Source organism: Actinoplanes sp. NPDC049118, assembly GCF_040648555.1.
Taxonomy (GTDB): domain Bacteria; phylum Actinomycetota; class Actinomycetes; order Mycobacteriales; family Micromonosporaceae; genus Actinoplanes.
The window spans coordinates 219,810-261,432 of record NZ_JBEZDY010000015.1 but is presented as its reverse complement, the minus strand read 5'-3'; the positions used below and the strand labels follow the sequence as shown (position 1 = coordinate 261,432).

At 72.5% G+C, this 41,623-nt stretch carries 39 protein-coding genes, 1 pseudogene and 1 riboswitch (1 of these 41 running past the window's edge); of the genes and pseudogenes, 10 read left to right on the top strand and 30 right to left on the bottom strand.

Annotated elements, in window-relative coordinates; translation table 11 throughout:
• The first annotated feature begins 118 nt into the window (after positions 1 to 118).
• The gene (locus AB0B58_RS25140) at positions 119 to 1,309 is read left to right on the top strand and encodes an ROK family protein (protein ID WP_360228058.1); all 1,191 of its coding nucleotides are present in this window, start codon (positions 119 to 121) and stop codon (positions 1,307 to 1,309) included.
• A gap of 50 nt (positions 1,310 to 1,359) precedes the next feature.
• Complete coding sequence (locus AB0B58_RS25135) at positions 1,360 to 1,620, top strand: DUF1707 domain-containing protein (RefSeq protein WP_360228107.1); 261 nt, start codon at positions 1,360 to 1,362, stop codon at positions 1,618 to 1,620.
• Here the strand turns inward: AB0B58_RS25135 and AB0B58_RS25130 are convergent.
• The 13 genes and pseudogenes from AB0B58_RS25130 to glmS form a co-directional block, all read right to left on the bottom strand.
• Positions 1,580 to 3,361 (bottom strand): ABC transporter ATP-binding protein, encoded by a 1,782-nt coding sequence (locus tag AB0B58_RS25130; protein WP_360228055.1) that lies wholly within the window; start codon positions 3,359 to 3,361, stop codon positions 1,580 to 1,582. The genes AB0B58_RS25135 and AB0B58_RS25130 overlap by 41 nt on opposite strands.
• On the bottom strand, positions 3,358 to 5,043 hold the full coding sequence (locus AB0B58_RS25125) for an ABC transporter ATP-binding protein (RefSeq protein ID WP_360228052.1): 1,686 nt from the start codon (positions 5,041 to 5,043) through the stop codon (positions 3,358 to 3,360). Before AB0B58_RS25125 ends, AB0B58_RS25130 begins: the two co-directional genes overlap by 4 nt.
• A gap of 43 nt (positions 5,044 to 5,086) precedes the next feature.
• Positions 5,087 to 5,341, bottom strand: a complete 255-nt coding sequence (locus tag AB0B58_RS25120; RefSeq protein WP_360228049.1) for a hypothetical protein — start codon at positions 5,339 to 5,341, stop codon at positions 5,087 to 5,089.
• Between the two features lie 9 nt (positions 5,342 to 5,350).
• Entirely contained in the window at positions 5,351 to 6,403 is a 1,053-nt protein-coding gene (gene tsaD, locus AB0B58_RS25115) for a tRNA (adenosine(37)-N6)-threonylcarbamoyltransferase complex transferase subunit TsaD (RefSeq protein ID WP_360228046.1), read from the bottom strand.
• Positions 6,396 to 6,824: a ribosomal protein S18-alanine N-acetyltransferase gene (gene rimI, locus AB0B58_RS25110; protein ID WP_360228043.1), complete on the bottom strand. Its 429-nt coding sequence runs from the start codon at positions 6,822 to 6,824 to the stop codon at positions 6,396 to 6,398. The genes tsaD and rimI overlap by 8 nt, the downstream gene beginning before the upstream one ends.
• Positions 6,824 to 7,480, bottom strand: a complete 657-nt coding sequence (gene tsaB, locus AB0B58_RS25105) for a tRNA (adenosine(37)-N6)-threonylcarbamoyltransferase complex dimerization subunit type 1 TsaB (protein WP_360228040.1) — start codon at positions 7,478 to 7,480, stop codon at positions 6,824 to 6,826. Before tsaB ends, rimI begins: the two co-directional genes overlap by 1 nt.
• Positions 7,481 to 7,589: 109 nt before the next feature.
• Positions 7,590 to 8,273: a uracil-DNA glycosylase gene (locus AB0B58_RS25100; protein ID WP_360228037.1), complete on the bottom strand. Its 684-nt coding sequence runs from the start codon at positions 8,271 to 8,273 to the stop codon at positions 7,590 to 7,592.
• Positions 8,270 to 8,752, bottom strand: coding sequence for a tRNA (adenosine(37)-N6)-threonylcarbamoyltransferase complex ATPase subunit type 1 TsaE (gene tsaE / locus AB0B58_RS25095; RefSeq protein ID WP_360228034.1), 483 nt, complete (start codon positions 8,750 to 8,752; stop codon positions 8,270 to 8,272). The genes AB0B58_RS25100 and tsaE overlap by 4 nt, the downstream gene beginning before the upstream one ends.
• A complete protein-coding gene (locus AB0B58_RS25090) occupies positions 8,749 to 9,843 on the bottom strand; it encodes an alpha/beta hydrolase (protein WP_360228031.1) in 1,095 nt (364 codons plus the stop codon). The genes tsaE and AB0B58_RS25090 overlap by 4 nt, the downstream gene beginning before the upstream one ends.
• Before the next feature lie 416 nt (positions 9,844 to 10,259).
• Positions 10,260 to 11,369, bottom strand: a pseudogene (gene alr / locus AB0B58_RS25085) (alanine racemase); the annotation flags it as partial.
• Positions 11,370 to 11,405: 36 nt separating this feature from the next.
• Positions 11,406 to 12,854 (bottom strand): NAD(P)H-hydrate dehydratase, encoded by a 1,449-nt coding sequence (locus AB0B58_RS25080; RefSeq protein WP_360228028.1) that lies wholly within the window; start codon positions 12,852 to 12,854, stop codon positions 11,406 to 11,408.
• A gap of 20 nt (positions 12,855 to 12,874) precedes the next feature.
• Entirely contained in the window at positions 12,875 to 13,243 is a 369-nt protein-coding gene (locus AB0B58_RS25075; RefSeq protein WP_360228025.1) for a holo-ACP synthase, read from the bottom strand.
• Between the two features lie 587 nt (positions 13,244 to 13,830).
• On the bottom strand, positions 13,831 to 15,714 hold the full coding sequence (glmS, locus tag AB0B58_RS25070; protein WP_360228022.1) for a glutamine--fructose-6-phosphate transaminase (isomerizing): 1,884 nt from the start codon (positions 15,712 to 15,714) through the stop codon (positions 13,831 to 13,833).
• Positions 15,715 to 15,967: 253 nt separating this feature from the next.
• On the opposite strand from glmS, the gene AB0B58_RS25065 reads away from it, so the two are divergent.
• Together AB0B58_RS25065 and AB0B58_RS25060 are read left to right on the top strand one after the other, a co-directional pair.
• On the top strand, positions 15,968 to 16,810 hold the full coding sequence (locus tag AB0B58_RS25065) for an MmpS family transport accessory protein (protein ID WP_360228019.1): 843 nt from the start codon (positions 15,968 to 15,970) through the stop codon (positions 16,808 to 16,810).
• Positions 16,811 to 16,859: 49 nt separating this feature from the next.
• Entirely contained in the window at positions 16,860 to 18,047 is a 1,188-nt protein-coding gene (locus AB0B58_RS25060) for a pyridoxal phosphate-dependent aminotransferase (protein ID WP_360228016.1), read from the top strand.
• Positions 18,048 to 18,607: 560 nt separating this feature from the next.
• On the opposite strand, the gene glmM is transcribed toward AB0B58_RS25060, so the two are convergent.
• The 3 genes from glmM to rplM form a co-directional block, all read right to left on the bottom strand.
• Positions 18,608 to 19,960 (bottom strand): phosphoglucosamine mutase, encoded by a 1,353-nt coding sequence (gene glmM / locus AB0B58_RS25055; RefSeq protein WP_360228013.1) that lies wholly within the window; start codon positions 19,958 to 19,960, stop codon positions 18,608 to 18,610.
• A 157-nt stretch (positions 19,961 to 20,117) separates the two neighbouring features.
• Positions 20,118 to 20,627 (bottom strand): 30S ribosomal protein S9, encoded by a 510-nt coding sequence (rpsI, locus tag AB0B58_RS25050; protein WP_221478910.1) that lies wholly within the window; start codon positions 20,625 to 20,627, stop codon positions 20,118 to 20,120.
• A 20-nt stretch (positions 20,628 to 20,647) separates the two neighbouring features.
• Entirely contained in the window at positions 20,648 to 21,091 is a 444-nt protein-coding gene (gene rplM / locus AB0B58_RS25045; protein WP_360228008.1) for a 50S ribosomal protein L13, read from the bottom strand.
• A 743-nt stretch (positions 21,092 to 21,834) separates the two neighbouring features.
• Between rplM and AB0B58_RS25040 the strand changes: the two genes are divergently transcribed.
• Entirely contained in the window at positions 21,835 to 22,980 is a 1,146-nt protein-coding gene (locus tag AB0B58_RS25040; protein ID WP_360228005.1) for a uroporphyrinogen-III synthase, read from the top strand.
• Positions 22,981 to 23,048: 68 nt separating this feature from the next.
• Here the strand turns inward: AB0B58_RS25040 and AB0B58_RS25035 are convergent, their stop codons facing one another.
• Genes AB0B58_RS25035 through AB0B58_RS25020 form a run of 4 tightly spaced genes read right to left on the bottom strand, consistent with a single transcriptional unit; the run spans position 23,049 to position 27,601 of the window.
• Entirely contained in the window at positions 23,049 to 23,669 is a 621-nt protein-coding gene (locus tag AB0B58_RS25035; RefSeq protein ID WP_360228002.1) for an ATP/GTP-binding protein, read from the bottom strand.
• Positions 23,650 to 24,012, bottom strand: coding sequence for a DUF742 domain-containing protein (locus AB0B58_RS25030; protein WP_360227999.1), 363 nt, complete (start codon positions 24,010 to 24,012; stop codon positions 23,650 to 23,652). Before AB0B58_RS25030 ends, AB0B58_RS25035 begins: the two co-directional genes overlap by 20 nt.
• A 56-nt stretch (positions 24,013 to 24,068) precedes the next feature.
• On the bottom strand, positions 24,069 to 24,482 hold the full coding sequence (locus AB0B58_RS25025) for a roadblock/LC7 domain-containing protein (protein ID WP_184997610.1): 414 nt from the start codon (positions 24,480 to 24,482) through the stop codon (positions 24,069 to 24,071).
• Positions 24,479 to 27,601 (bottom strand): nitrate- and nitrite sensing domain-containing protein, encoded by a 3,123-nt coding sequence (locus tag AB0B58_RS25020; RefSeq protein ID WP_360228104.1) that lies wholly within the window; start codon positions 27,599 to 27,601, stop codon positions 24,479 to 24,481. The genes AB0B58_RS25025 and AB0B58_RS25020 overlap by 4 nt, the downstream gene beginning before the upstream one ends.
• 544 nt (positions 27,602 to 28,145) lie before the next feature.
• Here AB0B58_RS25020 and AB0B58_RS25015 point away from each other — a divergent pair.
• Positions 28,146 to 29,306 carry an ABC transporter substrate-binding protein gene (locus AB0B58_RS25015; RefSeq protein WP_360227996.1) on the top strand — a complete coding sequence of 387 codons (1,161 nt, stop codon included), beginning with the start codon at positions 28,146 to 28,148 and terminating at the stop codon, positions 29,304 to 29,306.
• Positions 29,307 to 29,368: 62 nt separating this feature from the next.
• Here AB0B58_RS25015 and AB0B58_RS25010 read toward each other — a convergent pair whose 3' ends face one another.
• A complete protein-coding gene (locus tag AB0B58_RS25010) occupies positions 29,369 to 30,184 on the bottom strand; it encodes an ABC transporter permease (protein WP_360227993.1) in 816 nt (271 codons plus the stop codon).
• Between the two features lie 70 nt (positions 30,185 to 30,254).
• A complete protein-coding gene (locus tag AB0B58_RS25005; RefSeq protein ID WP_360227990.1) occupies positions 30,255 to 31,292 on the bottom strand; it encodes an ABC transporter substrate-binding protein in 1,038 nt (345 codons plus the stop codon).
• Positions 31,293 to 31,516: 224 nt separating this feature from the next.
• Here AB0B58_RS25005 and AB0B58_RS25000 point away from each other — a divergent pair, with 224 nt between their 5' ends.
• From AB0B58_RS25000 to AB0B58_RS24985, 4 genes are all read left to right on the top strand, one after another.
• Entirely contained in the window at positions 31,517 to 32,266 is a 750-nt protein-coding gene (locus tag AB0B58_RS25000; protein WP_360227987.1) for an ABC transporter ATP-binding protein, read from the top strand.
• An 8-nt stretch (positions 32,267 to 32,274) separates the two neighbouring features.
• The gene (locus AB0B58_RS24995; protein WP_360227984.1) at positions 32,275 to 33,204 is read left to right on the top strand and encodes an LLM class F420-dependent oxidoreductase; all 930 of its coding nucleotides are present in this window, start codon (positions 32,275 to 32,277) and stop codon (positions 33,202 to 33,204) included.
• 35 nt (positions 33,205 to 33,239) lie between these two features.
• Positions 33,240 to 33,515 (top strand): cupin, encoded by a 276-nt coding sequence (locus AB0B58_RS24990; RefSeq protein ID WP_360228101.1) that lies wholly within the window; start codon positions 33,240 to 33,242, stop codon positions 33,513 to 33,515.
• Between the two features lie 74 nt (positions 33,516 to 33,589).
• Positions 33,590 to 35,359, top strand: a complete 1,770-nt coding sequence (locus AB0B58_RS24985; protein WP_360227981.1) for a hypothetical protein — start codon at positions 33,590 to 33,592, stop codon at positions 35,357 to 35,359.
• An 18-nt stretch (positions 35,360 to 35,377) separates the two neighbouring features.
• Here the strand turns inward: AB0B58_RS24985 and thiC are convergent, their stop codons facing one another.
• From thiC to AB0B58_RS24945, 8 genes are all read right to left on the bottom strand, one after another.
• Entirely contained in the window at positions 35,378 to 36,958 is a 1,581-nt protein-coding gene (thiC, locus tag AB0B58_RS24980; protein ID WP_360227978.1) for a phosphomethylpyrimidine synthase ThiC, read from the bottom strand.
• 72 nt (positions 36,959 to 37,030) lie between these two features.
• Complete coding sequence (gene thiD / locus AB0B58_RS24975) at positions 37,031 to 37,789, bottom strand: bifunctional hydroxymethylpyrimidine kinase/phosphomethylpyrimidine kinase (RefSeq protein ID WP_360227975.1); 759 nt, start codon at positions 37,787 to 37,789, stop codon at positions 37,031 to 37,033.
• Entirely contained in the window at positions 37,786 to 38,355 is a 570-nt protein-coding gene (locus AB0B58_RS24970; protein ID WP_360227972.1) for a thiamine phosphate synthase, read from the bottom strand. The genes thiD and AB0B58_RS24970 overlap by 4 nt, the downstream gene beginning before the upstream one ends.
• Entirely contained in the window at positions 38,349 to 39,089 is a 741-nt protein-coding gene (locus tag AB0B58_RS24965; protein ID WP_360227969.1) for a thiazole synthase, read from the bottom strand. Before AB0B58_RS24965 ends, AB0B58_RS24970 begins: the two co-directional genes overlap by 7 nt.
• A gap of 1 nt (position 39,090) precedes the next feature.
• Complete coding sequence (gene thiS / locus AB0B58_RS24960) at positions 39,091 to 39,288, bottom strand: sulfur carrier protein ThiS (RefSeq protein ID WP_360227966.1); 198 nt, start codon at positions 39,286 to 39,288, stop codon at positions 39,091 to 39,093.
• Positions 39,285 to 40,322, bottom strand: a complete 1,038-nt coding sequence (locus tag AB0B58_RS24955; protein WP_360227962.1) for an FAD-dependent oxidoreductase — start codon at positions 40,320 to 40,322, stop codon at positions 39,285 to 39,287. Before AB0B58_RS24955 ends, thiS begins: the two co-directional genes overlap by 4 nt.
• A complete protein-coding gene (thiE, locus tag AB0B58_RS24950; protein WP_360228094.1) occupies positions 40,319 to 40,903 on the bottom strand; it encodes a thiamine phosphate synthase in 585 nt (194 codons plus the stop codon). Before thiE ends, AB0B58_RS24955 begins: the two co-directional genes overlap by 4 nt.
• Positions 40,904 to 40,956: 53 nt before the next feature.
• Positions 40,957 to 41,068, bottom strand: a riboswitch (TPP riboswitch).
• Between the two features lie 183 nt (positions 41,069 to 41,251).
• Positions 41,252 to 41,623: the 3' portion of an ATP-binding cassette domain-containing protein gene (locus AB0B58_RS24945; protein ID WP_360227959.1), read on the bottom strand. Its footprint extends 1,284 nt past the window's final position; the window shows 372 of its 1,656 coding nt (coding positions 1,285-1,656); its start codon lies off the right edge, out of view; it ends in the stop codon at positions 41,252 to 41,254.

Sequence of the window (41,623 nt, the reverse complement as noted above, 5' to 3'; positions counted from 1 at the left end):
TTCGTCGTCACCGGCCTCATCCTGCTACTCGCCGCAAGCGTCGACGCCCTGTCACGCCGCAGAGCGGCAGCCACCGGTAACCGATGAACCGGCCCGCGGGTGTGGGGGCGGCGCGCTGATGCGAGCCGGCCCCAGCCACGAGGAGGTTCGCAGGCACAACCTGGGCACGTTGCTGAGATACGTACACGTGCACGGTGCTACCTCCCGGGCCGAGCTCACCACGAAGCTCGGGCTGAACCGCAGCACGATCGGGACGCTGACCACCGAACTGGCCGCCGCGGGCCTGGTCACCGAGCGGCCGCCCGAGGAGACACTGCGGGCCGGACGACCGTCACTCGTCGTCCGGCCCGAGTCGTCCCAGGTGTACGCGTACGCGCTGGCGATCGAGGTGGACCGGCTGCGCGCCGCCCGGGTCGGCCTGGGCGGCAAGATCCTGGACCGCCGCGAGACGGACCGGCCGCGCGGCATGCAGGTCGTCGACGCGGTCCAGCCGCTCGCCGGGTTCATCCACGAGATGCGCCGGGCCGTCCCCGAAGGCGCCCGCTACGTGGGCGGCGGGCTGGCGGTGGCGGGCATGGTCCGCCGCGACGACGGCATGGTCCGCCTGGCGCCGACGATCGGCTGGGTCGAGGAGCCGGTCGGCGAGGCCCTCAGCTCGGAGCTGAGCGTCCTCGAGGGTGCCGAGGTAGGCCCGCTGATCGTCGGCAACATAGCGGACGTCTCGGCCATGGTGGAACACAGCCGGGGCGCGGCGGCCGGCCACGACAACGTGATCTACCTGTACGGCGACGTGGGCGTCGGCGGCGGCATCATCGCGGGCGGCCGCCGCGTGACCGGCCACGGCGGCTACGGCGGCGAGGTCGGCCACATGGTGATCAACCCGAAGGGCAAGCCGTGCAGCTGCGGCTCCCGCGGCTGCTGGGAGACGGAGATCGGCGAGTACGCCCTGCTGGAGCTCGCGGGCCGCGGCCACGAGAGCGGCCGGGAAGCGGTACTCGGGGTGGTCGACTCGGCGATGCGCGGCGACCGGGCGGCACAGCAGGCGGTCCGCCAGGTGGGCGATTGGATCGGCCTGGGCGTCGGCAACCTGATCAACATCTTCAACCCGGAGGCGGTCATCTTCGGTGGCACGCTGCGGGACGTGTACCTGGTGGCGGCGGCCCAGATCCGTAGCCGCCTCAACGAGGTGGCGCTGCCGGCCTGCCGCGAACACGTCCGGCTCCGTACCCCGGAACTCGGCACGGACGCGGCCCTGATCGGCGCCGCGGAGCTGGCCTTCGAACGGCTGCTGGCGGATCCGCTCCTGTGATCGGCCCCCTCCCCCGGCGGGCGGGCGCGGTATACATTGCCCGCGTGAGCATGCGGGCCTCCGATGACGATCGGCAGCGGATCGTGGCCGCCCTCGAGCGCCACACCGGCGCCGGCCGGCTGACCCTCGACGAGTTCGCACAGCGGGTCGGCGTGGTCAGCGACGCCCGCACCCTCGACGAGCTGGCCGCCGTCGTCAGCGACCTTCCCGAGGAGACGCCGCAGGAGAAGCAGCGGCGCGACCTGCTGTTCGTCTTCGTGATCGCGCTGATCACCCTGGTGCTGCTCGGCGTGGGGCTGGCACTGCGCTGACCGGCGCGCCGTGCCACGACGCCCACAGCGCCGCGTAGGAGCCGCCCGCCGCCACGAGTTCGTCATGCGAGCCCAGCTCCGTGATCCGCCCATGCTCCACCACCGCAACCCGGTCCGCGTCGTGCGCGGAGAACAGCCGGTGCGCGATCGCCACGACCGTACGGCCCCTGAGCACCGCCGCCAGCGAAAGCTCCAGGTCCCGGGCCGCCCGCGGATCCAGCAGCGACGTGGCCTCGTCCAGCACCAGCGTGTGCGGGTCGGCCAGCACCAGCCGGGCCAGCGCCACCTGCTGCTCCTGCGCCGCCGACAGCCCGGCCCCGCCGGCGCCCACCTCGGTGCACAGGCCGTGCGGCAGCGCGTCCGCCCAGCCCAGGGCGTTCACCGCGGCCAGCGCCTTGCGTACGTCGTGCTCTGACGATCCGGGCCGGACCATGGCGACGTTGTCGCGCAGGGTACCCATGAAGACGTGGTGTTCCTGGCTGACCAGCGCGACCTCCGTACGCAGCCGGGCCGGCGGCAGGCCGGCGAGCGGCGCACCGCCGACCGTGAGGGTGCCCCGCCCCGGTGCGTGCACGCCGGCGAGCAGCCGGCCGAGGGTGGACTTGCCCGCGCCGGACGGGCCGACGATCGCGAGCCGCTCCCCCGGCTCGATCGTGAGCGAGATCCCGTGCAGCACCGGGCGCCCGGCCACGTACGAGAAGTGCACGTCTTCGGCGACGATCCGCGCGCCGCGCGGCGCCTGACCCGGCGGCGGCGCCGCCTCGGCGGTGTCGTGCACGCCCAGCAGCCGGGCCAGCGACGCCGCGCCCACCTGCAGCTCGTCCAGCCAGGCGAGGAAGCGGTCGATCGGGTCGACCAGCAGCTGCGCGTAGATCACGCCGGCGGTGACCTGGCCGAGGCTCACCCAGCCCTCCAGGTAGAACCAGCCGCCGATGAGCAGGGTGCCGACGACCGGCAGGAGGTAGCCGATCACCGCGGACGGCGACCAGACCGTACGCAGGTAGAGCGTGTACCGCTCGGCACGCCAGGATCCGCGCAGGTCGGCGTCGGTGCGCCGGATCCGGTCCTGCTGGCGGCGCAACGCGTCGACCGTACGGGCTCCCTCGACGGTTTCCGCAAGGCCGTCGGTGACCTGCGAATACGCGGCGTTCTGGCGCAGATAACCGGCGTTGGCCCGGCTCAGGTACCACCGCGCGGAGATGCCGAGCACCGGCACCGCGACCAGCAGCGGCAGCGCGAGCAGCGGGCTCACCAGCAGCAGCGCGCCGACCGCCAGCACCGCGGTGATCACCGCGATCACCGTCTCGGGCACCGCGAACCGCACGCACCGCGACAGCGCGTCCACGTCGCGGGAGGTCCGGGTGAGCAGGTCGCCGGTGCCGGCGCGTTCCACGACCGACAGCGGGATGGCCAGCACCCGCTCCACGAACTCCTCGCGCAGCTCGGCCAGGACCCGCTCGCCGAGCCGCGCCGACGCCACGTACGCGAACCGGACCAGCACGGCCTGCACCACGATGAACGCCGCGATGGTGACGGCGATCCGGTCCACTGTGCCGCTGCCGCCACCCCGCTGCAGCGACTCCACCAGGGCGCCGAGCAGCCGGGGGCCGACCAGGCCCGCGACCGCCGCGAGCACGTGCAGGAGCAGCGCGATCGTCAGAGCACGCGGATGGCGGCGGAACAGGGCGCGGGCGTAGCGCCGGACCTCACGGGTGCCGGCCACCGGAAGCGCTTCGCTCACTCGCGCAGCACCGCCCTCGCGTAGGCGGGGCAGCCGGCCAGCAGCTCCCGGTGGGTGCCCTCGGCGACCACCTCGCCCGACTCGACGTAGAGGACCACGTCGGCGCGGTCCAGCACCAGCGGGCTGGTCGAGCAGGCGACCGTGGTGCGCCCGCGCCGGGCCGGCCCGAGCCGGTCCGCGATGCGCGCCTCGGTGTGCGCGTCGACCGCGCTGGTCGGCTCGACCAGGACCAGGATCTCCGGGTCCGCGACCAGGGCACGGGCCAGCCGCAGCCGCTGCTGCTGGCCACCGGAGAAGGAGCGGCCCCGCTCGGCGACCTTGCTGTCGAGGCCGTGCGGCAGCGCCTCGACGATCTCGTCCGCCCCGGCGGCCGCGAGCGCGTCCGCGACCGCCGCGTCGCCGGTCGGATCGAGATCCGACCGCAGCGACCCCGAGAACAGGCGGGCGTCGTTGTCGGCCACCAGGATCCGGTCCCGCACCGTCGCCAGGTCGAGGTCCTCCAGCGGTACGCCGGCGAGCGTCGCCGCCGGGTCGACGTATCTGCCCAGGCGGTCCGCGATGGCCACCGCATCCGCGGGTGCAGTCGCGGCGATCGCGGTGAACAGGCCCGGCCGCACCACCACACCGGACACCCGGTCGACCAGCTCGCCGCGCCCGGGCGCCTGAACCGGCAGCGCCGGATCGGGCAGATCCGTCCGGGCCCGCAGCATCGTGACCACCCGGCGGCCGGAGACATGCCCGCGGGTCAGCTTGTCCACGGTCTCGGTGAGCTGGCGCAGCGGCGTGACCAGGAACGCCGCGTACCCGTAGAAAGAGATCAACTGTCCGGTGGTGATCTGCCCGGCGAGCGCGAACCGGGCTCCGAGCCAGGTCACCAGGACCAGGAACATGCCCGGCAGCAGCACCTGCGCGGCCTCGAGCAGCGATTCGACGTGCGCGACGTGCACGCCGGCCTCGCGCAGCGTCTGCGACTCGCCGCGGTACCGCCCGGACATCACCGGCTCGCCACCGACCCCGCGCAGCACCCGGAGCCCGCCGACCAGATCCGTTGCCCGGCCGGTCAGCCGCGCCTGCTGCTCGCGGTACGCCTGCTGGCGGCGGTGCAGCGGCCGGATGAGCAGCCCGACGACGATCATCAGCAGCGGTACGCCGAGCACCACCACCAGGCCGAGCGGCACGGAGGCGTGCAGCAGGATCGCCGTGACCGCGACGACCGCGACCAGCGAACCGGTGCCACGGGCGGTGATCTCCATGGCGCTGCCGATGTGGCTGATGTCCGCCGTACCGATGGCGACGATCTCACCCGCGCCGAGCCGGCGCGGAAGCGCCGAGCCCAACCGATTGGAATGCCGGACCGTGACCTGGATCGTGCGGTAGGCCGCGGCCAGCCAGCTGAAGACGGCGAACCGGTGCCGGGTCACCCCGGCGCCGGCCTGCACGAGGCCGACGCCGAACAGCACGAGGCACCAGGTCACCAGCGCACGGCCGTCACGGCCGGTCAGGCCGGCGTCGACGGCGTGGCCGATGATCGCCGGAACCAGGGCCTGGCAGAGCATCCAGACGATCGCCAGGACGATGCCACCGCTGACGGAAACCCACGTACGCCGGGCGAGCCAGCCCAGGTATCGGGTGGCGGACCGGTCGTCAGGAATGCCGGGATCGGCGGGGGGCAGCTCGCGCATCCTGCCCTGACGGTACGTAAGTGAGCCGTCACGAACCAGCGCGTTATCTATCGACGGGTGTGAAATCCCAGACATGTGGCGCGCGGGCCGTCAGACGCTCCGGCGGCGCCGGCAGGTCGGCCGGGGTGTTACGCCACTTCGAGATGACGACGATGCGGTGGTCGGTCGACGAGTAGACCTCGCTCGACACGTGCGACGGCAGCACCTCCACCTGCGGCAACGCCTCGTCGCAGACCCAGGTCAGCAGCTCGTCGAAGCCGCTGCCCAGCGCCCGTACCTCCCACATGCGTGCGATCATGCTGGCTTCCTACCCCGCCACAGTGACCGAGGTCAATGGCATGGCGGAATCGGCGGGCAGGTCGAGCCGGCTGGGCGCGATCCCGGCGGCCACCAGATGGGAACCGAGCGCGGCGACCATCGCACCGTTGTCGGTGCACAGCCCCGGCCGGGGCACCCGCACCCGGATGCCCAGCTTCGCCGCCCGCTGTTCGGCGAGCAGCCGCAGCCGCGAGTTGGCGGCGACGCCGCCACCGATGACCAAGGTCTCGACGCCGTTCTCCCGGCACGCGTCCAGGGCCTTGGCGGTGAGCACGTCACAGACCGCGGCCTGGAAACTGGCGGCGACGTCGGCGACCGGCACGGGCTCGCCGGCACGCTCGCGGGCCTCCACCCACCGGGCGACCGCGGTCTTCAGCCCGGAGAACGAGAAGTCGAACCGGTGCTTGAGCTGGTCCTTCGGCGCGGTCAGGCCGCGCGGGAAGGCGATCGCGGCCAGATCACCTTCGCGCGCGATCCGGTCGATCGCCGGGCCACCCGGGAACCCGAGACCGAGCAGCCGGGCCACCTTGTCGAACGCCTCGCCGGCCGCGTCGTCGATCGTCGCGCCAAGCGGCGTCACACCCGCGGTGAGATCGTCCACCAGCAGCAACGACGAGTGGCCACCCGACACGAGCATGGCGACGGCGGGCTCGGGCAGCGGGCCGTGCTCCAGCGTGTCGACGGCGACATGCGCGGCGAGGTGGTTGACGCCGTAGATCGGCTTGTCCGCGGCGAGCGCGTACCCCTTGGCGGCGGCGACCCCGACGAGCAGCGCCCCCGCGAGCCCCGGCCCGGCCGTCACGGCGATCGCGTCGATGTCGGCGAGGGTGACCCCCGCGTCGTCGAGGGCCCGCTGCATGGTCGGCACGATCGCCTCGAGGTGAGCGCGGCTGGCGACCTCGGGCACGACCCCGCCGAACCGCGCATGCTGCTCGACGCTGGATGCGAGCGCGTCGGCGAGCAGCGTGTGGCCGCGGACGATGCCGACACCGGTCTCGTCGCAGGAGGTCTCGATCCCGAGGACCAGGGGTTCGTCAGGCACTTCTCATCATCACCAGGGCGTCGGTGTTGCTGGGCTGGTAGTAGCCACGCCGGATCCCGACGGGCTCGAAGTCGTAGCCGGCGTAGAGCCGCTGGGCGGGAGCGTTGTCGACGGCGACCTCGAGCAGCACCTTGCGCCCGCCGGCCTCGGCGAGCAGCGCCTCGAGCAGCTGCCGCCCGACACCCCGCCGCTGGGCGTCGCGGGACACCGCGATGTTCTGAACCCAGGACTCGTCCTGATCGACCACGGCGAGACCGGCGTAGCCGGCCACCTTCCCGTCCTCCTCGGCCACGAGGTAGAAGTTCCGCTGGGCGAGCTCGTTCCAGAACATCGAGGCCGACCACTTCTCGGTGCCGAAGAGGTCCTCCTCGATCGGCAGCACCTCGGCGATGTGCCACCAGCGGAACCGGGTGATACGCATCAGTGCAGCACCGGCTTGCGGGACCCCGGCTCGACGGCGTCCGGCCGGCGCAGGTAGAGCGGCGTGAGCGACTCGGTCGGCGCCTGCCCCCGGATCCGCTCGGCGGCGAGCGCGATCAGCGCCTCCCCCGGCGGGAAGAGCACGTCCTCGTCGACCGGCACCCCGAAGATCTCGCCGTACTTCAGCGCGCCCTCGCCGACGGCCCGATCGACCTCGACCCGCACGTCGGCAGGCTTCGCGACGTCCGGATCGCCGGCACGCACGCCGTCGACGTAGCGGGCGTAGTAGACCTCACGCCGCCGGGCATCGGTGGCGACCAACACTCGGCCCGGCCCGGCGGCCCGGCCGAGCGCGTCGAGCGAACACACCCCGTACGTGGGTACGGAAAGCGCCTGCCCCATGGCGGCGGCGGTGGCGAGGCCGACCCGCAGGCCGGTGAACGGCCCCGGGCCGACGCCGGCGACGATCGCGGCCAGATCCCGGGTGCGCACCCCGGCGTCGTCGAGGATCAGCCGCACCTGGGGGGCGAGCCGCTCGCCGTGGGCGCGAGGATCGACGGTACGGCGCTCGGCCAGACCCTTCATGCCGGTGCTGGTGACCTCCGCGAGGGCGGCGGTCACCGCGGGCGTGGAGGTGTCGAGGGCGAGTACGAGCACGTGAAGAACCCTAGCCGCCGAAAAGCCGCCCGTCCGAGCCGGGCACGGACCCGCACGGGGCGAACCCGGACCCGCGCAGCCCGGCCCGGCCCGGTCATCGTCGGTGAAACTACGCGCCGGTGCGCGGATCCCAGACCACGAGAGGGCGGCCCGCGTCTGCCAGCGCCTTGTTGGCCGAGCTGAACGGGCGGGAGCCGAGGAAGCCCTTCGGGTTCAGCGGGCTCGGGTGGCCGGCCTCCAGGACGACGTGCGCCGGGTTGGTGACCAGGGCCGCCTTCTTGCGGGCGTAGCCGCCCCAGAGCAGGAACACCACGCGCTCGTCGCGGGCGTTCAGCGCCCGGATCGTCGCGTCCGTGAACGCCTCCCAGCCCTTGTTGGCGTGCGACGCCGCGGCGGCGGCCCGTACCGTGAGGACCGCGTTGAGCAGCAGCACGCCCTGCCGGGCCCAGCCGGTCAGGTCGCCGCTGGTCGCCGGCGGCACGCCGACGTCCTCGGCCAGTTCTTTGAAGACGTTGCGCAGCGACGGCGGGATCCGCACCCCGTCACGGACGCTGAAGCTGAGCCCGTGCGCCTGCCCCGGCCCGTGATACGGGTCCTGCCCGAGGATCAGCACCCGGGTCTGCTCGGGCGAGCACAGCCGGTAGGCCGCGAACAGGTCCTTGATCGGCGGGTACACGGTGTGCGTCCGGTACTGCTCGTCCACGAACGCGCTCAGCGACGCCGTGGAGTCCGCGTCGAGCAGCGGCGTCAGCTCCGTGCGCCAGGCGTCCGGGAGCAGGTCAGGCAGGTTCACATCTTCTCCAGTCGGGCGGCCCAGTCGCCGCCGTGGGGAACGAGGTCGATGATCCGGGTGTCGTCGTCGAGCCGGTCGATCCGGACGGCCAGGTATTCGTCGTTGAGCTGCTCCACCAGGCCCGCGCCCCACTCGACCACCGTCACCGCGTTCTCCGCGGACGCGTCCAGGTCAAGATCGTCGATCTCGGCGCGCGGATCGGCGGCATCGCCCAGCCGGTACGCGTCGGCGTGCACCAGTGGCAGCGCACCGCCCCGCGCCGGATCGGGCCGGTGCACCCGGGCGATGACGAACGTCGGCGAGGTGATGGCACCGAGCACGCCCAGCCCCGCGCCGATTCCCTGCACCAGCGCCGTCTTCCCGGCGCCAAGCGGCCCGGTCAGCAGCACCAGATCGCCGGGCCGCAGCACGGCGGCGAGCCGCCTGCCGAACGCCTGCGTGTCGTCCACAGTGGCCAACCGGAATCCGGTGGTGGTCAAGAGATCTTCTTCAGGAACGGGATCAGCGCGGCGTTGACCTCGTCGGCATTCTCGAGCATGACGACGTGTCCGCTGTTGTCGAACTTCACCAGCTCGGCCTTCGGCAGGTGTCGCAGGATCTCCTCCGAGTGGGTCACCGGGGTCAGGTAGTCCTTCGTGCCGACCAGCACCAGCACGGGCACACCGCTGAGGGTGGACAGCGCCGGGAAGCGGTTGTGCGTGTAGAGCGTCTGCAGATACTTGGCGAGGGTCTCGACGGGTGTCTTCGAGTTCATCTGCTCCACGAACGTGACAAGCGACGGGCTGGGCCGGGCGTCGCCGAAACCGTACCGGCGGGTCAACAGCCAGGCCAGGTCGGAGGAGGCGACGCGGGCCCGGTCGATCGTGCCGCCGCCGAGCCGGGCCGCACCGCCCCAGAGTGGGAAGAACGGGGCGCTGACCCGGGCGACGAGCGTGGACAGCCCGAGCTTGGACTTGTCGATCAGCCCGGCGGAGGTGGAGATCAGCACGACGCCCGTCACCCGCTCACCGAACCACTCGGGGTACTGCTCGGCGAACGCCATGATCGTCATGCCGCCCATCGAGTGCCCGACGAGGATGATGTGTCCATCCGGGACGGTCGCGTCGAGAACGGCCGCCAGCGACCTGCCCAGCGCGGCGATGTCGTAGTCGCCGGACTTGAGCCGGCTGGACCGCCCGTGCCCCGGCTGGTCGTAGAAGACGAGGCGATGATCGCCCTGCTCGGCGAGCACCTGCCGCTGGAAGAAGAACGTGCCCATGTCCAGGGCGAAGCCGTGCACGAAGACGATGGTGGGCTTGCCGGTCGGCCCGGCCGGCTCGACGATCTCGACGCGCAGATCGGTGCCGTCGGCGGCGGTGACGGTCAGCTCGGAGTCGAACGGTTGATCGCCGAACTCCACGTCGGCATGGGGATCACCGGGAGCGTTGAGCGACTTGCGAACCAGGGTGCGCTCGACCGCGAACGCCGTCGCCAGCCCCGCCGCGGCGACACCGATGGCGGCACCGACGATCCCGACCTGCTTCGCCCGCCGCCGCGGACCGGACCGGGCGGGCAACTTCGCCGGACTCATGCAACCTCCTCAGCCGAGGCCACGGCACCCGGGGCCCCGGATTCTCGAACCACGGCACCCGAAGCCACGGCATCCAGAGCCATGGCATCCGCCGCTACGGCACTCGTGGCCACAGCGCCCGAGGTCGCGGGCTCTTGCACCGCGGCGCCCGTGACCACGGGACCTGAAACCACGGCACCCGAGGCCGAAGCCACAGCACCCAAGACCCCCGAATCCAAGGCCACCGAACCCTGACCCGCAACGCCCCGAGCCACCGAACCTGAAACCACGCCACCCGAAGCCCCAGCACCCAAGACCCCCGCATCCGAGGCCACCGGACCCTGACCCGCTACATCCGGGGCCACCGAACCGGCGACCGCAGCCCCACGGGCCACCGAACCTGGGACCACAGCGTCCGGGGCAGGGACGCCGGCGGTGCCGTCGTAGACGCGGGCGACGCGGGAGCCGCCGAAGCGGGTCACGATCTCGTAGTTGATCGTGCCGATCGCGTCTGCCCAGTCGGTGGCCGTTGGCATGCCGTCGTCGCCCGGTCCGAAGAGCGTCGCCACATCCCCGGGCGCGACCGGGTCGTCGCCGCAGTCGACGACGATCTGGTCCATGCAGACCCGCCCGGCGACCGTCCGCGTGCGCCCGCCCAGCCACACCGGGCCCACATTGGACGCATGCCGGGGCACTCCGTCGCCGTAGCCCAGCGGCACCAGCGCAAGCGTCGTCTCGCGCGCCGTGTAGTAGGCGTGCCCGTAGGAGACGCCCTGGCCGGCCGGGACACGCTTGGTGAGGGTCACCCGGGCCCGGGCCGTCATCGCCGGCCGCAGCCCGGTCTCGTGCCCGGCGGGCAACGGCGACAGGCCGTAGACAGCGACGCCCGGGCGGACCATGTCGTAGTGCGCGTCCGGCCGGGTCAGCGTCGCCGCCGAGTTCGCGATGTGCCGGTAGCGCGGCTCGATGCCGAACTGCTCGGCGGCCGCCAGCCCCTCCGCGAAGACCGCCAGCTGGTGATCGACCGTCTCATGACCGGGCGCATCCGCATAGGCGAAATGGCTCCAGACGCCGACCACCTCGACCTCGCCGCCGGCCTGCGCCTTGGCCGCCGCCTCGAGCAGCGCGGGCCATTCGGCCGGGGTGGCGCCGCCGCGCGCCAGGCCGGTGTCGATCTTGAGGTGCACCCGGGCCGGGCGGCCGGCCAGGCGGGCGGCCGTGACCAGCTCGCCGAGCTGTTCCGGGCTCCCCGCGTTGAGGTCGACGTCGGCCGCGATGCCGTCCTGCAGGGGCAGGCCCGGGGCGAGCAGCCAGGCCAGCACCGGTGCCGCGATGCCCGCCCGGCGCAGGGTCAGCGCCTCGTCGAGGGTGGCGACCCCCAGCCAGGTCGCGCCGCCGGCCAGCGCCGCCCGGGCGGACGGCAGCATGCCGTGCCCGTAGCCGTCCGCCTTGACCACCGCCATGACCTCCGCGGTGGTGCCGGCGCACAGCGTCGCGACGTTATCCCGGATGGCGTCCAGATCTACCCGGACCTCGGCCTGCCACATACTCACCAGCCTACTGATCGGTACGACAAAACCGCGTCACAGCAGTTCAGCGAGCACGGGGCGCAGCGCCGCGGCCACGTCCGGCGACGTCACCGGGCCGTCCCGCTCGGCCCGGCGCCCGGCGAGGCCGTGCACATATGCGGCCATGATCGCCGCACGCTCCGGCACGACTCCGGCGGCCAGCAGCGAGCCGAGCAGGCCCGCGAGCACGTCACCGCTGCCCGCCGTGGCCAGCGCGGGGCTGCCGGTCGGGTTGGCCCACGCCTCGCCCGACGGGGTAGCCACGATCGTCCGGTCGCCCTTGAGCAGCACCACGGCGTTGATCCAGGCCGCCAGCCGGCAGGCCGCGCCGATCCGGTCAGCGCCGGGCCGCTCTCCCGCCAGCCGGGCGAACTCGCCGTCGTGCGGAGTGATCACCAGTGGGGCGTCCCGGCGCAGGTCGGCAGCGTGCTGGCCGCCCACGAGCAGGGTGAGGGCGTCCGCGTCGAGCAGCACCGGCAGGGAGGTGGCCAGGACGCTGCGCAGCTCCGTGCGAGCGGCGTCGTCGGTGCCCAGCCCGGAGCCGCAGACCCAGGCCTGCACCCGGCCCGCGTCGGCGACCCGCTTCGCGACCACCACGGACGGATGCCGGTGCACCACGTCGCGATCGGCGCTGCCCGCGTAACGGACCATGCCGGTGGGGCCGGCCAGGGCGCCCGTGACCGAGAGCACGGCCGCACCCGGGTAGGTCGCCGACCCGGTGGCGACGCCGACGACGCCGCGGCTGTACTTGTCCGAGCCGGCGTGGGCCCGGGGCCACCAGGCGGCGATGTCGGCGGCGTCGGGCACGCGCACCGCCGGGTCGCCGTGCAGCGTCTCGCTCAGGCCGATGTCGATCAGCTCGACGTGGCCGGCGAGGGCCGCGGCGGCACCGACGACGTGCGCGGGCTTCAGGCAGCCGAAGGTGACGGTGACGTCGGCGTGCACGGCATCGCCGGGCACGTCACCGGTGTCGACCGCGACCCCGCTCGGCACGTCGACGGCGACCACCGGCGGCCGGGCACCGTCCCGCCCGATCAGCCCCGGAAGGCGCCGGACCAGCGCGGCCGCGGGCTCGCGGAGGCCGCCGCTCGCACCGATGCCGACGATGCCGTCGACGACCAGGTCCGCCCGGTCCGGCAGGTCACCGACGGTGACGCCACCCGCCCGGCGGAGCGCGGCGAGCCCGGCGAGATGCACCCGGTCGGGGCGCAGCAGGATCGCCTTGACGCCCGCGCCGCGGGCCGCCAGCGCGGCACCCGCATAGAGCGTGTCGCCGCCGTTGTCCCCGCTGCCGACCAGCAGCACCACGGTCGCGCCGTATACACCGCCCGACTCGCTCAGCAGCAGCGCACATCGCCGGGCCAGCCCGGCCGCGGCGCGCTGCATCAGCGTGCCCGCCGGCAGGGTCGCCATCAGGGCCTTCTCCGCCGCACGTACGTCCGCAACCCGCCACGCCTGCCGCATGCCGAAACCCCCTGGGAAACTCAGGCCTCCGCGACGACCATCGCCGAGGCGATGCCACCGTCGTGCGACAGCGACAGGTGCCACCTGCTGACGCCCCGCTCCGCCGCCACCGCCGCGACCGTACCGGAGACGGTGAGCCACGGCCGCCCGTCGGGATCGGTGACGACCTCACAGTCGTGCCAGCGCAGCCCGACGGGAGCGCCCAGCGCCTTGGCGACGGCCTCCTTGGCCGCGAACCGCGCGGCCAGCGACTCCGGTGATCGCGGGTTGCCGGACGAGGTCATGCGCTCCGAATCGGTGAACAGGCGGTCGGCGAGCAGCGGGGTGCGCTCCAGCGCCTTGGCGAATCGATCGACCAGCACGACGTCGATCCCGACAGACACGATCACAGGGCAACCCTATCGGCCCACCGGCGGTCCCGATCCGTCGTGCGCCGGCCTGTGGACAAGCGGCGAAGGCGTCTGCGCTGTTGTCCACAGGGCAGCTCAGGCGGCCCGGATTTGCCCTAACGTCGGCGGCCGAACCGCTTCCATCCGGAGGTTGCCGATGACGTCCAAGCTCAAGGTCGAGGCCACGGGCCGGTGTGCCGCCGACCTGTGCGCCCACGCCACCCGCCCGTCCGCGATCCGGACCGGATCCGCCGTCGCCGCCGTAAGCACCCGTCTCGGCGGAGCTGCACATGCCGCCGGGCCGGGCGTGTTCCTCGACGTCTCGCGCAGACCTCGTCCAAGGTGCGGCGGCTTCCCCGAGAAGCCTGGCCGAGGACCGGTCCTCACCGGGGCCGTGCCGGGCGGTTCGGTGCCGGCCTTCGCCCCGCCGGGAAACGACTTCTACTTCGACGCAAACCCGAGCGCAACGGCGTCCGGCCGGCCCGCGAGGACGCGAGCCGGCCGGACACCGGGCACCTTGGTTACCGGGACGCCGCCGGCGTGTCCCTGGGGCGCGCCGGCCGCCATCGCGACGGATAGGGGCGATGTCACTCCACGGTGACGGACTTCGCCAGGTTGCGCGGCTGGTCGACGTCGTGGCCACGAGCGGACGCGATCTCGCAGGCGAGAATCTGCAGCGGCACGGTGGTCATCAGGGGCGCGAGCAGCGTCGGCGTACGCGGGACCTGGATCAGGTGGTCGGCGAAGGCGCGAACCGCCTCGTCGCCCTCCTCGGCGATCACGATCGTGCGGGCGCCGCGGGCGCGTACCTCCTGGATGTTGGAGACCACCTTGTCCCGCAGCACGCCGCGGCCGGCCGGCGAGGGCACCACGCAGACGACCGGGGTGCCCTCATCGATGAGCGAGATCGGGCCGTGCTTCAGCTCGCCCGCCGCGAAGCCCTCGGCGTGCATGTACGCCAGCTCCTTGAGCTTCAGCGCACCCTCGAGCGCGACCGGGAAGCCGACGTGCCGCCCGATGAACAGCACCGTCGACGCGGTACGCAGATCGCGTGCCAGGGCCCGGACGTCCTCCATGCCGGCGAGCAGCTCGCGCAGGTCGTCCGGCGTGCGCTGCAGCTGCGACACCACGGCGGCGACCTCGTCGGCGTACATGACGCCGCGGATCTGGGCCAGGTGCAGACCGATCAGGTAGCAGGCGACCAACTGGGTCAGGAACGCCTTGGTCGACGCGACGGCGATCTCCGGACCGCCGTGGGTGTAGAGCACGGCGTCGGACTCGCGCGGGATCGTCGAGCCGTTCGTGTTGCAGATGGCCAGCACCCGGGCCTTCTGCTCCTTGGCGTGCCGCAACGCCATCAGCGTGTCCATGGTCTCGCCGGACTGGCTGATCGCGATCACCAGCGTCGAGCGGTCCAGCACCGGGTCGCGGTAGCGGAACTCGCTGGCCAGCTCGACCTCGCAGGGGATGCGGGTCCAGTGCTCGATCGCATACTTCGCGACCATGCCGGCGTGGTAGGAGGTGCCGCAGGCCACGATGAAGACCTTGTCGACGTCGCGCAGGTCCTGGTCGGTGAGGCGCACCTCGTCGAGCACGATCTCGCCGCGCTCGGAGAGGCGGCCGAGCAGCGTGTCCGCGATCGCCTGCGGCTGCTCGGCGATCTCCTTGAGCATGAAGTAGTCGTAGCCGCCCTTCTCCGCGGCGGAGGCGTCCCAGTCGATGTGGAACTCCTTGCCGGTGGCGGGCGCGCCGGAGAAGTCGGTGATCTCGATGGCCGCCGGTGTGATCAGCACGACCTGGTCCTGGCCGAGCTCGACGGCCTCGCGGGTGTGCTCGATGAAGGCGGACACGTCGCTGGCGAGGAAGTTCTCCCCCTGGCCGCGGCCGACGACCAGCGGCGAGTTGCGCCGGGCGGCGACGACCGCGTCGGGCACCGCGACGTCGACGGCGAGCAGCGTGAAGGCGCCCTCCAGGCGCCGCACGGCGCGGCGCATGCCCTCGGCCAGCAGTTGCGGCCCGTTCTCGGCGCCCGACTCGCGCAGGACGCGCATCTCGGCGGCGAGCAGGTGTGCGGCGCACTCGGTGTCGGTGTCGCTGACGAACTCGACGCCGGTCGCCTCGAGCTCGGCGCGCAGGCGGGAGAAGTTCTCGATGATGCCGTTGTGGATCACGGCGACCCGGCCGTCTGCCGACAGGTGCGGGTGCGCGTTGCGGTCGGTCGGTCCGCCGTGGGTCGCCCAACGGGTGTGCCCGATCGCCGTCGAGCCGACGGCGATGCCGTCACCCGCCCGTTCCGCCAGCGCCTTTTCCAGGTTTGCCAGCTTGCCGGCCTTCTTCTCGGTCAGGATGACGGAGCCATCGATGACCGCGATACCGGCGGAGTCATAGCCGCGGTACTCCAGGCGGCGGAGCCCGTCGAGGACGATTTGCAGAGCCGGCCGACTGCCGACGTAACCCACGATCCCACACATGAGGGGCAGCGTAGCCGACTTCCGCTCACGACCACTGCGCAAGAAGCACACTTTCGCGCATCGTACGTGATCGAAAGGGCCGTTCGGCCCACCGCGCGCCACTCTGTGGCCAGGTCAGGGCGGCGAGTGACACGACCGGGTGATCCGGATCTGGCGCCGAGGGCGTACCGTCGGCCCGACGCCTGCTCTGGAGAGACGATTGAGCTACCCACCGCCTTCGGACCCGACTCGCCGGTACCCGGGGGACGACCCCGTGTCAGGTCAGCCGTGGTCGTCACCGTCGGGCGACTCCCTCGCGGCCGAGCCCTACCAGCCGCCACCGCCGCCCGCGCCCACGTTCCAGCCCGGGTACGCCCCGCTGCCGACGGCGGGCCAGCAGGCCAGCGGGCCTCCGGACGGCTACCCGCCGACCTCCCAGTTCCCGGCTCCTCCCGGACAGTTTCCGCCCCCGGCGTATCAACCGCCGCCGGGACAGGCGCCGCCCGGCCAGATGCCGCCGCCCGGATACGGCCCGCCCGGATACGGCCCGCCGCCCGGATACGGCGGGTCTCCGCCGCCACCGCCGAAGCGCAGCAATCTTCCGCTGGTCGCCGTCCTGGTGGCCGTGGTGCTGCTGCTCTGCGCGGGTGGCGTGACCTCGATCGTCCTGGTGGTCAACAACGCGAAGCAGAAGGCCGAGGAGGCGCTCGAATCCATCCCTCGGCCGACCGACCTGCCGACCGGGTTGCCGACGGACCTGCCGACGGGGTTGCCGACGGGGTTGCCGACCGACCTGCCGACCGACCTGCCGGATCTTCCGGGCCTGGATCAGAAGGCGCAGATCGAGGTCGAGTACGCGGTCACCGGCGACGGCCCGGTCGAGATCGTCTACGTGGAGAAGCTCGGCGGCGAGCCCCAACGGGTGCGCAACGCCTCCCTGCCCTGGCGCAAGACGCTGACCATGAAGGGGTCCTCGCTCGTCTCGGTCGTGGCCGTCCGCGGCAGCACCTCCGAGGGCGAACTGAGCTGCAGCGCGAAGGTCGACGGCGAGGAAGTCGCCCAGAAGACGAGTTCCGGCACCTTCATCACGGCCTCCTGCACAAAGGTCATCTTCTGACGATCGCGGCCGGCCGCGCGCCCAGGCGCGTGGCCGTAGGCTGACGGGCGTGACGACGTCGACCCCGGCCGATCCACTAGTCGGCCGCATGCGCCCGTTCGGCACCACCATCTTCACCGAGATGTCCGCGCTCGCCGCGCAGACCGGCTCGGCCAATCTGGGGCAGGGCTTCCCGGACACCGACGGTCCACCGGAGATGCTCGCCGCGGCCGCCGAGGCGCTGCGCTCCGGGGCGAACCAGTACCCGCCGTTGCCCGGCATCCCGGCGCTGCGGGCCGCCATCGTCGCGCACGAGCGGCGGTTCTGGGGGCTGAGCCGGGATCCGGACACCGAGGTGGCGGTCACCGCGGGGGCCACCGAGGCGATCGCCGCGAGCATCCTCGGGCTGTGCGAGCCCGGGGACGAGGTCGTGTGCTTCGAGCCGTACTACGACTCGTACGCGGCCTCGATCGCCCTGGCCGGCGCGGTCCGCCGGCCGGTGACGCTGCGCCCGGGCCCGGACGGCCGCTACGGCTTCGACGAGGGTGAGCTGCGCGCGGCCTTCGGACCCCGCACCCGCCTGGTGTTGCTGAACACCCCGCACAACCCCACCGGCAAGGTCTTCACGGCGGACGAACTCTCGCTGATCGCCCGGCTCTGCCGGGAGCACGACGTGTACGCGGTGACCGACGAGGTCTACGAGCACCTGGTCTTCACCGACGCGTCCACGCCGCACATCCCGCTCGCCGGGCTGACGGGCATGCGGGAGCGCACCCTGCGGATCTCGTCCGCGGGCAAGACCTTCTCGTGCACCGGCTGGAAGGTCGGCTGGGCGACCGGCCCCGCCCCGCTGGTGTCGGCGGTGCTGCGGGTGAAACAGTTCCTGACGTTCGTCAACGCGGGCCCGTTGCAGCCGGCGGTGGCCGTGGCGCTGGGACTGCCGGACTCGTACTTCGACGGCTTCCGCGCCGGCCTGCAGGCCCGGCGGGACCGGCTGGTGGCCGGCCTGGCCGATGCCGGGTTCAAGGTGCTGCCATCAGACGGCACCTACTTCGTGACCGCCGACATCACCCCGCTGGGCGGCACGGACGGCGTCGACTTCTGCCGGGCGCTTCCTGCGCGGTGCGGCGTGGTGGCCGTGCCGACCCAGGTCTTCTACGACCACCAGGAGCAGGGCCGCCGCCTGATCCGCTTCGCCTTCTGCAAGCGCGAGGACGTCATCGACGAGGCAGCGAAACGCCTCCGCACCCTGGCCTGACGCCACCCACCCGCCCAGCGGGCCCGCAGGCCCGGCAGAGGGCGGCGGTCATTAGGCGGACCATGGGGAGGCGAGCCAGGCGGCGGGCAGACATGCCAGCCGGCAGGCAGGCTGGCTGGCGGGCCAGCAAGCCGGTGCATGCTGGCAAGCAGGCAGGGCGGGCCAGCCAGCAAGCCGGCAGGCAGGGCCAGCAAGCTGACGCAAAGCGGGAGCGGGCAGAGCAGATCGGTCAGCGGGCCAGCAGGCAGGCATTCAGGCATGCCGGTGGAACGGCAATGCGGGTCGCCTAGGACCGGGTTCTGCCGTCCGGCACGAGGCCAGGGCCGGCGCCGGTGACGCCAAACGGACCCGCACCGCCAGGTCAGGGCCGGAATCAGCACCCGGCGAGCGAAGCGAACCCACGCCCCCGCCGGAGTAAGGCCAGCACCGGCCTCACGTCCGCGTGCAGGGCCAGCCTCACGCCGGCTCCGAGGGTCAGACCGACCTCACGTCCGGGCGCAAACGTCCGGGCGCCAAAAGATCAGACCGTTCCCATCCCGAACGCAAAGCACAGACCGGGGTCAGGCCGGGCTTGCCGCCCGGACCTCGTCGGCCACGCGCTCCGCGATGGTCCGCGCCTGCTCCTCGGTGCCGGCCTCGACCATCACGCGCACGAGGTGCTCGGTGCCCGACGGGCGTAGCAGCACCCGCCCGCTCTCCCCGAGCTCGTTCTCCGCCAGCGCCACGGCCGCCTGCACGGTCGGCGCCGCGGCGCCCGCCTGGCGGTCCTTGACCGGCACGTTGATCAGCACCTGTGGCAGCTTGTGCAGCACCGCTGCCAGGTCGGCCAGCGACTTGCCGCTCGACGCGATCGTCGCCATCAGGTGCAGGCCGGTCAGCACGCCGTCGCCCGTCGTTGCGAACGCGGGCATCACGATGTGGCCGCTCTGCTCGCCGCCGAGGGCGAAGCCGCCCGCGGCGAGTTCCTCCAGCACGTACCGGTCGCCGACCTTGGTCTCCAGCAGCCGGATGCCGGCCTGCTTCATCGCCAGGCGCAGGCCGAGGTTGCTCATGACCGTCGCCACCAGGGTGTCGTCGGTCAGGGTGCCGGCGTCGCGCATGGCCAGCGCCAGGATCGCCATGATCTGGTCGCCGTCGACCACGGCGCCCGCGGCGGTCACGGCGAGGCAGCGGTCGGCGTCGCCGTCGTGTGCCAGGCCCAGGTCGGCGCCGTTGGCCAGGACGGCCTCGCGTACGGCCTCGAGGTGCGTCGAGCCGCAGTTGTCGTTGATGTTGAGGCCGTCGGGCTCCGCGTGGATCGCGATGACCTCAGCGCCCGCCTCCGCATAGGCGGTCGGGCCGGCCTCGCTGGCCGCGCCGTTCGCGCAGTCGACCACGACCTTGATGCCGGCGAGGCTGTGCGGCGTCGACTCGACCAGGTGCTTGATGTAGTGCTCGGCGCCGTCGAGCAGGTCGTGCACGCGGCCGACGCCGGCGCCGGTCGGGCGTCCGACGAGTCCGTGCCCGTCCGCGACGGCGGCCTCGATCTTGGCCTCGAGCTCGTCCGGGAGTTTCTGGCCGCCGGGGGCGAAGAGCTTGATGCCGTTGTCCGGCATCGGGTTGTGCGAGGCGGACAACATCACGCCGAGGTCCGCACCGGTCTGGCCGACGAGGAAGGCGACCGCGGGCGTCGGCAGCACGCCGACCCGGACCACGTTCGCTCCGGCACTGGTCAGGCCCGCCACGACCGCGGCCTCGAGCATCTCGCCGCTGGCTCGGGGGTCGCGACCCACGATCGCGAGCGGCTGATGGCTGGCGTCGCTCTCGATGAGCACCCGGGCGGCCGCGACGGCGACCGACAGGGCCAGTTCCGGAGTGAGGAGGTCGCCGTTCGCGAGGCCGCGTACGCCGTCCGTGCCGAAGAGTCGCCCCATGGCGGTCGTTCCTTTCGCCGGCCTCCTGCCCCCACTCGCGGAGGGGCGGACCAGTGCAGTTTGTGCGGGGAGGGAAAACGCGGACGGCCGGGCGCGCCCCAAAGCGAGGGGGCGCACCCGGCCGTCGGTCAGACGTGGTGCAAGACGAGCGCTGCGATCAGCGCTTCGAGTACTGCGGAGCCTTGCGGGCCTTCTTGAGACCGTACTTCTTGCTTTCCTTGACCCGGGAGTCCCGCGTCAGGAAGCCGGCCTTCTTCAGGGCGGGGCGGTCGTCCGGGTCGTTCGTGATGAGCGCGCGGGCGATGCCGAGGCGAAGAGCGCCGGCCTGGCCGGTGATGCCACCGCCGCGCAGGTTCGCGATCACGTCGAACTGCTCTGCCTTCTCGGCGGTGCTCAACGGCTCGCGGATGAGCTGCTGGTGCACCTTGCTCGGGAAGTAGGCGTCGAGGTCGCGGCCATTGCAGGTGATCTTGCCGCTGCCGGGCACGAGGCGCACCCGGACGATGGCCTCCTTGCGGCGGCCGACGGTCTGGATCGGACGGTCACCCGGGCGCGGGGCGCGAACGGCCGGCGCGGGCGCCTCGACGACCACAACAGTCTCGGCGGGGGCCTCGGCGGCAGGCTCCTCGACGGTCTCGACGACCTCGGGCTCGACGATGTCGGTCATGCTGTTTCCTTCGCCCGCGCTCACTGCGCGATCTGCTTGATTTCGAACGGCACCGGCTGCTGCGCGGCGTGCGGGTGCTCGGCGCCCGGGTAGACCTTCAGCTTCTTGAGGATCTGACGTGCGAGCTTGTTGTGCGGGAGCATGCCCTTGACGGCCAGCTCGACCGCGTGCTCGGGCCGCTTCGACAGCAGCTCCTCGTAGCCGACCTGCTTAAGGCCGCCCGGGTAGCCGGAGTGCCGGTACGCGACCTTGGTCTGCCGCTTGTTACCGGTCAGCGCGACCTTGCCCGCGTTGATGATCACCACGAAGTCGCCGGTGTCGACGTGCGGGGCGAACGTGGGCTTGTGCTTACCCCGCAGGAGGGTGGCGGTGTGGGTGGCGAGCCGGCCCAGAACGACGTCGGAGGCGTCGATGATGTGCCACTGACGCTCGATCTCACCCGGCTTCGGGCTGTACGTACGCACAGAATTACCTTGTCTCGTCGTCGGTCTGGGGGCGCGCGCTGGTCGCAAGACGCACGAACATCAAACATACCCCGAACGGGTACGCTCGCAGCTGTCGCACAACAGCAGGCAACAATACCCGCCTGCGCGGCGCGCGGTCAAAACGGGCGGTGGGCCCGCCGTGCAGACGGGACCGGATAACGTAGCGCCGCCAGTTTAGGCGGTGCCCCGCGGCGCGCCGACACGGGGCTGCGTGATTCCACCCACGGTAGTAACCAAGCGTACGTGAATGCCTCTTAGCAGGTTCGAAACATATGGGACCCGAGTCCGAAATTACCCACCGGCACGCTTCGGGACATGGCGAGTGGTGCGGTCACCGCGACGACGCGGCCAGGGCTCCGGCCCGGCAGTGCGTTCAGGAGCACCACCCACGAGCCGCCGCCAGGGTTGAGGACGGACCTGGCGGTGCCCGCCGAGCCGGTACTGCGGCTCGGCACAAAGCCGCGGCGTGTGCCGGCCGGAGGTACGGCGGAGTACGTAAGCGTGACATGGGAGCGGGTCGACGCTGAGGACGGCGGACTCCGAGCGTGCCCTTCGGTGGACCGGTCGGCCACGCCGCGGCTTCTTGAAGACCCTCTCCGCACGATGAGCCCTTTTCAACCTGGCATCGATCCCGTCGGTGCCGGGCCACAGGCCGGCGCCGGCCACCGCCGGCCTCGCCGCGTTGGAAAAGGCGCAAAGGTGTGGGGAGGGCGGATCGCCGGATGACGGACCGGACCGGGGGACCTCGGAGAACCGTGATCACGGCATCGGCACTCACGGCGCCGACGGCATCGTTGTCCGGTTACACGATCGGCGTGACATCCGACCGTCGCCGCGACGAGCTGGCGGGCCTGCTGGAGAACCGCGGCGCGCGCGTGGTGATCGCCCCGGCGCTGCGCATCGTCCCGATCGCGGACGACGCCGAGCTGAGGGCGGCGACCCGGGCCTGCCTGGAGACGCCCCCGGACATCGTGCTTGTCAACACGGGGATCGGCATGCGCGGCTGGCTGGAGGCGGCGGAGGCCTGGGGTCTGGCTGAGCCGCTGCGGGCGGTGCTGTCCCGGGCATATCTGGTGGCGAGGGGCCCGAAGGCACGCGCGGCGATCAGGTCGGCCGGCCTGCAGGACCAGTGGTCGCCGGAGGGCGAGAGCTACGAGGAAGTGGTGGAACACCTCGCGGGCCGCGGCATCGCCGGCCTGACGGTGGCGATGCAACTGCACGGCGAGAGCCAGCCGGAGTACACGGAGGCGCTGGAGGCCGCGAAGGCCCGGGTGATCGAGGTCCCGGTCTACCGATGGGCGCCACCGCTCGACCCGGCGCCCCTGCAACGCCTGGTGGACCTGATCACGGGTCGCCTGGTGGATGCCGTGACGTTCACCTCAGCCCCGGCGGTGGCCGCGCTGCTGAGCGCGGCCGGCCCGAGCACGGACACCCTGCTGGACGCCCTTCGCGGCGACGTGCTGACGGCCTGCGTCGGCCCGGTGACGGCGGCCCCGCTGCGCCGCCACGACGTACCGGTGGTGACCCCGGCCCGGGCCCGGGTGAGCGCCCTGGTCCGGACAATCATCGAGGAACTGCCCAAGAGGGCGGTAAAGCTCGAGGTGGCGGGCCATACCCTCGTGCTGCGCGGCCACGCGGCGATCGTGGACGGGGACCTGAGGCCGCTGGCCCCGGCCCCGATGGCGGTCCTGCGAGCGCTGGCCGCGATGCCGGGCCGGGTGCTGTCCCGGGCGGCCCTGCTCCGGGCCCTCCCCCGCGGCGCCGACGAACACGCCGTGGAGATGGCGGTGGCCCGCCTCCGGGCCGGCCTGGGAGCGCCGGGCGTGATCCAGACGGTCGTCAAACGCGGATACCGCCTGCCCGCCTGACCGGGCGCGACAGCCGGACCCGGAGGGACGGCCTGCGACCTGTCGCGGACCGCCCCTGAGGCAGGGGATCAGCCGACGGTCGCCGGGAATCCCCTGCCCTGCTCGGCCACGAGGGTCGCCATCGCGTGCTCGACCACCCCGACCAGCACGGCCTTCACCGAGTCCCGGTGCCGCGCGTCGCACATGATCAGCGGTACGTGCGCCGAGATGGCCAGGGCCTCGCGGACCTCGTCCGGTTCGTATCTGGGTGCGCCGTCGAAGCAGTTCAGCGCCACCAGGTACGGCAGGTGCCGGTTCTCGAAGTAGTCGAGCGGTGCGAAGGCGTCGGAGATGCGCCTGGTGTCCACCAGGACTGCCGCACCGACCGCGCCCCTGATCAGCTCGTCCCACATGAACCAGAACCGGGTCTGGCCGGGCGTGCCGAAGAGGTACAGGATCAGATCCTCGGCCATCGTGATGCGGCCGAAGTCCATGGCGACCGTGGTGGTCTCCTTGCCGGGCACCTTGGACGCGTCGTCGATGCCTTGACCGGCCGAGGTCATCACGGCCTCGGTGGTCAGCGGCTCGATCTCGGAGACCGCACCGACGAGGGTCGTCTTGCCCACGCCGAAGCCGCCGGCTATGACGATCTTCGCGGAGGTGATCTCCTTGGGTTGCGCCCCCGCCCGCTCAGAGCTTGCGAAGTCCACTCAACACCCTTTCCAGCAGATCCATCCGCTCCGTGAAGCCTTGTTTGGGAGCGGCACTGTGCAGCGTCAACAACCCGTCGGCGACCATGTCGGCGACAAGAACCCGGGCTACGCCCAGCGCGAGCCTGCTGTAGGCCGCGATCTCGGCCAGCGACTGCGCCCGCGGCTCGCACAGCACGGCGATGCGGTATTTGTCATGCCCGGCGAACCGGGCTTCTTGTACGGCGGCCTGGCTGGCGACCAGGACCGCCTCGATGGGGATGTCACGCCTCGGCTCGGTCCGGCCCCGGGTGACCGCGTACGGACGGACCAGGTTGCCCCTGGGATCATGCGGTTCTCCCATCGTGCGGTCACCTCCTTCCGGCGTTCCAACGGCTTCGGTGCGGATATTGCTCCAGGTCAGACCTGGTGTGCCACGGCCTCACGGGGTGCGGGCACCAGGGCGGCACCGACCCGCTCGACCAGCAGAGCCATTTCGTAGCCGACCTGCCCGACGTCGCAGCTGCGCGCCGCGAGCACCGCCATCGACGATCCGTCGCTGATGGACATCAGGAAGAGGTATCCGCTGTCCATCTCGATGATGGTCTGTTGCACCTCGCCGGCGTTGAACATGCGCGAGGCGCCGTCGGTGAGGCTGACGACGCCCGACGTGATCGCGGCGAGCTGATCGGCACGGTCGGCCGGCAGATCCCGCGACGAGGCCAGCAGCAGGCCGTCCGCGGAGACCGCGACGACGTGCGCGATACCTGCCACGCTGTCGGCGAAGTTGCTGAGCAGCCAGCCCATGTCCTGCATGGTGGGGGGCCTGGTCACTGTTCGTTCTCCTTCGGAGCAGGGGCGTCCACGACAGCTTCTTCACTGCCGGCCGTACGCCCGCGTTGCACACCACGGTGGTACGCGGAGAGGAGCCCGCGCACCTCATCCGGGCTGCGACGGTTCTGATTACGCGGGCTGCTCTGCACGCCACCGGGGACGAGCTGGGCCTGGGGTACCCGCTTGGGTAGTCCGGAGCGGGTGGTGTCGCTGACGACGGGCTCTGCCGCCGCCATCGCCCGCTGCCATCCGTCGTCGGCGGCGGTGCGCCAGGCATCCTCGGCCGACCTGCGCTGCCGGGGCAGTGTCTGTGCACCGTTGTCCGGGCCGGCTTCCGCCGGCCGCGAACCATTCTGCCCCGCGTTCTGGGGCTTGGAGACCGGTGGTGCCGCGGGCGCCGGCGGCGCAACCGGGGCCGCCTCGGCGACCGGCGCCGCGGCCTGCGCCGCAACCGGCGCCGCCATGGCGGCCGGGGACTGCGGCTGGTTCGGCGGTGGCGCGTAGCCCGCGGTCGGCATGCTCCACTCCTCGGAGATCGGGCCGTCGTGGCCCTTGAACCAGCTCTGCTGCATTTCGAGGAAGATCGGCGAGGTCTCGCCGGCCTCCTCGGCCAGCGCGGGTACCGGGGGCGGCGGGGCCGGAGGCATGGAGGCGAGCGCGGCTCCCCAGCCGTTCGGGTTGGGGCTCGCCGGGCGCCGCGGTGCCGGGATCGTGGCACCGTCCGGGGTGACGAAGCCCGTCGCCGGCGCGAGGCTCTGCTGGACCTGCCGGTCCGGCGCGGTGGTGGTCATCGCCGGATAGGCCTTCGTCGGCGAGCCGGCGCCGTACGCCGGTGCGGGGTCCGCCGGCTGCGGGACGCGGATCGGCAGGGGCGGACGATCGGCGGGCTGAGCGTCGCCGCGCTTGGGCAGCGCCGGGCGGTCCGGGGTCGGCGGGCCGTCGCCGCGACCCGGCAGGTGTGAGGGCGGAACCGGAAGCTGCGGGTGCGGCGGCTGCTGCGGCGCGGTGATGGCGGGGAAGCCGCCGGAGCGCTGGCCCCACGGTTCGGGCGAGATGGCCGGCAGGGTCGCCGTGGCGGCGTTGGCCCGGCCGAGCGGCATCGGGTCGTTCCAGCTCGCCGGCGCCGGGTCGAGCTGGCGGTTGCCGCGCGACGACTGGTCCATCGACCGGGTGTTCGGCAGGATGACGATGTGGTTGGGGAGCACCACCTGGGCGACGGTCCCACCCTCGATGTTGGCCCGCAGTTCGACCCGGATGCCGTACCGGCTGGCGAGGCGGCTGACGACGGCCAGGCCCATCAGGCGGAACGCGGCGACGTCGACGTCGGGCGTCTCGGCCAGCCGCCGGTTCAGCGAGTCCATCTGCTCCTCGGACATGCCGAGGCCGCGGTCCTCCACCTGGATCACCACGTAGTCGCGGATGCGCCGGCCGTCCGCGACGACGACCGTGTTCGGCGGCGAGAAGCGGGTGGCGTTGTCGAGCAGCTCGGCGACGAGGCGGACGACGTCGTTGACGGCGACGGCCATGATGGAGATGTCGGTGTCGACCGTTCCGAACTCGATGCGGTTGTAGAGCTCGACCTCGGACTGCGCGGCACGCAGGGCGTCGACGACGAGGGCGTCCTCGCGGCGGGGGGCGCTGGAGTCGGCGCCGGCGAGGACCAGCAGGTTCTCGTCGTTGCGGCGCATCCGGGTGGCGAGGTGGTCGAGCTCGAAGAGCTGGGCGAGCCGCTTCGGGTCCTCCTCGCCGCGCTCGATCTGGTCGAGTTCGCCGATCATCCGGTCGACCAGGCTCTGCGAGCGGCGGGCCAGATTGAGGAACATCGCCGAGACGCTGGTCCGCAGGGCGGCCTGCTCGGCCGCGATGCGTACGGCCTCGCGGTGCACGACGTTGAACGCCTGCGCCACCTGTCCGACCTCGTCGCGGTTGTTGAGCCGGATCGGGTCGCGTACCTGCCGGACGATGTCGTCGGCGCCGCCGTCGCCCAGGTTGCGGACGTCGCGCAGCCGGGCGACCGCGTCGGGCAGGTCGCGGTTGGCCACCGCCAGCGCGCCCTCACGCAGGCGGCGCAGCGAGAGGTTGAGCGAGCGGGCCAGCACCACGGCGAGCGCGACTGCGAGGATCAGGGTGAGCAGGACCAGGCTGGTCTCGACGGCGGCCTGGCGGGTGACCGAGGCGCTCTCGTCGACGGCCTCGGCGAGGGCCTGCTGCTCGAGTCGCTGCTCGGCCCAGCGCATCAGGTCGACCACCGCGCCGAAGGACTGGGTGATCTCCAGCGGCGCGACCGGTGCGGAGCGGGTGAGCCGGATGGCGATGCCGTCGGCCAGGTTCACCGCGTCGCCGGTGACCGTGTTGTCCACCAGCGACTGCTGCTGCGGGGTGGCGACCAGGGCGAAGCCCTCGAGGGCCTCCTGCTGGCTGGTCTGGGTGGCGGTGAAGACGGAGAGCTGCTCGGCGCTGACGTCGCCGGAGGCGCGGGCCGCGTAGGCGACCGCCTCCTGCTCGGCGGTGCCGGCCTTGGCCCGGGCGAACGCCGACACGGCGCGCAGGCTGTCGGCGACGGTGCCCTCGCCCGCGTACTGGCTCAGCACCTCGCCGTAGCCGACGAGGTCGGTGATCACGACGCTGTAGCGCAGCACCGCCTCGGAGATCGCGATCTCGTCGCGATCGGTGATCTTCTTCCGGGTCGCGTCCATCGTCTGCAGGTGGTCGTCGATCCGGGCGAGCCGGTCGTGCACGGCGGCCGGCGGTTCGTCGAGCCCCCGACGGTCGGCTGTGTACCCCTGGATCCGGGCGTCGCTCTGCGCGATCGCGGCGTTGTAGTCGTCCGGCTTGGCGCCCGGGGCGGCGAGGTACTGCGCGGCCGCCATCCGCTCCTTGTGCAGGTACTGAGTGAGCTGGGAGATGTCAGTTGAGATCCGGGTCAGGTCCTCCACCTGGCGGGCGTCGAGCGCCCGGCCGCCGACGTCGACGAGACGCACGGTGGCGAGCGCGAGCACCGCGAGCAGCGGCACGAAGAGAATCAATGCCAGTTTGGAACGAATCCTGGCGTCCCGGAGCCTGGGGATGCGGCCCCGCCGCTCCCGGGTGCCGAACCCGCCCGACCGGCCGGCCTCCACGTCGCTACCCGCGGGTAGGTCGGCGGCAGCCGCGGGATAGGTCGAAGCCTGGGCCGAAGAACCGGTGCTCACGACATCTCCTCGCTGGTCATCCCCGCATCTCTGCGCCCGCCCGAGTGCTGTCGCCCGGGCCCAGCCGAATCAAGCGGCAGGGCTGGTGCCACACGCGGCACGGCCGCGATTTCATCAGAACCGGCAACCGTTTGGGAAGCCTGAGACGTTCCGGAAACAGCGTTCACAACGCGCTGGCAATCACCTATTCGGTTCAACAATCGACAATGCGTAGGCGTTGAAGTGCACGAATGTAATCGTCGCAACTATCCGTGTTGGTTCGGTGACGCATATGCATCAAGATTCCAACCACTATGTGGGAAAGCTATCCCGCTCACCATATTCGGCACAGCTTGACCAGGGACCTTCACGTTGGCAAGGTTTGGCGCGATTGGACGGACGGGCTGTCCGTGTTCGCGCGGTCCACACCGGACAACGTTGCGTTCGCCGAGATGGTTCAAACCCGTGCTCCGCCCTCTAGGAGGCACCCGCAGTGAGGCTCCCCCGCCGTCTGACGGCGTCCGTGATCGCGGCGACGCTCATCGTCACCGCACTCACGGGCTGCGACTCGGACACCGAATCCGGCGACACCACCGACATCGTGATCGGCGCCGACCTGGCCTCGGGCTCGACGGTCGACTTCGCATACACCCGCGCCCTGCAACTCAAGGTCGAGCAGGTCAACGCGTCCGGCGTCCTGGGTGAACGCCGGCTGGTCCTGCGCATCCAGGACAACCGGTCCGACCCGACCGCGTCGCTGCGCAACATCAGCACGTTCGCCAAGGACCCGACGATCGCCGCCGTGATCACCGGTTCCTGCGACGCCTGCGTGGTCGGCGCCGCCAAGACCATCAACGACCAGAAGATCCCGACGATCGCGCTGGCCGCGGCCGACGAGGTCACCACCCCGGTCGCGAGCCGCCGGTACGTCTTCAAGCTCGGCCCGAACTCGACCGACAGCTCCGCGGCGCTGGTCGCCGAGCTGGTCCGCAAGCAGACCAAGAGCGCCGCACTGCTCTACTCCGACGACCTGTACGGCCGCGGCGGCAAGACCAAGATGACGGCCGAGCTCAAGAAGGCCGGCATCAACGTCACCGCCGCCCTGCCGGTCAAGCCGACCGCCACCGACATCACCCAGACCGTCGGCACGCTGACCGACGCCGAGCCGCAGGCGCTCGTCGTCTGGGCCGGCAGCGACCAGGCGACCCTCGCCGCCACCAGCGCAAAGGCCGCCGCGTACACGGGCGACGTCTACTTCGACGCGGCCGCCGCGGGCGACCTCTTCCTGCCGCAGGCGGCGAAGGACGCCACCGACAAGACGACAATGGTCTTCACCCAGATCCTGGCGATCGACGACGTGATCGCGACGACGCCGGCGAAGGCCACCCGCAAGCAGTGGTTCCGCGACTACACCTCCCGGTACGGCACCTACTCGGGCGTCGCGTCGTTCGCGGCCGACGCGGTCGACCTGATCGCCGATGCGGTCGCCAAGGTGGGCGGCGACCGTCAGCGCATCCGGGACGTGCTCGAGACCTCGCAGACCGACGGCCTCTCCGGCCCGATCCGCCTCACCCCCGACAACCACTCCGGTCTGATGCCGCAGGCGCTGACCCTGCTGGTGGCCCGCAGCGGTCGCTGGCGGCTGCTGAGCTGACGGATACACCCACCGCGAAAAGCCGGCCGGCGTTCTCGTCGGCCGGCTTTTCGCTGTACGCCTCAGCGCCGCGAGGTAGTCGCCCTGACCCAGGGGAGAAGTAGTCTTTCGACGAGCACCAGGACGTAGTAGAGGACGATGCTGACCGCCGCCAGCAGACTGATCGCCGCGAACGCGGTCGCGGTGTCACCCTGGCCACTGGTCTGCACGATGATCGTGCCGAGGCCGCTCTCGCCGTACTGCATCTCGCCGACGACCACGCCGATGACCGCGAGCGGCATCGCCACCTTGAGCCCGACGAAGATCTGCGGCAGCGCCGCGGGCAGCCGCACCCGGGCGAAGGTCTGCAGCCGGGACGCGTCCATCGACCGGGCCAGCTCGGCCAGGTCGGCCGGGGTGCTGGTCAGGCCGGTCGCGGTGGACAGCACGATCGGGAAGAAGCAGACCATGAATGCCATCGCCAGGATCGGCGTGCGCCCGTAGCCGAACCAGATCAGCATGAGCGGCGCGAGCGCCACCTTCGGCACCGCGTTGAACGCGACGAGCAGCGGCGAGAACATCCGCTCGAACGGCCGCCACGCCGCGATGGCGATGCCGATCAGCACGCCGACCAGCACGGACAGGACGAAACCCAGCACCGTCGCGTACGCGGTGTGCCAGGTCTCGGTGATCAGGAACTCGCGGTACCGGTTGAAGCCGTCGACCACCTCGGGCGGCGACGGCAGCACGACCGTGTTGATCGCGAAGACCTCGGTGCAGCCCCACCAGACGGTGACCGCGATGGCCAGGCCGAGCACCGGCCAGGCCACGGCGGAGAGGCCGCGGTGGCGCGCGGGGGCCGCCGCGTCGGGGCCGGGGGCCGTCGCCTGGTCGGTCATGTGTATCGCTCCCACTCCCCGGCGGCGCGAGGCCCGCCCGACGTGCGACGGGCCCCGCGCCGGAGCCGGATCAGGCGTTCGGCACCAGGGAGAAGTCGATGACCTGCTCGGGCGTGAGCCCGGCCTGGATCTGACCGGAGCCCTGCAGAATGGCGATGCTGCGCGCGACCCGCTGGCTGTCCAGCGCGCCGACGGGAACACCGGAGGCCTCCGAGCGCACGAACGGGCCCATCAGCGTCAGCTCGGCCGCGGCCGACTTCGGGTCGGCGGTCGGTACGTTCTTCTTCAGGACGGTGCCGGCCTCGTCCGGGCTGGTGATCGAGTCCTGCAGCCCCTTGAGCAGGGCCGCGGTGAACTTCTTCACCTTCTCCGGGTTCTCCTTGGCGTAGCTGGTCGAGGTGATCAGCGCGTTGCCGTAGAGGTCCTGCAGGTAGTCGCTGTACGGCAGCAGCACCGCCGTCTTGCCCTTGGCGATGTTCTCGATCGTGGGCTTGCCGACCACGAACTGGCCGATGCCGTCCACCTTGTGCTGCGCGAGCGTGCCGAACAGCGTCTGCGGCGTCCCGTTCACGAACTTGACCTTCGTGGCGTCCACGTTGGCGGCCTTGGCGTAGGTCGGGAACAGGTTGCGGACGACGGAGCCGGGCAGGTCGGCCAGGGTCTTGCCCTCGAGGTCCTTCGGCGAGTTGACGCCGTAGCCGTCGAGCGACATGACCGCGGCCATCGTGCGCTGCTGGATCGCCGCCACCGCGGTGAAGCCGGTGACCTTGCCGGCGCCGCCCGCGGCGTACAGGCCACCGGTGAGATCGATGGGGGTGAACTGCGCCTGGCCGGCGACGATCTGCTTGATGTTCTCGCCGCTGCCGGCGCCGGGCTTGATCTCGACGTCGAATCCGGCGTCGCGGAAGTAGCCCTTCTCCTTCGCCACGTAGGCGTATGCGTCACGGCCGAAGTTGCCGAACGAGGTCAGATAGGTGATCTTCTCCAGCGTCTGCGCGCCGCTGCCCGTGCTGTCGTCGCCGTCGTCGCTGCAACCGGCTGCGGCGGCGAGGGTCGTGGCCAGCGCGGCGGCCACGAGCGTGCGGGTGAAGGTTCTTCTGTGCACCATGTTCCTTCCCAACCGAGGGTGTTGAGCTGGCCGGCGTCGGGCGGAGGGTGCACCGGCGCCGGGAGGTGTTGTGCGGAACTCGCGCGTTAGCGTAGGGGAAGGCAACACGATGATCGATGTCAGGTCGGTCTCGAACACCCTTGTGGACAGGCTGATGACTACGCAGCAACACGGGATGGCTACAGTGTCAGCGCATTGATCCGACCCTATGGGAGCGCGCGCAGATGATCCGTCTCACCGGCGTCTCCCGTACGTTCGCGGGCCGTCGCGGCACTGTGGAAGCGCTACGGGAGATCGACCTGGAGGTGCGCGACGGCGAGTTCGTCGCCGTCCTCGGCCGCTCGGGTTGCGGGAAGTCCACACTGCTGCGATTGATCGCGGGCCTGCTGCCGGCGACCGCGGGCGAGATCCGGGTCTCCGGCGACCGGGTGGTCGGGCCCCGCCGCGACATCGCCATGATGTTCCAGCGCCCGGCCCTGCTGCCCTGGCGCTCGGTGCTCGACAACGTGCTCCTGCCGGTGCAGATCTTCGGCTGGCGCAAGGCCGCGCACCGCGGCCGCGCGCACGAGCTGCTGGCCAAGACAGGCCTGACCGGTTTCGAGAAGCGGCTGCCCCACGAGCTCTCCGGCGGCATGCAGCAGCGGGTGGCGCTGTGCCGTTCGTTGATCGCCAACCCGCGGCTGATGCTCATGGACGAACCCTTCTCCGCGCTGGACGCGCTGACCCGCGAGGAGCTCTCCGGCGAGCTGCAGCGGGTGCACATGGAGCTCGGCACCACGATCGTCTTCGTCACCCATTCGATCGACGAGGCGGTGCTTCTCGCCGACCGGGTGGTCGTGCTCAGCCCGCGACCCGGCCGGATCCGCGAGGTCCTCGATATCAAGATCCCCCGCCCTCGCACGCTGGGCCGGGGAGCACATCTGGAAGAGGTGGCCCGCTGCAGCGCGGAGCTGCACGAACTACTGATGGCATAGGACGGCCCATGCGCGTTTGCCTGTTCACGGAGCCGCACCGCGGCGCCACCTACGACGACCAGCTGAGGCTGGCCCGCTTCGCCGAGGACGCCGGCTTCGAGGGGTTCCTGCGCGCCGACCACTACCAGTCGATGGGCGCCGACCCGGGCCTGCCCGGCCCGACCGACGCCTGGATCACCCTGGCCGGCCTGGCCCGGGAGACCTCCCGGATCCGGCTGGGCACGCTTGTCAACTCGGCGACGTTCCGGCTGCCCGGACCACTGGCGATCATGGTCGCCCAGGTGGACGCGATGAGCGGCGGCCGGGTCGAGCTGGGCATGGGCGCCGGCTGGCTGGAGCGCGAGCACACCTCGTACGGCATCCCGTTCCCGCCGCTCGGCGAGCGTTTCGACCGGCTGGCCGAGCAGCTCGAGATCATCACCGGGCTGTGGGCGACGAAGGACGGCGAGCGCTTCTCCTACGACGGCAAGCACCACCGGCTGCTGGACGCGCCCGCGCTGCCCAAGCCGGTGCAGCGGCCCGGACCGCCGATCATCGTCGGCGGCCGCGGCCCGAAGCGCACGCCCGAGATCGCCGCCCGCTTCGCGGACGAGTTCAACATGCCGTTCAAGACCGTCGCGGAGACGGCGACCGGCTTCGCCCGGGTACGCGAGGCGGCCCAGCGCCACGGGCGCAGCCTCGCCCTGTCGGCCGGCGTGGTGGTGGCCATCGGGCGTACCGAGGACGAGGCCCGGCGGCGGGCCGCGCCCCTGCACGTGCCGAGCGCCCTCCCGCCCGAGGATCCGGTCGTCGGATCGCCGGACGCGCTCGTGCAGCGCATCGGCGAGCTGGCCGCGATCGGCGCGACCCGCGTACACCTGCGGATCATCGAGATGAAGGACCTCGACCACGTGGAGCTGATCGCCTCCCGGGTCCTCCCCCAGGTAGGAGCGCTGTGAGCGGGCAGGCGCTGAGCCCCGTCGGGCAGAAGATCATGCTCGAGAACGACCGGGTGCGGATCTGGCACATCGCCCTGGGCCCGGGCGAGACGCAGCCCCTGCACCACCACGGCCTGGCCTACGTGGTGGTCGCCGTGCAGGGCGCCAGGAACGTGATCCACACGGCCGCGGGCGAGCGCATCGCCGTCGAGGAGGAGACCGGCGGCGTGGTCTTCCGGGAGCCCGGCCAGACCCACATGCTGACCAACACCGGTGACACTGTGTATATCGGCCGCATCGTTGAGTTGAAGGCCGGCGTCGATCCCGCCTAGGCGGAGGTTTGGCCCGCCTTAAGAAGCGCGCCCTGGACTGGCCGCGCCCCGGAGCATTCCGTAACGTGCCTGGCATGGCATTTCGGACCTGGGCCAAGCTGTTGTCGGCCACCCTCGGCGTGGCCGCGCTGGCCGGCGCGAGTCAGCTCGGCTTGGCGTACGGCCTCGGCATCGTGCGGCTCACCCGCGTGCTGGACGTGACCACGCGTGATCAGTGGACGGCGCAGCTCGCGTGGATCGCCTGGTTCGCGATGACGGCGGCCGTTGCCGGCGCGCTCGCCGGCGTGGTGCTGCTGCGGCGCTGGTCCCCGGGTCCGGCGCGGCTCGGCGTCGGCACCGAGCTGGCGCTCTCCTTCGCGGCGGCGATCGGCGCCGGCGTGGTGGTGCCGCTGACCATGCAGCCGGCCCGTACGGCCCAGGTCGCCGGCGTCGACGAGGTCGTCGTGATCGCGATCTGCGCCGGGCTGGGCGCCCTGGTCGGCATCTTCGCGGCCTGGGCCGCCCTGGCACAGGCCGTGGCGCGGTGGAGCGTCGTCGTGACGGGCATCGCGGTCTGGGTGATCGCGGTGGTGTCGGTCGCGCCGTCGCTGGCGCCGAGCGACCCGCTGCCCGCCGTCCGGCTGGGTGTGTACGACGCCGGTTTCCTGCCGCCCTCGGTGACGCAGCGGACCGCGCTGGCCACGATGCCCGCGCTGGCCCTGCTGATCGGCGTGGTGCTGGGCTGGATCGCCCGCCGGCGGGAACTGCCAACCCTGACCATCGCGCTGGCCGGGCTCGCCGGTCCGGCGCTGCTGACGCTCGCGTACCTGATCGCGGGCCCGGGCGAGGGCGACGACCGTTACCAGGTGGTCCCCTTCTGGGCCGCGATGACCGCCGCCGGCGCGGGAGTGCTCGGATCGGTGCTGGCCGCGGTCCTGCGCCGCGGTCCCGATCCGGACGAGGACGAGGCCGACGACCCGGGGCAGGACAAGCCGCCGCTGCCGAAGCGGACCGGACGGTCCGAGTCGGAGATCGCCGCCGCCGGCGGGTCGTCCGACTCCCCCGCCCCGCCGGCCGTCTCCGACGGCGGGGACGGCCCGCCGCGCCCGGCGAAGACCGCCGCCGGTAAGCCGTCGGGCGGACGCACCGGCGGCACGCCGGCACCCGGCACCGAGCCGGCCGCCGGGCCGCAGGCCGGACCGCCCGGACCGCGGCCGGCCTCCGCGTCGGGACGCGGCGGCGGAACCTCCACGCCCGGACCCGGCGGGCCGCCCACCGCCCGGCTCGGCGGGCCGCAGTCGACGACACCCGGCCGCAAGCCGGAGAAGCCGCGCCGCCGGGGCCGGCGCGCGAACGTCGCGGACGCCTTCATCGGCCGCCCGCAGACCGCCGGCGTGGCCGTCGGCGAGTACGCCACCGGCGAGCCCGCGCCCTTCGACGCGTTCGCCCGGGGCGAGCAGAACACGGTCGGTCAGCACCGGTCGCCGGACGCGCCCCGGTCGCCCGCCGCGGACCCGCGCCCGCGGGGCGGCGCGAGCCCGGAGCCGGAGCCCTACGTGCCTGAGCCCGCGACCCGCCCGCTGCCGCCCGAGGCGCTGCAGGCCCCGGCGGCCGGGCGGACCCGCGCGGCGGGTGGCCGGCTGGGCCGAAGCCTGCGCCCGGCCGCCCGGGGCCGGACCGCCGGGCCGCTGACTCCGGAGCCGACGGCGATCAGCGCGCCGCTGCCGCAGCCGGATCCGATCAGCGCGCCGCTGCCGGTCACCCCGGCACCGCGGCGGCGGCCCGGCGACGTCGGCCCGGACGGCAAGCCCCGGCACCGCAAGGACTCCGACTACGTGGACTGGGTCAGCGGCCTCGGCGAGTAGCCCCCAAGCTCCGAGCCGTCACGACGTGACCGGGAGGTACACGCGACCTCCCGCGTTCACGAACTCGTCGCTCTTGTCCTTCATCCCGCGGGCCGCGTACTCCTTCAGCTCCTGAGTGATCTTCATCGAGCAGAACTTCGGGCCGCACATCGAGCAGAAGTGCGCCGTCTTGGCGGGCGCGGCCGGCAGGGTCGCGTCGTGGTACGCCCGCGCGGTGTCCGGGTCGAGCGCCAGGTTGAACTGGTCCTCCCAGCGGAACTCGAACCGCGCCTTGCTCAGCGCGTTGTCCCAGTCCTGCGCGCCCGGGTGGCCCTTGGCCAGGTCGGCGGCGTGCGCGGCGATCTTGTACGCGATCACCCCCGCCTTCACGTCGTCACGGTCGGGCAGCCCGAGGTGCTCCTTCGGCGTGACGTAGCAGAGCATCGCGGTGCCGAACATGCCGATCATCGCGGCGCCGATCGCCGAGGTGATGTGGTCGTACGCGGGCGCGATGTCCGTCGTGAGCGGACCGAGCGTGTAGAACGGCGCCCCGGCGCACAGCTCCTGCTGGAGGTCCACATTCTCCTTGATCTTGTGCATGGGCACGTGCCCGGGCCCTTCGATCATGACCTGCACGCCGTGCTCCCAGGCGACGTGGGTGAGCTCGCCCAGGGTCCGCAACTCGGCGAACTGCGCCTCGTCGTTGGCGTCCGCGATCGACCCGGGCCGCAGGCCGTCACCCAGCGAGAACGTGACGTCGTAGCGCGCCAGGATCTCGCAGAGCTCGGCGAAGTTCGTGTAGAGGAAGTTCTCGGTGTGGTGTGCGAGGCACCAGGCCGCCATGATCGATCCGCCCCGCGACACGATCCCGGTGACCCGGTTCACGGCCAGCGGCACGTACGGCAGCAGCACCCCGGCGTGCACCGTCATGTAGTCGACGCCCTGCTCGGCCTGCTCGATCACGGTCTCCCGGAAGATCTCCCAGGTCAGCTTGACCGGGTCGCCGTCGACCTTCTCCAGCGCCTGGTAGATCGGCACGGTACCGATCGGCACGGCCGAGTTGCGGACGATCGCCTCCCGCGTCTCGTGGATCCGCTTGCCGGTGGACAGGTCCATCACCGTGTCCGCACCCCACCGCGTCGCCCAGGTGAGCTTGTCGACCTCCTCGGCGATCGAGGACGTGACCGCGGACGTGCCGATGTTCGCGTTGACCTTCACCAGGAAGCGCGAGCCGATGATCATCGGCTCGATCTCCGGGTGGTTGACGTTGGCCGGCAGCACGGCCCGCCCGGCCGCGATCTCCTCGCGGACCACCTCCGGCTCGACGCCCTCGCGGATGGCGACGAACTCCATCTCGGCGGTGACGATGCCGGCCCGCGCGTACGCGAGCTGGGTGGGCCGCTCCCCCGCCAGCGGCGTGCCGGCGCCGCGGACCGGCGCGACGTCGCCGCGCCCCGCGATCCACGGTCCGCGCAGCGGCGGCAGCCCCACCTCGGGATCGCTGCCCGGGCCGGACGTGTCGTAGAGCCGAACCGGCGGGTTGTCGCCGGACAGTACGACCTCCGCGAACGGCACCCGCAGGTCCGGCCGGGATCCCTCGACGTACACCTTGCGTCTCATATTTCCTCCCCAATCGTGACGAACAGGGCGGCGACGGACCGCGCGGGATCGCGCGATCGCCGGATCGACCCCTCAGACGAAGTGGTGCAGCGGACCCGGCCCCCGGCCGAGCTTCCAGTTCCGGCCGCCGGCGAGCGCTCCGGCGACGTACTTCTTGGCGAAGTGCACCGCGGCGACGACGTCGTCGCCGAGGGCCAGCCGGGCCGCGATCGCGGACGAGAACGTGCAGCCCGAGCCGTGATTGTTGGCGGTCGGCACGGGGTCCCCGAAGAGCACGACCGTGCGACCGTCGTGGTGGAGCACGTCGACGGCCAGCTCGCTGCCGGTCACCACCACCGCGTCCGGCCCGCGGGCCGCGAGCTCGGCGGCCGCCTCGGCCATCTCCTCGGCCGTGCCCACCTCCCGTCCCAGAAGGGCGCCGGCCTCGTGCCGGTTCGGCGTCAGGACCCGGGGGTACCCGATCAGCGGCTCGACGGCCGCGACGCCGGAGAGCCGGCTGCCGCTGGTCGCCACGAGCACCGGATCCACCACGAGTTCCGGCAGCTCGGCGGCCCGGTCGGCGAGCAGCGCCGCGATGGCGGGGTCCCCGATCATGCCGACCTTGACGGCCGCGACGGTGAAGTCGTCGAGCACCGCGGTGAGCTGCGCGGCGACCACGTCGGCGGGCACGGAGTGGATCGCCGTGACCCCGAGCGTGTTCTGCGCGGTAACCGCGGTGAGCACCGAGACGCCGTAGACGCCCAGCGCCGCGAAGGTCTTCAGGTCGGCCTGGATTCCCGCCCCCGCACCGGAATCGGAGCCGGCGATGGTCAGCACCACGGTCGGCGTCATGCCCGCACCCCCGCCGCCGCCACGAGTTCGGCGGTCACCGACTCCGGATCGACCGCCCGCATCACGGCGCCGAGGACCGCCACCCCGGCCGCACCCGCGGCCAGGCACTCGGCGACCCGCCCGGGCGAGTCGATCCCGCCGAGCGCCAGCCACGGCACGTCGCCGGCGAGCTCCGCGGCCCGCGCCGGGCCCAGTGCCGGACCGTATCCGGGCTTGGTCGCCGTCGGGTAGATCGGCGAGAGCGTCACGTAGTCCTCCGTGGACAGTCGCGGCGCGCCGTGGCAGGAACGGCCGACGATCCCGGCATCCGGTGGCACGGGATCGGTCTCCGACAGGTGCACCGCGTCGCCGCCCAGCGGATCCGGCCCGGCGACCACGAGCCGCCCCGGCGGGACCACCACCCGCAGGGCCGCCGCGAGCGCGTACCTCTCGGCGTACGCCAGATCCTTCTCGCGGAGGACGACCCACGACGCGCCGCCGCGGACGGCGGCCGCGACCACCTCGACGAGCGGCCGCGCCGCGAGCCGGCGGTCGGTGAGCACGACGACGCCGCAGGGGGTCACCATGCCGGCCGCCCCTCGTCCGATGTGGATGCGAGCGCGTGATAGCGCCGCGGGATCCGGCCCGCGCCGAACGCCAGCCGCCCTGCCTCGACCGCGTGCCGCATCGCGGCGGCCATCCGCGCGGGATCCTCGGCCCGGGTGACGGCGCTCGCGACCAGCACCGCGTCGCAGCCCAGCTCCATCGCCAGCGCGGCGTCCGAGGCGGTGCCGATGCCCGCGTCCAGAATCACCGGCACGTCGACGCTGTCGCGGATCAGCCGGATGTGGTGCGGGTTGGAGATGCCCAGTCCGGAACCGATCGGTGCGCCCGCCGGCATCACCGCCGCGCACCCGACGTCGGCGAGCCGACGGGCCAGGATCGGGTCGTCGCTGGTGTACGGCAGCACCTGGAAGCCGTCCGCCACAAGCGTTTCCGCCGCGCGCAGCAGCTCGACCCCGTCCGGCAGCAGGGTGCGCTCGTCGCCGATGACCTCGAGCTTGATCAGGTCGGTCTCGAAGGCCTCCCGTGCGAGGTGCGCGGCCTTCACCGCGTCGGTGGCGGTGTAGCAGCCGGCCGTGTTGGGCAGGATCCGCATGCCGAGCCGGTCGAGCATCGGCAGCAGCCCGGGCCCGGCGGCGTCGACCCGGCGCAGCGCGACGGTGACCATCTCGGTGCCGGAGGCGACGACGGCGGCCTCGAGCGCGGCCAGGCTCTCCGCGCCGCCGGTGCCCAGGATCAGCCGGGATTCGCCGAACACCTCAGCCTCCCTGCGCCGCGGTGAGCACCTCGACGCGGTCGCCGTCGCGCAGCGGGGCACCGGGCCACGCGGACCGCGGCACGACCTCGCCGTTCACCGCGACCGCGACTCCGCGCCGGGCCTCGGTCAGCTCCGCGACCAGCGCCGCGACGTCGGCCACCTCGACCTCGCGCTCGGTGCCGTTGACGATGACCCTCATGCGAACCTCCCCGGCGCGAACGCGTCCAGCAGCGGATCGGCCTTCCCGGTCGCCACCAGCTCGGCGATCAGGTCGGCGGTGACGGGCGCCAGCAGCACCCCGTTGCGGTGATGCCCGGCGGCGATGATCAGTCCGCCGGTGTGCGTGCCGAGCAGCGGCGCGTTGTCGGGAGTGGCCGGTCGGTGCCGCACCACGGTCTCGGCCAGTTCGCACTCGCCCAGCTCGGGCACCAGGTCGGTGGCGGCCCGCAGCAAGTCGAGCACCTGCCCGGCGGTCACCGTGCTGTCGAGGCGCTCCTCCTGGGTGGCACCGACGACGACCTCGCCGTCGGCCCGCGGCACGAGATAGACGTGCCGGCCGTCGGCCCACCCGCTGACCACGTGCCGCAGCAGGCCGGGTTCGCCGCGCAGCCGCAGCACCAGCCCCTTCACCGGCCGCACCGGCAGCCCGGTCAGCGCGGCGGTCCCGGATCCGGCCGCGACCACCACCGGCACGCCCACCGGCAGGTCGGGCACCCGGCGCCGGACCACGGCCCGCCCAAGGACCGCGCGCAGGGCGGCGACGACCCGGCGCGGATCGACCTGGCGGTCGTCGGGCGCGTGCGCGCCGCCGCGCAACCGCGGCGAGAGCGCCGGCTCCAGGTCGCGCAGCGCGCTGGGCCCGAGCGGGCTCACCCCCAACCCAAGACCTCGCCGGTACGCCCAGAGCCGCTGCGCCGCGGCCAGGTCGTCGGCGGTCAACGCGACGGTCAGCGTGCCCGTGCGGTCGTAGCCGACGTCGATCCCGGCCTCCCGGCCCAGCTCGGCGGCGAATCCGGGCCACCGTCCCGCGGACTCGACCATGAGTTCGGTCAGCGCCTCCTGCCCGAAGCCCGTCTCCCCGGCCGGCGCCAGCATCCCCGCGGCGGCGTACCAGGCGCCGTCGTCTCCCCCGTCGTCGTGGACGGTCACCGCGAGCCCGCGCTGCGCGCACCGCCAGGCGATCGAGAGCCCGATGATGCCGCCGCCGACGACCACGACCTCGGTGGCGCTCATCCGAGCGCCTCCAGCAGTTCCCCGGCGGCCCGCTCCGGATCCGCCGCGTTCGCGATCGCGCCGACGACCGCCACCGCGGCGGCTCCCGCGGCCATCAGCGAGCCCGCGTTCGCGGCCGTCACGCCGCCGATGGCGACGATCGGGGTGTCCGGTACGGCGGCGGCGACCTCGCCGATGACGACCGGGCCGAGCGGATCCGGCAGGCCGCACTTGGTCGTGGTCACGAAGGCCGGCCCCACGCCCAGGTAGGACGCGCCCGCCCGCCTCGCCGCGCGGGCGGCCGCCGGGTCGCGGCAGGTGGCGCCGAGCACCCCGGCGGGTCCGAGGACCTTGCGCGCCGCCGCGACGGGAAGGTCGGCGGCGCCGACGTGCCCGCCGTCCGCGCCGACTGCCAGCGCGACGTGCAGACGGTCGTTGACCAGGCAAAGCACGCCGTGCGGCCGGCAGATCTCCAGGACGGCGTCCGCCAGTTCGTACGCCTCGCGGTCGCTGACGTCGTCCTCGACGCGGATCTGGACCGCCAGTCGCCCGGTCGCGCCGCGCCGGTGCGCCGCGGCGACCGTTGCGGCGACGACGGCCAGCGGCTTTCGCCCGCCCCGGGCATCGGTGATCACATGAAGATGCGGGAAATCAGGGCCCACAACACGCTCCTCCCTGCGCCGGCATGACCCGGATCAGGTTCGACGGTCGGGGGCCGCGACAGCCCCCCTCTCAGCCCGGTGCACCGGACTCCCGTGGGGTTGGTTCCGCGGAGACCGTAACCCCGCGCCCTGCCGCCCGTAAACCCCCCTCGTCACTCCACAGTGGGTGGCCGCACCGCCCCGGAGCGCACGCAGGCTGGCCTTTCGCCCGCGAAACCCGCACACACCTTGCTCATGATCAAGAAGGTGACGGGCGTCACCGCGGACACGGAAGTGGGAGGCGCGCTCCTAGCGGACGTCCCAGACCGGCTCGGGGGTCTCCACGACCTCGCCGTCGCCCTGGAAGAGCACGAAGCGGTCGAAGCCCCGGGTGAACCAGCGGTCGTGGGTCACCGCGATCACCGTGCCCTCGAACGCCTGCAGGCCCTCCTCGAGCGCCTCCGCCGAGGCCAGGTCCAGGTTGTCCGTCGGCTCGTCCAGCAGCAACACGGTCGCGCCGGAGAGCTCGAGCAGCAGCACCAGGAAACGCGCCTGCTGCCCGCCCGAGAGCGTGCCGAAGACCTGATCGCCCTGCGCCGCGAGCTCGTAGCGGTTGAGGGCCTTCATCGCGCCCGCCCGGTCCATGCCGCTACGGTGATCGTCTCCCCGCCACAGGATCTC

Coding starts and splice junctions, on each gene's coding strand:
- AB0B58_RS24990 (WP_360228101.1), top strand. CDS start 33,240: ATGCTCGAGAACGACCGGGTGCGGATCTGGCACATCGCCCTGGGCCCG.
- AB0B58_RS25120 (WP_360228049.1), bottom strand. CDS start 5,341: ATGATCGCACGCATGTGGGAGGTACGGGCGCTGGGCAGCGGCTTCGAC.
- AB0B58_RS25000 (WP_360227987.1), top strand. CDS start 31,517: ATGATCCGTCTCACCGGCGTCTCCCGTACGTTCGCGGGCCGTCGCGGC.
- AB0B58_RS24955 (WP_360227962.1), bottom strand. CDS start 40,322: ATGAGCGCCACCGAGGTCGTGGTCGTCGGCGGCGGCATCATCGGGCTC.
- AB0B58_RS25010 (WP_360227993.1), bottom strand. CDS start 30,184: ATGACCGACCAGGCGACGGCCCCCGGCCCCGACGCGGCGGCCCCCGCG.
- thiS (WP_360227966.1), bottom strand. CDS start 39,288: ATGAGGGTCATCGTCAACGGCACCGAGCGCGAGGTCGAGGTGGCCGAC.
- AB0B58_RS25140 (WP_360228058.1), top strand. CDS start 119: ATGCGAGCCGGCCCCAGCCACGAGGAGGTTCGCAGGCACAACCTGGGC.
- rpsI (WP_221478910.1), bottom strand. CDS start 20,627: ATGACCGACATCGTCGAGCCCGAGGTCGTCGAGACCGTCGAGGAGCCT.
- glmS (WP_360228022.1), bottom strand. CDS start 15,714: ATGTGTGGGATCGTGGGTTACGTCGGCAGTCGGCCGGCTCTGCAAATC.
- AB0B58_RS24985 (WP_360227981.1), top strand. CDS start 33,590: ATGGCATTTCGGACCTGGGCCAAGCTGTTGTCGGCCACCCTCGGCGTG.
- AB0B58_RS25090 (WP_360228031.1), bottom strand. CDS start 9,843: ATGAGTCCGGCGAAGTTGCCCGCCCGGTCCGGTCCGCGGCGGCGGGCG.
- AB0B58_RS24970 (WP_360227972.1), bottom strand. CDS start 38,355: ATGGTGACCCCCTGCGGCGTCGTCGTGCTCACCGACCGCCGGCTCGCG.
- thiD (WP_360227975.1), bottom strand. CDS start 37,789: ATGACGCCGACCGTGGTGCTGACCATCGCCGGCTCCGATTCCGGTGCG.
- thiC (WP_360227978.1), bottom strand. CDS start 36,958: ATGAGACGCAAGGTGTACGTCGAGGGATCCCGGCCGGACCTGCGGGTG.
- AB0B58_RS25040 (WP_360228005.1), top strand. CDS start 21,835: ATGACGGACCGGACCGGGGGACCTCGGAGAACCGTGATCACGGCATCG.
- AB0B58_RS25135 (WP_360228107.1), top strand. CDS start 1,360: ATGCGGGCCTCCGATGACGATCGGCAGCGGATCGTGGCCGCCCTCGAG.
- AB0B58_RS25030 (WP_360227999.1), bottom strand. CDS start 24,012: ATGGGAGAACCGCATGATCCCAGGGGCAACCTGGTCCGTCCGTACGCG.
- AB0B58_RS24995 (WP_360227984.1), top strand. CDS start 32,275: ATGCGCGTTTGCCTGTTCACGGAGCCGCACCGCGGCGCCACCTACGAC.
- glmM (WP_360228013.1), bottom strand. CDS start 19,960: ATGGGGCGACTCTTCGGCACGGACGGCGTACGCGGCCTCGCGAACGGC.
- AB0B58_RS25005 (WP_360227990.1), bottom strand. CDS start 31,292: ATGGTGCACAGAAGAACCTTCACCCGCACGCTCGTGGCCGCCGCGCTG.
- AB0B58_RS25125 (WP_360228052.1), bottom strand. CDS start 5,043: ATGCGCGAGCTGCCCCCCGCCGATCCCGGCATTCCTGACGACCGGTCC.
- rimI (WP_360228043.1), bottom strand. CDS start 6,824: ATGCGTATCACCCGGTTCCGCTGGTGGCACATCGCCGAGGTGCTGCCG.
- AB0B58_RS25080 (WP_360228028.1), bottom strand. CDS start 12,854: ATGCGGCAGGCGTGGCGGGTTGCGGACGTACGTGCGGCGGAGAAGGCC.